The organism is Streptomyces sp. NPDC026394, from assembly GCF_055567735.1.
Genome location: NZ_JBVHPX010000007.1, coordinates 229,489 through 286,469 on the forward strand (window position 1 = coordinate 229,489; position 56,981 = coordinate 286,469).

Annotated in this window: 47 protein-coding genes and 1 pseudogene (1 of these 48 running past the window's edge); 28 read left to right on the forward strand and 20 right to left on the reverse strand. The window is 70.8% G+C overall.

What is annotated here, in order from left to right:
• Together ACZ4QV_RS19155 and ACZ4QV_RS19160 are read left to right on the forward strand one after the other, a co-directional pair.
• Positions 1–322: the 3' portion of a YunG family protein gene (locus ACZ4QV_RS19155; RefSeq protein WP_361580793.1), read on the forward strand. The gene continues 125 nt to the left of window position 1, outside the view; 322 of the gene's 447 nt are visible here — the last part of the coding sequence; its start codon lies off the left edge, out of view; its stop codon occupies positions 320–322.
• Between the two features lie 34 nt (positions 323–356).
• Positions 357–1,478, forward strand: a complete 1,122-nt coding sequence (locus ACZ4QV_RS19160) for a DNA polymerase III subunit beta family protein (protein WP_361580790.1) — start codon at positions 357–359, stop codon at positions 1,476–1,478.
• A 756-nt stretch (positions 1,479–2,234) separates the two neighbouring features.
• On the opposite strand, the gene ACZ4QV_RS19165 is transcribed toward ACZ4QV_RS19160, so the two are convergent.
• The gene (locus tag ACZ4QV_RS19165; RefSeq protein WP_361153041.1) at positions 2,235–2,666 is read right to left on the reverse strand and encodes a MerR family transcriptional regulator; all 432 of its coding nucleotides are present in this window, start codon (positions 2,664–2,666) and stop codon (positions 2,235–2,237) included.
• A 165-nt stretch (positions 2,667–2,831) separates the two neighbouring features.
• Here ACZ4QV_RS19165 and ACZ4QV_RS19170 point away from each other — a divergent pair, with 165 nt between their 5' ends.
• The 3 genes from ACZ4QV_RS19170 to ACZ4QV_RS19180 all read left to right on the forward strand — a co-directional run bounded on the left by ACZ4QV_RS19170 (position 2,832) and on the right by ACZ4QV_RS19180 (position 6,842).
• Positions 2,832–4,304 carry a serine hydrolase domain-containing protein gene (locus ACZ4QV_RS19170; RefSeq protein WP_361580786.1) on the forward strand — a complete coding sequence of 491 codons (1,473 nt, stop codon included), beginning with the start codon at positions 2,832–2,834 and terminating at the stop codon, positions 4,302–4,304.
• A 113-nt stretch (positions 4,305–4,417) separates the two neighbouring features.
• The gene (locus ACZ4QV_RS19175; protein ID WP_361580783.1) at positions 4,418–5,572 is read left to right on the forward strand and encodes a pyridoxal-phosphate-dependent aminotransferase family protein; all 1,155 of its coding nucleotides are present in this window, start codon (positions 4,418–4,420) and stop codon (positions 5,570–5,572) included.
• 505 nt (positions 5,573–6,077) lie between these two features.
• Positions 6,078–6,842, forward strand: a complete 765-nt coding sequence (locus ACZ4QV_RS19180) for a TetR/AcrR family transcriptional regulator (RefSeq protein WP_361580780.1) — start codon at positions 6,078–6,080, stop codon at positions 6,840–6,842.
• Between the two features lie 266 nt (positions 6,843–7,108).
• Here ACZ4QV_RS19180 and ACZ4QV_RS19185 read toward each other — a convergent pair whose 3' ends face one another.
• Positions 7,109–7,561, reverse strand: a complete 453-nt coding sequence (locus ACZ4QV_RS19185; RefSeq protein WP_361153031.1) for a GNAT family N-acetyltransferase — start codon at positions 7,559–7,561, stop codon at positions 7,109–7,111.
• A 24-nt stretch (positions 7,562–7,585) separates the two neighbouring features.
• Entirely contained in the window at positions 7,586–8,065 is a 480-nt protein-coding gene (locus ACZ4QV_RS19190; protein ID WP_361581282.1) for a MarR family winged helix-turn-helix transcriptional regulator, read from the reverse strand.
• A gap of 326 nt (positions 8,066–8,391) precedes the next feature.
• Between ACZ4QV_RS19190 and ACZ4QV_RS19195 the strand changes: the two genes are divergently transcribed.
• Together ACZ4QV_RS19195 and ACZ4QV_RS19200 are read left to right on the forward strand one after the other, a co-directional pair.
• Positions 8,392–9,672: an MFS transporter gene (locus ACZ4QV_RS19195; RefSeq protein WP_361580776.1), complete on the forward strand. Its 1,281-nt coding sequence runs from the start codon at positions 8,392–8,394 to the stop codon at positions 9,670–9,672.
• 156 nt (positions 9,673–9,828) lie between these two features.
• Positions 9,829–10,257 carry a GlcG/HbpS family heme-binding protein gene (locus ACZ4QV_RS19200; RefSeq protein ID WP_361153025.1) on the forward strand — a complete coding sequence of 143 codons (429 nt, stop codon included), beginning with the start codon at positions 9,829–9,831 and terminating at the stop codon, positions 10,255–10,257.
• On the opposite strand, the gene ACZ4QV_RS19205 is transcribed toward ACZ4QV_RS19200, so the two are convergent.
• Entirely contained in the window at positions 10,250–10,798 is a 549-nt protein-coding gene (locus tag ACZ4QV_RS19205; protein WP_361153022.1) for a DUF2269 domain-containing protein, read from the reverse strand. The genes ACZ4QV_RS19200 and ACZ4QV_RS19205 overlap by 8 nt on opposite strands.
• Before the next feature lie 230 nt (positions 10,799–11,028).
• On the opposite strand from ACZ4QV_RS19205, the gene ACZ4QV_RS19210 reads away from it, so the two are divergent.
• The 3 genes and pseudogenes from ACZ4QV_RS19210 to ACZ4QV_RS19220 all read left to right on the forward strand — a co-directional run.
• Positions 11,029–11,661, forward strand: a complete 633-nt coding sequence (locus ACZ4QV_RS19210) for an HAD family hydrolase (RefSeq protein ID WP_467763144.1) — start codon at positions 11,029–11,031, stop codon at positions 11,659–11,661.
• A gap of 1,301 nt (positions 11,662–12,962) precedes the next feature.
• Complete coding sequence (locus ACZ4QV_RS19215; protein WP_467763145.1) at positions 12,963–14,636, forward strand: globin domain-containing protein; 1,674 nt, start codon at positions 12,963–12,965, stop codon at positions 14,634–14,636.
• A 186-nt stretch (positions 14,637–14,822) separates the two neighbouring features.
• Positions 14,823–15,402 (forward strand): annotated as a pseudogene (locus tag ACZ4QV_RS19220) (pyridoxamine 5'-phosphate oxidase family protein); the annotation flags it as partial.
• Positions 15,403–16,096: 694 nt separating this feature from the next.
• On the opposite strand, the gene ACZ4QV_RS19225 reads toward ACZ4QV_RS19220, so the two are convergent.
• The 5 genes from ACZ4QV_RS19225 to ACZ4QV_RS19245 all read right to left on the reverse strand — a co-directional run bounded on the left by ACZ4QV_RS19225 (position 16,097) and on the right by ACZ4QV_RS19245 (position 20,388).
• Positions 16,097–16,576, reverse strand: a complete 480-nt coding sequence (locus ACZ4QV_RS19225) for an NUDIX hydrolase (RefSeq protein WP_361153014.1) — start codon at positions 16,574–16,576, stop codon at positions 16,097–16,099.
• 269 nt (positions 16,577–16,845) lie between these two features.
• Positions 16,846–17,742, reverse strand: a complete 897-nt coding sequence (locus ACZ4QV_RS19230) for a LysR family transcriptional regulator (protein WP_361153012.1) — start codon at positions 17,740–17,742, stop codon at positions 16,846–16,848.
• Between the two features lie 265 nt (positions 17,743–18,007).
• Positions 18,008–19,141: a cystathionine gamma-lyase gene (locus tag ACZ4QV_RS19235; RefSeq protein ID WP_361580768.1), complete on the reverse strand. Its 1,134-nt coding sequence runs from the start codon at positions 19,139–19,141 to the stop codon at positions 18,008–18,010.
• A 143-nt stretch (positions 19,142–19,284) separates the two neighbouring features.
• Positions 19,285–19,911: a low molecular weight protein-tyrosine-phosphatase gene (locus ACZ4QV_RS19240; protein ID WP_467763184.1), complete on the reverse strand. Its 627-nt coding sequence runs from the start codon at positions 19,909–19,911 to the stop codon at positions 19,285–19,287.
• 96 nt (positions 19,912–20,007) lie between these two features.
• Positions 20,008–20,388 (reverse strand): phage holin family protein, encoded by a 381-nt coding sequence (locus ACZ4QV_RS19245; RefSeq protein ID WP_030022923.1) that lies wholly within the window; start codon positions 20,386–20,388, stop codon positions 20,008–20,010.
• 48 nt (positions 20,389–20,436) lie between these two features.
• Here ACZ4QV_RS19245 and ACZ4QV_RS19250 point away from each other — a divergent pair, with 48 nt between their 5' ends.
• From ACZ4QV_RS19250 to ACZ4QV_RS19265, 4 genes are all read left to right on the forward strand, one after another.
• Positions 20,437–20,754, forward strand: a complete 318-nt coding sequence (locus tag ACZ4QV_RS19250; protein ID WP_361153003.1) for a cupin domain-containing protein — start codon at positions 20,437–20,439, stop codon at positions 20,752–20,754.
• 288 nt (positions 20,755–21,042) lie between these two features.
• Complete coding sequence (locus ACZ4QV_RS19255) at positions 21,043–21,267, forward strand: DUF5326 family protein (RefSeq protein WP_361153001.1); 225 nt, start codon at positions 21,043–21,045, stop codon at positions 21,265–21,267.
• A 622-nt stretch (positions 21,268–21,889) separates the two neighbouring features.
• Entirely contained in the window at positions 21,890–22,666 is a 777-nt protein-coding gene (locus tag ACZ4QV_RS19260) for an IclR family transcriptional regulator (protein WP_361152998.1), read from the forward strand.
• A 104-nt stretch (positions 22,667–22,770) separates the two neighbouring features.
• Positions 22,771–23,196: an SsgA family sporulation/cell division regulator gene (locus tag ACZ4QV_RS19265; protein ID WP_031006684.1), complete on the forward strand. Its 426-nt coding sequence runs from the start codon at positions 22,771–22,773 to the stop codon at positions 23,194–23,196.
• A 67-nt stretch (positions 23,197–23,263) separates the two neighbouring features.
• On the opposite strand, the gene ACZ4QV_RS19270 is transcribed toward ACZ4QV_RS19265, so the two are convergent.
• Positions 23,264–24,751, reverse strand: a complete 1,488-nt coding sequence (locus ACZ4QV_RS19270) for a YibE/F family protein (protein ID WP_467763146.1) — start codon at positions 24,749–24,751, stop codon at positions 23,264–23,266.
• Positions 24,752–24,974: 223 nt separating this feature from the next.
• On the opposite strand from ACZ4QV_RS19270, the gene thiC reads away from it, so the two are divergent.
• Positions 24,975–26,765 (forward strand): phosphomethylpyrimidine synthase ThiC, encoded by a 1,791-nt coding sequence (thiC, locus tag ACZ4QV_RS19275; RefSeq protein ID WP_361152995.1) that lies wholly within the window; start codon positions 24,975–24,977, stop codon positions 26,763–26,765.
• 294 nt (positions 26,766–27,059) lie between these two features.
• Here the strand turns inward: thiC and ACZ4QV_RS19280 are convergent, their stop codons facing one another.
• From ACZ4QV_RS19280 to ACZ4QV_RS19295, 4 genes are all read right to left on the reverse strand, one after another.
• Entirely contained in the window at positions 27,060–27,707 is a 648-nt protein-coding gene (locus tag ACZ4QV_RS19280) for a BRO-N domain-containing protein (protein WP_467763147.1), read from the reverse strand.
• A gap of 281 nt (positions 27,708–27,988) precedes the next feature.
• Positions 27,989–28,894, reverse strand: a complete 906-nt coding sequence (locus ACZ4QV_RS19285; RefSeq protein ID WP_361152989.1) for a hypothetical protein — start codon at positions 28,892–28,894, stop codon at positions 27,989–27,991.
• A gap of 204 nt (positions 28,895–29,098) precedes the next feature.
• The gene (locus ACZ4QV_RS19290; RefSeq protein ID WP_361152986.1) at positions 29,099–30,253 is read right to left on the reverse strand and encodes a metallophosphoesterase; all 1,155 of its coding nucleotides are present in this window, start codon (positions 30,251–30,253) and stop codon (positions 29,099–29,101) included.
• 408 nt (positions 30,254–30,661) lie between these two features.
• Positions 30,662–31,762, reverse strand: a complete 1,101-nt coding sequence (locus ACZ4QV_RS19295; RefSeq protein WP_030178622.1) for a LacI family DNA-binding transcriptional regulator — start codon at positions 31,760–31,762, stop codon at positions 30,662–30,664.
• Between the two features lie 708 nt (positions 31,763–32,470).
• Between ACZ4QV_RS19295 and hisC the strand changes: the two genes are divergently transcribed.
• From hisC to ACZ4QV_RS19325, 6 genes are all read left to right on the forward strand, one after another.
• Positions 32,471–33,550: a histidinol-phosphate transaminase gene (gene hisC / locus ACZ4QV_RS19300; protein WP_361152983.1), complete on the forward strand. Its 1,080-nt coding sequence runs from the start codon at positions 32,471–32,473 to the stop codon at positions 33,548–33,550.
• Between the two features lie 255 nt (positions 33,551–33,805).
• Positions 33,806–35,314, forward strand: coding sequence for a cytochrome ubiquinol oxidase subunit I (locus tag ACZ4QV_RS19305; RefSeq protein WP_467763148.1), 1,509 nt, complete (start codon positions 33,806–33,808; stop codon positions 35,312–35,314).
• 9 nt (positions 35,315–35,323) lie between these two features.
• Positions 35,324–36,325, forward strand: coding sequence for a cytochrome d ubiquinol oxidase subunit II (gene cydB, locus ACZ4QV_RS19310; RefSeq protein WP_361152978.1), 1,002 nt, complete (start codon positions 35,324–35,326; stop codon positions 36,323–36,325).
• Between the two features lie 80 nt (positions 36,326–36,405).
• A complete protein-coding gene (gene cydD / locus ACZ4QV_RS19315) occupies positions 36,406–40,086 on the forward strand; it encodes a thiol reductant ABC exporter subunit CydD (protein ID WP_467763149.1) in 3,681 nt (1,226 codons plus the stop codon).
• Positions 40,087–40,369: 283 nt separating this feature from the next.
• Positions 40,370–42,049 (forward strand): sensor histidine kinase, encoded by a 1,680-nt coding sequence (locus ACZ4QV_RS19320; protein ID WP_467763185.1) that lies wholly within the window; start codon positions 40,370–40,372, stop codon positions 42,047–42,049.
• A 320-nt stretch (positions 42,050–42,369) separates the two neighbouring features.
• Positions 42,370–43,632, forward strand: coding sequence for a M23 family metallopeptidase (locus ACZ4QV_RS19325; RefSeq protein ID WP_467763150.1), 1,263 nt, complete (start codon positions 42,370–42,372; stop codon positions 43,630–43,632).
• 58 nt (positions 43,633–43,690) lie between these two features.
• Here ACZ4QV_RS19325 and ACZ4QV_RS19330 read toward each other — a convergent pair whose 3' ends face one another.
• A complete protein-coding gene (locus tag ACZ4QV_RS19330; protein ID WP_361152969.1) occupies positions 43,691–44,584 on the reverse strand; it encodes a Cof-type HAD-IIB family hydrolase in 894 nt (297 codons plus the stop codon).
• A gap of 369 nt (positions 44,585–44,953) precedes the next feature.
• Between ACZ4QV_RS19330 and ACZ4QV_RS19335 the strand changes: the two genes are divergently transcribed.
• The 4 genes from ACZ4QV_RS19335 to ACZ4QV_RS19350 all read left to right on the forward strand — a co-directional run bounded on the left by ACZ4QV_RS19335 (position 44,954) and on the right by ACZ4QV_RS19350 (position 48,391).
• Positions 44,954–45,847: an LLM class flavin-dependent oxidoreductase gene (locus ACZ4QV_RS19335; RefSeq protein WP_361152967.1), complete on the forward strand. Its 894-nt coding sequence runs from the start codon at positions 44,954–44,956 to the stop codon at positions 45,845–45,847.
• 149 nt (positions 45,848–45,996) lie between these two features.
• Entirely contained in the window at positions 45,997–46,896 is a 900-nt protein-coding gene (gene htpX, locus ACZ4QV_RS19340; protein WP_361152964.1) for a zinc metalloprotease HtpX, read from the forward strand.
• 136 nt (positions 46,897–47,032) lie between these two features.
• Complete coding sequence (gene pspAB / locus ACZ4QV_RS19345; RefSeq protein ID WP_361633711.1) at positions 47,033–47,605, forward strand: PspA-associated protein PspAB; 573 nt, start codon at positions 47,033–47,035, stop codon at positions 47,603–47,605.
• A 102-nt stretch (positions 47,606–47,707) separates the two neighbouring features.
• Complete coding sequence (locus ACZ4QV_RS19350) at positions 47,708–48,391, forward strand: TetR/AcrR family transcriptional regulator (RefSeq protein ID WP_361633714.1); 684 nt, start codon at positions 47,708–47,710, stop codon at positions 48,389–48,391.
• 55 nt (positions 48,392–48,446) lie between these two features.
• Here ACZ4QV_RS19350 and ACZ4QV_RS19355 read toward each other — a convergent pair whose 3' ends face one another.
• On the reverse strand, positions 48,447–49,061 hold the full coding sequence (locus ACZ4QV_RS19355; protein ID WP_361633717.1) for a PadR family transcriptional regulator: 615 nt from the start codon (positions 49,059–49,061) through the stop codon (positions 48,447–48,449).
• Positions 49,062–49,177: 116 nt separating this feature from the next.
• Here ACZ4QV_RS19355 and ACZ4QV_RS19360 point away from each other — a divergent pair, with 116 nt between their 5' ends.
• The 3 genes from ACZ4QV_RS19360 to ACZ4QV_RS19370 all read left to right on the forward strand — a co-directional run bounded on the left by ACZ4QV_RS19360 (position 49,178) and on the right by ACZ4QV_RS19370 (position 51,669).
• Positions 49,178–49,768: a hypothetical protein gene (locus ACZ4QV_RS19360; RefSeq protein WP_361152953.1), complete on the forward strand. Its 591-nt coding sequence runs from the start codon at positions 49,178–49,180 to the stop codon at positions 49,766–49,768.
• Entirely contained in the window at positions 49,765–51,129 is a 1,365-nt protein-coding gene (locus ACZ4QV_RS19365) for a carotenoid oxygenase family protein (protein WP_361152950.1), read from the forward strand. The genes ACZ4QV_RS19360 and ACZ4QV_RS19365 overlap by 4 nt, the downstream gene beginning before the upstream one ends.
• Before the next feature lie 222 nt (positions 51,130–51,351).
• Positions 51,352–51,669 carry a hypothetical protein gene (locus ACZ4QV_RS19370; protein WP_361633720.1) on the forward strand — a complete coding sequence of 106 codons (318 nt, stop codon included), beginning with the start codon at positions 51,352–51,354 and terminating at the stop codon, positions 51,667–51,669.
• A 25-nt stretch (positions 51,670–51,694) separates the two neighbouring features.
• On the opposite strand, the gene ACZ4QV_RS19375 is transcribed toward ACZ4QV_RS19370, so the two are convergent.
• The 4 genes from ACZ4QV_RS19375 to ACZ4QV_RS19390 all read right to left on the reverse strand — a co-directional run bounded on the left by ACZ4QV_RS19375 (position 51,695) and on the right by ACZ4QV_RS19390 (position 56,546).
• The gene (locus ACZ4QV_RS19375) at positions 51,695–52,765 is read right to left on the reverse strand and encodes a MerR family transcriptional regulator (protein WP_467763151.1); all 1,071 of its coding nucleotides are present in this window, start codon (positions 52,763–52,765) and stop codon (positions 51,695–51,697) included.
• Positions 52,766–52,776: 11 nt separating this feature from the next.
• Positions 52,777–53,700: a metal-dependent hydrolase gene (locus ACZ4QV_RS19380; RefSeq protein ID WP_361633726.1), complete on the reverse strand. Its 924-nt coding sequence runs from the start codon at positions 53,698–53,700 to the stop codon at positions 52,777–52,779.
• Between the two features lie 213 nt (positions 53,701–53,913).
• Complete coding sequence (locus ACZ4QV_RS19385; protein WP_361633729.1) at positions 53,914–55,716, reverse strand: SDR family oxidoreductase; 1,803 nt, start codon at positions 55,714–55,716, stop codon at positions 53,914–53,916.
• A complete protein-coding gene (locus ACZ4QV_RS19390) occupies positions 55,713–56,546 on the reverse strand; it encodes a M24 family metallopeptidase (RefSeq protein WP_361152936.1) in 834 nt (277 codons plus the stop codon). The genes ACZ4QV_RS19385 and ACZ4QV_RS19390 overlap by 4 nt, the downstream gene beginning before the upstream one ends.
• Between the last annotated feature and the right edge of the window lie 435 nt (positions 56,547–56,981).

Genomic DNA, 56,981 nt, shown 5'->3' on the forward strand with positions numbered 1-56,981 from the left:
CTGGGGCCACTGCGACATCACGGCTCTCGTCGTGCACGACTTCTTCGGTGGTGAGCTCCTGGTCGGGGAGGTCCACCTAGACGGGGAACAGCACGGTTACCACTGGTGGAACCGGCTTTCCAGCGACATCGAGATCGACCTCACGCACGAGCAGTTCAAGCGTGGTCAGGTGGTGTCCGGCAGCCGGGCCGTTCAGCGGCCTGTGGGTCGGCCACCGCGCCGCGGTGACGAGTACGAGTTGCTGCGCGACCGGGTCTGGCGGACGCTCGGCCGAACGCCCGCACAGGTGAACGGGAGCGCGGCGCCGACGAACCGGCTTTGACCTTCAGGTTGCTTGAAGTCCCACAATCGCGGTCATGGACGAGAGCGATGAACTGCTGGGCATCGGAGCGTTCGGCCGGCGGGTGGGCCTGGCTCCGAGCGCGTTGCGCTTCTACGACGACTGTGGCGTCCTGCGTCCCCTCAAGGTCGACCCGGCGAGCGGTTACCGGTTCTACGGGGCCGAGCAGGAGGGCCGTGCTGTGCTGCTCCGCAGGTTGCGGGAGGCAGGGCTGCCGCTGCTGGATGCCAGGGCCGTACTGGACGGGGGCGAGGCGGAAGCCCGTACGGCCCTGCACATGCATCTGGAGCGGACGCGACGGACGGCGGATGCCGCGCGGGTGTTGATCGAGGAGATGCTGCGAGGGAGCCCGGCGGAGGCTCCGCAGCCGCCGCGGGGATGGGCCGGTGTCGGTGGTGCGGAGCTGGCCAGCGCGGTACGGCAGGTGGGGCCCGCGGTCGCGGACGCCGATACGCGTGCGAAACACCCGGTGCTCGGCTGTGTGCTTCTCGAACTCGACGACGGCGAGGTACGGGTGGTGGCCACCGACCGGTACCGGTTGGCGGTCCGGACCCTGCGGGCGACGACGGGTGGCGCTCCGTGCCGGCTACTGATCGAGGCCGGGGAATTGGCGGAGACGGCGGCGTGGGCACTGCGACAGCAGCACATCGACATCAAGGTCGACGGTGATGAAGGGCGCCTGATCGGGGAGGGCGGGGTGAGCCGCGCCTTCGTGGGGGATGCGGGGGAGTTTCCCGATTATCGGGTGGTGCTGGACGGAACAGGAGCCGTCCGACATCGGATCATCGCGGACCGGACGGCGCTCCGTGAGGCTTTTGCCGAGCGGGAGAAGGGCGCTGTGATCACCGTCCGGGCGGGAGCTCAGGAGGTGCTTGTCAGCGGGGGCGGGAGTGAGGGCGAGGGAGGAGATGGGGGACGGGCGGCGGTCGAGGTGAGTGCGGCCTGTTCGGGTCCGCCGTTGCGTATCGCCTTCGATCCGGCGGTGCTCGTTCCTGCTCTGGAGTCGGGTGTGGGGCCCGATGTGCTGCTGGAGGTTGCTTCCGAGGGCGAGCCGGTGGTTGTGCGCTCCGCTGACCAAGGCAGTTTCACCACCTTGGTCATGCCGGTGCAGGCGCTTGTTTCACGTGAAACGGACTGAGGGGGAGCCGAACGATGGATGCGGGCAATCACGTGGTGCGGCTGTGCGTGCGAGGCATGGAAGCCGAGGCGCGGGGCGAGGACGGCGCAGCGCGCCGGCTATTCCTGGAGGCGTGGGAGGCCGCGAGTGACGATTACGAAGCATGTATTGCCGCTCATTACGTGGCGCGGCACCAAGAGACGCCGGAGGAAACGCTCCGGTGGAACCAGGAGTGCTTGGACCGGGCGGACCGGGTGAGCGACAAACGCGTCAGCGGGTTCTACGCGTCCCTCTACGCGAACATGGCGCGTGCTCACCGGGAGCTGGGTGAGAACGCTGTGGCGCACGAGTACTTTCAGCGCGCCGCGGAGCGGGTGGGGGATGCGCCGGGTGGGGATTACGGGATGTGGAACCGCCTCGCCATCGCTGAGGGGCTGCGAGGGACGGCTGCCGGGTGGGGGGTGGCTGAAGCGGCGGGAGCCCGGAAGGCTGAGGGGGCTGAGGGGGCTGAGGGTTCTGTGAGTGTTGCGGGCGCTACGGGGGCATCGCTGGCGGGCTTGCCGGCCCGGCTCTGTGAGCAGCAGGACCTCAGGACGCTGGGGATGATTCTGCCCGCGTACCTGAGCGATCTCGGCTCCGAGCAGGATCGTGACCGGCTTCGGTCGGTGCTGCACATGGTCCATGCGGCGCGATGGCTCATGGCGGAGGAACAGCGGGCCCCTCGGGGAGACCATCGCGTTGTTGGGCGAGGAGGCCGACGCATCGGTGGGGGTGGAGTCAGCTGTCGGGGTGGGTGAGCTCGCACAGTGGGGGGTGGGGTCCGCCGGGCTGTGAGGTCGAGCCGGCCAGCTCGACCATGGCCTCCTCGGCACGGACCAGTTGGCCGCCCACCTGCTCACGTACGTCCTGGAGTTGGGCGATGCAGGCATCCAGTTCGGCCAGCTTGCGCCGGTAGACCTGGAGCGAGGCGGGGCAGGCGTCGCCTGCTGGGTGGCCGGCGCGCAGGCATTCCACGAAGGGCCGGGTCTCTTCCAGCTCGAAGCCGAAGCGTTGCAGCATCTGGATCTGTCGCAGCAGCCGTAGATCTGCTTCGTCGTAGGTGCGGTGACCGTTGGCCGTGCGCTCGGCGGGGAGCAGCCCGCGCGCTTCGTAGTACCGCAGGGTGCGTGTGGTGGTGCCGGCTCGCTCGGCCAGTTCTCCGATCCGCATGTCTCCCCCGTCCGGGCCCGGCAGGTGCTGTTCCGGGCGCGTGACGACCGTAGCTGTTGACGTCGGCGTCACGTCCAAGGGCTCGGACGGGTTTGACGGTGCGGGTGATGGGATGGGTGCTCCATCCTTGTCCGGACCGTGGTTGTTGAACTGCCGAGGAGTGCCATGAGCGCGGAACCGTCCGATGTGCGCGAGGAATTGGGTCCGGAGGGGGAGCTGAACGGTACGGGAGAGAGCGAGGCGGGGCAGTTCGGGGCCTTGTTGCCGGAGACGAGGCGGGCGCTGTTGCGGCGGCTGGCGGTCGGCCAGGCCGAAGGACGTGCACCGTCGCTGACGGGTGCCGTGATACGGGACGGGAAGGTGGCATGGACCGCGTCTCGTAGTGGCAATGGCAGTGGCAGTGGCGGCGGCGCAGCCGGTGGTGTGGAGGTGCAGTACCGGATCGGTTCGATCACCAAGACGTTCGTCGCGGTCCTAGTGCTGCGGCTGCGCGACGAAGGGTTGCTCACACTGGACGATCCGCTCGGCAAGCATGTGCCGGGCAGCGCCGCTCCGGAGGTGACGGTCGCCCAGCTCCTCTCGCACAGCTCAGGACTGGCGGCCGAGGCTCGTGGCCCCTGGTGGGAGCGGACGCCCGGCTCCCTGAGGCAGGAGTCCGGAGACCTCTTCGAGGGAGATCCGCGCCGTCTGCCCGCCGGACGGCGGTTCCACTACTCCAACCCGGGATACGCCCTGCTGGGCTCCCTGGTCGAGCACCTGCGCGGTGGGCAGCCCTGGGATGAGGTACTGCGCCGGGAGGTGTTGGAGCCGCTGGGCATGATCCGTACGACGCTCCGGCCGCAGGTTCCGTATGCCGACGGATGGGCGGTGCATCCCTGGGCGGACGTGTTGCTGCCGGAGCCCGCCCAGGACACCGGTCTGATGAGCCCGGCCGGACAGCTCTGGTCCACGGTCGAGGACCTGGGGCGCTGGGCGGCGTTCCTGGTTCGCGGTGACGACCGGGTGCTCAGCGCCGCCACCCTGGCCGAGATGCGGGCTCCGTCCGTACCGCCGGAGGGCACGGCGTGGGACGGCGGCTTCGGGCTCGGTTTCCAGCTCGTGCGGTGGAACGGACGCCTGCTGTTCGGCCACACCGGATCCATGCCCGGCTTTCTGGCGTCCCTGTGGATCGACGTTGCCGAGGACGTTGCCGGTGTCGTGCTGGCGAACTGCACGTCGGGGCCGGCCGTCAGCGCCGTCGCCGCCGACCTGGCCGGGATCGTCGCGGATCGCGAACCGCGTATCCCCGAGCCGTGGAGCCCGTTGGCCGGGCCGTTGGACGAGGAACTGCTGGCCCTCACAGGGCCGTGGTACTGGGGGGCGCACCCGTACGTACTGCGGTTGGGGGCTGCACGGGCGCTGGAGATTTCGCTGTTGTCGGGCCCTGGAGGCCGTGCTTCGCGGTTCCGTGCGGAGGCGGACGGTACCTGGACCGGGCTGGACGGTTACTTCGCCGGTGAGAGGCTGCGCGTCGTCCGTAGCGAGGACGGCTCGGTCAGCCACCTGGACGTGGGCACCTTCGTCTTCACCCGGGGCCCGTACGAGCCCGCGGGGCCGGTGCCGGGTGGAGTCGACGCGAAGGGCTGGCGCGGCCGCTGACGGTGGCGGGGCGGGACGCGAGCCCGTACGGCAGGGGTGAACGCGCCGGACGTACAGTCGAGCCACATATCAGGAGCCGCCGCACCGCGGCCCGCTACCGATGGAAGGCCACCGTGACTGACGCGACCGCCGTGAACACGACCTCCGACGCCCCGGATCTGCTCGATCTGCCGCCGCTCACCGCCGGACACTTCGCGCGGATCGAGGACAAGGTCGCGGCGCTGATGCGTACCCGGGCCGACGTCGTGGCCATGCAGGGCGAGGCGCTGCTGCCGCTGGAGGCGTGCATCCTTTCCGCCGTGGGCCCCGGCGACATGGCTCTCAACATCGTGACCGGGCCGTACGGTGAGACCTTCGGCGGCTGGCTGCGGTCCTGTGGCGCCGAGGTCGTCACGATCAGCGCCCCGTTCACGGGAGCCGTGCGCCCGGAGCAGGTGGCGGAGGCGCTGCGTGAGCACCCCGCCATCGACTTCGTGAGCCTGGTGCACGCCGAGGCGGCGACCGGTAACACCAACCCGGTCGCCGAGATCGGTGCCGTCGTGCGGGAGCACGGCGCGCTGTTCATGCTCGACGCCGTGGCCTCGGTGGGAGCCGAACCGCTGCGCACCGACGAGTGGGGTGTCGACCTGTGCGTGATCGGCGGGCAGAAGGCACTGGGAGGGCCGGCCGGCGTTTCGGCTGTGTCGGTGAGCCCGCGGGCCTGGGAGCGCATCGCAGCCAACGAACAGGCTCCCCGCCGCTCCTACCTCTCGCTGCTGGACTGGAAGGAGCGGTGGATCGACGGCGGACGTGCCGCGCTGCCGCACGCTCCGGCACAGTTGGAGATGCTCGCTCTGGAGCAGGCCGTGAACCGGGTCGACGCGGAGGGCCTGGACGCTGTCATCACCCGGCACCGGGCGGCTGCGGCGGCGGTACGGGCGGGCGTGCGTGCACTCGGTGCCCTGACCTCGTACGTGCTGCGGGACGAGGACGCGGCCCCGGCGGCCACGACTCTGCGCGTCCCCGCGGACATGGACGCCCGCGACATCGTCTCCGCCGCGTTGGACGCCGCCGACGGCACGGTCGTGGTGCCCGTCCAGGCTGCGGCAGGGGCGCTGGCCAAGGAGATGATCCGGGTGAACCACTACGGGCAGGCGGCAGAGCGGGGCGTGGTGCTGGCGTCCCTTGCGGCGTTGGCGGCGGGCCTGCGGGGACTCGGCGTCACGGTGGACGGTGACGGGGCGGCCGCTGCGGCGGGTGCGGCATGGGATGAGGTCATCGCGGGCTGAGGCTCCGAGTGCTCACCGCGCAGCGCCTTTGACGCGCGGTACCTGGGGTGTCGTTTCACGTGAAACGACACCCCATTTTTTTGTCGGGCGGTAGCTGTTTCACGTGAAACGGGAGCGCTGGGCGAGAGCGATCCTCTCCTCTCCAACAGCCGCCCAGACGCGTTGAGTTGGGTGCCGTCGAGTGGCCGTGTGTCGGCTGCGTATGGCGTATCCGTGACGGTCGGTGCGGCCGTGGTGAGCCAGTTCCATTTGGCCGTACTCCAGTGGCGGGGTGATGGAGCCGCAATAAGGCTGGATGTTGAAGCCCCGTGCGCTCCCGCTCCCTCGACGGCGGCACGTCACAGGGCCGGGGCCGCCGCGTCGCCCTGCGCGCTCATCGCTCCGTCCGCCGTGACGGCGCGGCTGTTGGTGATCTTGATTTCGGGCCCCTTTAGAATCGGAACGAAAGACCCGGTTGAGTGTGAAGAACACTCGGCCTGGCTGTCGACGGTTCTGAGGAGGGTGGATGGCGACGAGTGGGACGTCCGCACCTGCGCGGGCGGACGCGCGTCGCAACAGGGCGCTGGTGTTGCAGGCGGCCCGAACTGCTTTCGAAGAACAGGGGTTGGGCGTACCGCTGGGTGAGATCGCGCGGCGCGCCGGTGTCGGTGCCGGTACCGTCTACCGGCATTTCCCGTCCAAGGACGCCCTGTTCAGGGCCGCAGTCGCCGACCGGGTGCAGCTCTTCACCGACACCGCACGGGACTTGGCGGATGCTGCGGACCCCGTTGCTGTCTTTTTTCGGTTCCTCGCGTCTGTGGTTCGGCTGGCGTCCCGCAACAAAGCGCTGTGCGACGCGCTGGAAGCGGCCGGCGAGGGTGGTTACCAGCCCTCCCCGCAGGTCGAGCGGGACTTCGCCGGGGCTCTGGGTGTCTTGCTCGCACGGGCCCAAGAGGCGGGCGGTGTAAGGAAGGACATCGGCCTCGACGATGTCCTGGCGCTGCTGGTCGGGTGTCTCTCGATGGAGCGGCGACGGGTCTCGTCGGGGGCGCCGCAGGGGCGGATGACGACGTTGATGTGCGACGGGCTGCGGGTCGGTGGAGGCGTGACGAAACTCCCTCGCCAACTGCGGGACCGTAACGAAACTCGGTGCGAGGTGTGTGCAGCCCCTGTTTCGCCCGCGCGTACGGGGCGGCCGGCACGGTTCTGTGGTGGAGCCTGTCGGCAGAAGGCGCATCGGGCCAGGTCGCGGACGGCTCGTACCCGTGACGAGGGTGGGAGCGGCGGCTAAGGAGACGCGGGGAGAAGAGGCATGTGGGGTGAAGGGGGTGCGGGACCGGCGCGGGGGCGCTGCGCGGAATGTGTTACGGCTGAAGGCCGGGTGGCCAAGGTGCCCCGGGCGACCCGGCTGGTCCGGGCGCCCCAGGGCATCCCGGCGTACCGGACGCCCCGAGGCGCCCGGGACGGCGGTAACGCGGGCACCCCGAGGCGGGCCGAGCCGGCGGGAACGCGAGGCGGCGGTCGGGGGAGAACGCGTCGACGCAGGCTGGCGCGAGATCAGAGGTGGAGCTTGAAGCCCAGGTGGGACGCCTCGAAGCCGAGGTGTTCGTAGAAGCGGTGGGCGTCGACGCGTGTCGCGTCGGAGGTGAGCTGGACCAGCCGGCAGCCGAGGGCGCGGGACTCGGAGACCGCCCACTCGATCAGCCGGGTGCCCAGTCCGCTGCCCCGCTCGTCCGCGTGGACGCGTACCGCCTCGATGGTCGAACGGCTGCTGCCGCGTCGTGAAAGCCCGGGTATCACCGTGAGTTGGAGTGTCCCCACCGGGCGGTCGCCGCGTACGGCGACGACCAGGTGCTGGTGGGGATCGGCGGCCAACAGCTTGTACGCCGCGCGGTACGGGGCCAAGTCGTCCGGGCTTTCGCGGGTGGCGCCCAGTGCGTCGTCGGCCAGCATGGCGACGATGGCCGGAATGTCGTCCTCGGTCGCTGGGCGGATCTCGATGTCGCTCATGAGCGGGACCCTACGCACCCCTGCTCAGGCAGGAGTTGCGAGGGTTTCGACCGCGGTCACCAGAGGGGCCAGTTCGGGGCGTTTTGCGGCGTCCTGGAGTGCTTCGAGCAGCGCCGCGTCGTGCGTCGGACGGGCCTCTTCGAGCAGTTGACGCCCTTCGTCGGTGACGTTGGTGTAGATGCCGCGCCGGTCGTCGGGGCACAGGTACCGGGAGAGCAGGTGGCGCTCTTCGAGGCGGGTGACCAGGCGAGTGGTGGCGCTCTGGCTGAGTACGACCGAGTCCGCGACCTGGTGCATCCGCAGGTGGCCGCCCGGGCCGTCGTGCTGCTCGCTGAGCACGTTCAGTACGGAGAACTCCCGGACGCTCAGGTCGTGCCGAGCCTGCAACGCGCGCTCGATGTGCGACTCGATACGGCCGTGCAGGGCGGAGAGGGCGCACCAGCCCTGGGCGAGGGCGGGGGCGGAGCCGGAACCGGCCGGGCAGCCCCGACCGGACGCGGCCACGCCTGCGGCTGCGTCCGCGGCCGGTGGCGCGGACGCGGTCGAGGGGGTGTTCGTGATCGCGGCCGGGTCGGTGGGCGTTTTCGGTGACGCGCCCGTGCGCTCGTCCACCCCAGGTTCCTGGCGGCCGTGCTGCTCGTCCTGTCCCGTCCGCCGCGGGTCCTGCCGCGGCGCCCGCCGGGTCTGCTGCGTCATCGAGGGACCTCCTTACAGGTCGTACGACCCAGGATAGGACACCGGCGAAATATCCCGCGCTTGCAAGTAGTCAGCGTATGCAATTATTGTCGACGCTTGTTAAAGCTGCATGCAATCGTTCGAAGGGATCCGTCATGCCGCTCGCTCTCCTGGCGCTGACCATCGGCGCCTTCGGGATCGGGATGACCGAGTTCGCGGTGATGGGGCTGCTGCCCGACGTGGCCGCGGGCTTCGGTGTCTCCATCCCCATGGCCGGATACGCGACCACCCTCTACGCGCTCGGCGTCGTCGTCGGCGCCCCGCTGACGACCGTTCTCGGCACCCGCATCACCCGTAAGCAGATGCTGATGCTGCTGATGGGCCTGTTCGTGGTGGGCAACCTGCTCACTGCCGTGGCGCCGGTGTTCGCGGTCATGCTGGCCGGGCGGATCGTTTCGTCCTTTGCGCACGGCGCGTTCTTCGGCATCGGCTCCCTGGTGGCCGCCGATCTTGTGGCGCCGCACAAGCGGGCCGGCGCCATCTCGATGATGTTCGCCGGACTGACCGTCGCCAACGTCGTGGGCGTACCGTTCGGAACCCTGCTCGCCCAGCAGATCAACTGGCGCGCCACCTTCGTCGCCATCGCTGTCCTGGGCGTGCTCGGCTTCCTCGGTGTCGCCAGGCTGGTACCGGCCCAGCCCGTGAAGGCAGCCGCCCCGATGGGCCAGGAGATCGCCGTCTTCCGCAACCCGCAGGTCGGGCTGGCGATGCTGATGACGGTCCTCGGCTTCGGCGGCGTCTTCGCGGCCGTCACCTACCTCGCCTCGATGATGACCGAGGTCGCCGGCTTCGCACCGTCGTCCGTCGTCTGGCTCACCGCCGTCTTCGGCCTGGGAATGGTCGGCGGCAACCTCGTCTCGGGACGGTTCACCGACCGCCACATGATGCCGATGCTGTACGTGTCGCTGGTCGGGCTCGCGCTCTCACTGGCCGCGTTCAGCTTCGCTGCCCACGACAAGGCCGCCGCGACCGTCACCGTCGCCCTCATCGGTGCCTTCGGATTCGCCACCGTGCCACCGCTGCAGAAGCGGATCATGGATCAGGCGGCCGCCGCCCCCACCCTCGCCTCGGTCGGCAACATCGCGGCCTTCAACTTCGGCAACGCGCTCGCCTCCTGGCTCGGCGGGATCGTCATCGCGGCGGGGCTCGGACTGACCGCGCCGAACTGGGTCGGCGTGGGGATGACCGTCCTGGCGCTGGGCGTCGCGGTCCTCGCGGGAGCGCTGGAGCGCCGGGGCGGCCGCGGTGACCGGAGCGGCGCGGACGAGCGCAGCGACCGAGTCGTCGCTTCGGGGGCCGGTGCCGCGGCCGGAGCCGGGAGCGGGGCGGCGGTCGGCAGTACTGAGGAGGAGGCCGCGGCAGCCGTACGCGGGTAGGGGCCGAGTCCCTCTGACTGGGTCCGAGGCCCCGTACACAGGTGATCGCGCCCGCCCATCCGTGCAGGACCTCAGCGTTACCCGCACACCTACCCCCATTAGCGCCCATAGCGATATGTACCCGTATATACCCGTACACACACAGGAGCACCCCTCATGAGCACCACCCCCTCCGTCCGCCCGCTCACCACCCACGACGCCGACGCCCTGATGGAGGCAGCTCGCGCTGCCGCCGCTGACCTCGGTGTCCAGGGCAGTGTCAGCGTCCTGGACGCGGGCGGCCACCTGCTCGGCTTCCGGCGCGACGACACCGCCGTGCTGATCTCGGGCGAGACCAGCACACGCAAGGCGTACACCGCGCTGCAGCTGGACGCGCCGACCGCCGATCTCGTCGACGCCGTACGGCCCGACGGGCTCTTCCACACCCTGCCCACCGCGCTCGATCGCCCGCTGCTGTTCATCGCCGGTGGCGTGCCGGTCCACCGGGACGGCCGGCTGATCGGCGCGATCGGCGTCGGCGGTGGTGCACCGGAGCAGGACGACCGCATCGCCCGTACCGCCATCGAGGCGGCGGGCCTCAACTGACAACATCACTCGGGTGCTTGCGTGCCCGTTCGCGGACCTCGGCCGACTGTGCAGCGCGCAGTCGGCCGCCGCGTCGGGTGAGGCCCCAGGGCTTGAGTACGGAGACGGCGGTGACGAAGAGGTACGTGGCCGTCGCCACGGAGGGCGCGGACACCATGCTCAGCCCGGTGTCCGGGGTGCCGGCCACGGCATCGGCCGCGAGCCGGTCGATACCCGGGCGCAAGGAGAAGGCCGTCAGCAGTACGGTCGCCGACGTCAACCAGAATTTGACGACGATCCAGCGGTGGCGGGCCAGCCCCCAGGGCGTACCGAAGGACAGCGCCAACCCGCTGGCCAGTGCCGTCAGCGCCACGGGGAGGATCAGCCAGTCGCTGAAGATCTTCATGGCGCGGTAGGCGGCCACGGTGGCCTCCAGCGACCCGGAGGTGTACCCGGTGATGCTGAGCGTGAGCAGGCCGAGCGTGAGCCCGAGCCAGCCGACGGAGACCGCGACATGGACGACGAGGACGGCGCGGCGCACGGGCCGGCTGAGCTGTTTCATGAGATCCACGGTCGCGCCCGGCGGGCAGCGCGGCATCTGACGGCGGGAGTATCCGGCCGTACGCGCGGTTGAGTAGCGGGGTGTTACGGGAGGGGACGTGAGCGTCCGCGTTCGCTTCTGCGTCCAGAGCATCGCAGGAGGCCAGTTACTAGCCCAGTGACCGGTGTGACGCACGGGGCGGCGCTCCCCGTGCGCGGCCTCCGTCCGCGCTCCCGTCTACGCTCCCAGGTATGGGGAGACTGCATCTGTTCGACATGGACGGCACGCTGCTCTACGGCTCGGCGGCCTCCGTCGAGATATCCCGGCAACTCGGACTGGACCGGGAGATCGCCGAGCTGGAGCGGGCCTTCATCGCCGGCGAGGTGACGCCGGTGCGCTTCGCGGAACTGGCGTGCGAGCTGTGGGCCGAGTTGACCGAGGAACTGGTGACCACGGCCTTCGAGGGCGCTCCGTGGCTGGCCGGCATCCGAGAGGTGTGGGCCGACATCCGGGCGCGGGGGGACCGGTGTGCGGTGATCTCCCTGTCACCGACGTTCTTCGTCGAGCGGCTGACGGCCTGGGGAGCGGATGCCGCGCACGGCTCTCGCTGGCCCGCACTGCCTTTTCGCGAACCGGTGGAACCGGACGGGATACTTTCCGCGTCTGCAAAGGTGAGGATTATGGATGAACTGTGCGCCGAGTTCGGACTGAGCCGGTCCGACTGCGTGGCGTACGGTGATTCCATGTCCGACACCGCCCTGTTCGCGGCCGTTCCCGCTTCCGTGGCGGTGAATGCGGACCACCATGTCAGCGGTCTGGCCTCATACGCATACGACGGCCGTGACCTGCGTGGGGCGTACGAACTCGTCCGGGCCGACGGGTAATTACCGGCTGCCCACGCGGCCGTTCGGTACTTCTTGCTCGGCCGGTAAATCGTGTTCTATGGGGCGGATCACGGAAATCGGTGAGCCCGGAGTAAGTGTTCCCAGTACAGGGGTTGTGGATTCAAGTACTGCGGGTATGGTCTAGTCCGGTTGAGCGGTACGGCCGCTTCCGGCGGCGGGCGATCGTGCGGCGGCACGGTACATGAAGCCCGCCAGCTTAGTGGCAGAGCGGTCCGCCGCGCCCGGACTTCCAGGTGTTTGTCCGGTGCGCCGGGCCCGGGTGGCACGCTGCGGAGAAGGAGTCCGTGCGCGGTGCCGGACGAACGCGAAGTGTGTCCGCTATGGAGGGTGTTGCCGGGACAGCTCTGATCGATTGGGTATTCCGAAGCGGTGCGGGGGAATTGCGGGCACATTCCGAACTGCGGAAGTGCGAAGACGATCGAAAGACGTTCGAGGCGAGGCAGACCATGGACGCTCCGACCACCACGACAGCCGATAACGGCTCTTCTGGCGGCAGCAGTGGCGATTGGGGATGGTTCACTCCGTCGAAGAAGTCCTCCGAAGACCGCCCTGGAGATCACCAGGGGACGACCGACGGTCGGCGCGAGCGCGACGGCGAGAACGCCGCAGAGAACGCCCCGGTGAGCGCCGCGGGCAGCTCCGCGGAGAACGGTTACAGCGGTCACGGCGAAGGCCGGGCTCGTGAGCGGGGCCTCCAGGATGATTACGGGCAGCGGAACGGCGGCGGCGCACGGGAAGGTCTGGCGCCGGAAGGCTGGGCGCCGGAAGATCGCGGGCAGGAAGGCCGCGCGCAGGCAGGAGGAACGGCGGAAGGCCGGGTGCAGGAAGGCCGCGCATCGGGTCGGCACGCTCAGGTCGGTCATGTGCAGGTCAGTCTTGCGCAAGGCGGTGACGTCCGAGGCAAACACGTCCTAGGCGGGCACGCGCAAGGCGGGCACGCGCAAGGCGGGCACGTGCAGGGCGGTCCCGTACGCGACAGTCGTGCCCAAGGCAGGCATGGCGTACCGGATGACAGAGACGACCAGGGGCGGATACCCAGTCGGCCGGTCAGCTCGATAAGGCCGGTGGGTACGGCGGCGGAGCGCGAGCGGACGCCCGAAGAGCAGGGCGCCGGGGGGAGGGCGCACGAGGGCGTACGGGGCGGGGCTTCGGCCGGGTATGGGGCACCGATTGAGGCTGTAGCCGGTTCTCCGTCCCCCTCCCCCTCCCCTTCCCCTTCCCCCCTTCCCCCCGCCCACCCACCCGCCTCCACCACCGACTTCGCTCACACGCCGGCCTCCATGCCCAGGCCCAGCTCCATACCTGGGCCCGACGTCAAGTCCGGGCTCAGCACAGCAGCCGTGCCCAACACCACGCCCGGACCCAACTCCAGGCCTGGGCCCGACGCCGTACCCGTGCCCAACTCCACGCCTGGGCCCAGCTCCTCGCCCGGCCCCGACGCCGCTCCCAGGCCCAGCTGGGCATCCGAGCCCAGCTCGGCGCCCAGGTCCGACTCCGCCCACGCCCCTGCCGCCACCCTCGGGGCCGGCGCCACCCTCGGGGCCGGCGCCACCCCTGAGACAGGTCCCGACCCTGGGCCCAGCTCCCCGCACAGGGCTGGCTTCGCCCCCGCCCCCGGAGCTGCATCCACCCACGCCCCGGGCGCCGGTATGGCTGCGTCGGCGACTGGCGCGTACGCCACCTCCCATGAGGCCGCCGCGTCGGTAGGCGGGACCGGCGGGCGTGCAGGTGAGGCGTTCGGCTCCGTGCCCGGGACTGGCTCGACGCCAGGCTCGGCCAGTGCCGCGTCCACCGGTGCGCGTCCGTCCGCTGCCGTCTCCCCCGACGCGATGCTCATCCGGCGGACCCTGGACGAGATCGGACCTGTGGCGGACAAGGTCACCTCGTACTTCTACGCGTTGCTCTTCGTGCACCACCCCGACCTGCGCGCGCTCTTTCCGGCCGCGATGGACGCCCAACGTGACCGGCTGTTCAAGGCGTTGCTCACCTCCGTCAAGAACGTCGACGACACGGACTACCTCACCGAGTACCTCTCACACCTCGGACGCGGGCACCGTAAGTACGGCACGCTGCCCGAGCACTACCCGGCCGTCGGCGAATGTCTGCTCAGCGCGCTCGCCCGGCACGCCCCCGGCACCTGGAACCCGGAGGCCGAAGCCGCGTGGGTACGGGCTTACACCACGATTTCGCAGGTCATGATCGACGCTGCCGCCGAGGACGAGGCGGTGGCCCCTGCCTGGTGGCAGGCCGAGGTCGTCTCGCACGAGCTGCGTACGCCCGACATCGCTGTCGTCACCGTCCGGCCCGACCAGCCCTACCCCTTTCTGGCCGGTCAGTACGCCAGTGTGGAAACCCCCTGGTGGCCGCGCGTTTGGCGGCACTACTCCTTCGCCGCGGCGCCCCGCTCCGACGGCCTGCTCTCCTTCCATGTGAAAGCCGTACCGGCCGGCTGGGTGTCCAACGCCATGGTCCATCGCGCCCGCCCCGGCGATGTCATCCGGCTCGGTTCCCCATCCGGTTCCATGACCGTAGACCACACCACTGACAACGGGCTGTTGTGTCTGGGCGGCGGCACGGGCATCGCACCGATCAAGGCCCTGGTCGAGGATGTGGCCGAACGTGGCCACCGGCGTCCGATGGAGGTCTTCTACGGCGCTCGCAGCGGCCACGACCTGTACGACCTCGACACCATGCTGCGGCTGGAACAGCGCCACCCCTGGCTGTCCGTACGCCCGGTCGTCGCCACCGGACGCCCCGACGGCCCGGCCAACAGTCTCAGCGGCCAACTCCCCGACGCTGTGCGTCAGTACGGGCCGTGGAGGGAATATGACGCCTACTTGTCCGGGCCGCCCGGAATGATACGCAACGGCGTGGACGCATTGGTGGGGGTCGGCATTCCCTCCGACCGCATACGGCACGACTCCGTGGACGAGCTGGTCGCGGCGGGAGATTGAGCATTGACGACACATGGTGATCACGGCTTGGCAGTACAGGGTGGGAACGGTTTGACGGCTTACGGCGACCTCGGCGCGACCGGGGGCCCTGGCGCGTACGGACTGGTGGGGCCGGGTGGGAGCCCTGGCGGCCGGCCCGGGACGGACGCGCGGGAGGCGCGTCCGGGCAGCGACGGTGAGCATCTGGTGCAGCAGCGACTGGGGACGACCGAACGCGCCGACCGGTTCTACGACGACCAGGTGCTCGACCATCTGAACGAGCGGATGCGGGAGTTCGTGGGCCGTCAGGAGATGTTCTTCCTGGCGACAGCCGATCGGCACGGGGAGTGCGATTCCACGTTCCGGGCCGGGCCGCCCGGGTTCCTCCAGGTCCTGGACGAGCGGACGCTCGCGTACCCGGAATACCGCGGGAACGGTGTCATGGCCTCCGTCGGGAACCTGTCCGAGAACCCGCATCTCGGCATCCTGATGATCGACTTCACGCGCGACCGCATCGGGCTGCACGTCAACGGGCGGGCCCGGGTGGTCATGGACGACGAGATGCGGGCGCGGCACCCCTACCTGCCCACCGACCCGGTGCCCGGCCGACGGGCCCAGTTGTGGGTGGAGGTCGCGGTTGAGGAAACGTATATCCACTGCGCCAAGCACATCCCGCACCTGCAGAAGGTGCCCCGGCAGGCCGGTGGCTCGCGCGCCTGGGGCACGGATGACGCCAAGCGCAAGGGCGGCGACTACTTCGGAGCGGCGGCGGAGGCGGCTGCCCGCCGGGAGGAGGAGGCGTGTCGGGAGGAAGGGACAGGGCGGCAGGAGGGGCCGTGCCGGGAGGAAGGGACGCGTCGGGAGGACGGGGCGTCTCGCGGGGGTGGGGCGGTTCGCCCATCGGTGGCTGACCCGCGATCGGCAGCGGGCTCCTCAGCGGGCGCCGTCGTACGACCGGACGTCGTCTCTCGCCCGGACGTCGATGCCCGCCGAGAACTGGAGGCGGCGGCCCGACAACCGGTCTCGCAGCCGCAGCCAGGTCCGAAGCCTGCCCCCGGCCCGGAGCCTGTCCCCGGCCCAGGTACTGCCCCTGGGTCGCGGTCTTCCCCCGGCGCGGAACCAGTCTCCGGCGGGGAACCAGCCCCGAGCGCGGAACCAGCCCCCCGCGCGGAACCCACCCCCAGCGCGGAACCCCTTCTCGGCGCGGAACCCGCCCTCAGCCTGGAGCCGGCCCGAGAGGCACGGGGAGTTCGGAGAGCCCAGGGCATTCAGGAAGCGCAGGGAGTTCAGCAGGTCCGGGAACAAGTGGAGCGCGAGGTCGAGCAGGTGCTCGCCCGTGCCCGGCTGCGGTCGCCTGTGGTTGCCGAAGGGGAGGGTTTCCGGGGCTGGTTCGGGTAGGGCGCGGGCGAAGGGTGAAAGGCCGGTGGAGGGCTCGCGGGAGCGGCCGGGCTGCGCCGTCCGCAGGCGCGGGCTGCCTCACGTCACCCGAGGTCCGGCGCGTGCATCGCCCGTACGCCCTCGATGTTGCCGTCGAGGTAGTGGCGCAGGGACAGCGGCACGACCTCGGCCGAGGCGATGCCCACCCGGGTGAACGGCACCCGCACGACCTCGTACTGGCCGCAGGGTTCCTCCACCTCCGGCCCGTGCCGCAGCGAGAGGTCCATCGACTCCAGGCGGCAGACGAAGAAGTGCTGCACCTTCACCCCGTCCACCCCGCCGTCGCTGATGTGCTCGACGGTGTCGACGAAGACCGGGACGACGTCGGTGATCTTGGCGCCCAGCTCCTCGTGGAGTTCGCGGTGCAGGGCGTCCACGACCGTGGCGTCCTCCGGCTCGACCCCGCCGCCGGGAGTGATCCAGTACGGGGCCCGGCCGGGCTTGGTGCGCTTGATCAGAACGATGTCGGCACCGTCGAGCAGGATCGCGCGGGCGGTGCGTTTGACGACTGGCCGTACGGTCATACGGGACAGATGCCGCAGCCGGGGCTCCGTGAAACCACCGTCCCACCAGTCCGCCGAGACGCGCGCCCAGCCGCGAAGCGGACATTCCGGATGGTTGAGGACCCTCGGGACTCTCCTCCCTCGGGGCCTTCGCCGAGCGCACTGCCGCCTGGCCGCCCCCCACCTGGCCGCCTCCCCGTCTGGCCGCCTCCCCGCCCCTCTTCCTGCCCCGCCCAATCCCCTCATGCCCCACCACCGCCCGCCCCGCCCCCGGCGCGAACACCGCCGCCTCACCAGTCCGCTGCCGCCCGGAGCAGCCACTCATGCGTACGGGCGATGTGCGGCAGCGCCAGCGTCCCGGCCCGGGTGGCCAGGAAGTACGTACGCAGAGGCGGTACCGGAGGATCGAGCAGGGCGACGGCCTCGCCGCTGTCCAGCGCCTCCGTGCACAGGTAGCGCGGCAGTACCGCTAGGCCGGCGCCCGCCGTGACGCACGCCAGCACCGCCCGTAAGTCGGAGGCGATGACGGCCGCCGAGGCCGCGGGGGGCGTCTCGAAGACCGCTGACCAGTATCGGGAGATCAGCGGGAGGCTCTCGTGGACCTCGACGAGCGGTACGGGGTCGAGTGCGTGCACGCCCTTCGCCTGGACGACCGAGGGGCCGCCGAGCCGGTCCGCCCACCGTGGGGCCGCTATCAGGACGTGCTCCTCGTCGCACAGCGGCGTGGCGGTGAGCAGGGCGCCACGCGGCCGGGTGGTCGTGATCGCGAGGTCGTGGTGGCCGTCGGCCAGGCCGGCCAGCAGCTCGTCCGCGGGGCCGAAGGCGGTCCGTACGCAGAGGCCCTGGTCTATGAGCGGCGCCAAGGCCGGTAACGCGCGCTGGGAGGTGAACTCCGGTGGACCCGCGAGGTGCAGGGTGCGGATGGCGGACTCCTCGTCGAGTCCGGCTTCGGTGATCTCGGTGAGCGCGTCCAGGTGGGGCGCCACCTTGTGGGCGAGCTCGTCGCCGACGGTGGTGGGGGTCACCCCGCGGGCCTTGCGGAGGAAGAGCGGTCGGCCCAACTGCCGCTCCAGGCTGCGTATCTGGCTGGTCACGGCGGGCTGGGAGAGCCCCAGCAGAGCGGCGGCCCGGGTGAAGGATCCCGCTCGGTGCACCGTGACGAACGTGCGTAATAAAGCGAGGTCCATCCGTACCTCCCTCCACTCCCGTCGAGTCGGCGACCGCCAACTATAAATTTGTCGATAGGGCTGTGTCGCCAGCGTGATTGGACACTGACGCTGAGTCAACTAGCCTTGTCTGCGCGGTTCGAAATGATGCGAACCGGGGCTGGCAGGGTGCCGAGGGGGGATACCCTGCCAGCCCGCTGCGCGTAGCGGCACGGGTACGGGCCGGTGACACCTGCTGCCGCACCGGTCGCCCCCTCCCCCCACCGTCCGCCGCCTCCCGCTGCGGCTAGGACGGCCGCTCGAACGCCGTGTCCAGTGCTCTCGTCACGTCCGCGATCAGGTCCGCCGGCTCCTCGACCCCGACCGAGAAGCGGATGAAACCTTCCGGCACCGCGTCGCCGCCCCACCGTCCGCGTCGCTCGGCGGTGGACCGCACGCTGCCGAAGCTGGTGGCGTCGTCCACCAGCGTCAGCGCCGCCAGGAAGCGTTCGGCGTGGGCGCGGTCGGGCAGCGTGAAGGAGACGATGTTGCCGAAGCGGCCCTCGCGCATCTGCCGTACGGCGATCTCGTGCGCGGGGTCGGACGGCAGCCCGGGATGCCGCAGCCCCGTCACCTCGGGCCGCTCCCGGAGCGCCGCCGCGAGCGCGAGCGCCCCGGCGGACTGCTGCCGCACACGCAGGGCGAGCGTGGCGAGCGACCGGTGGGCCAGCCACGCCTCCATCGGGCCGGGAATCGCGCCGACGGTTTTGCGCCACATCCGTACGGAGTCGGCGAGCGCCGCGTCGCGGGTCGCCACGTAACCGAGAAGTACGTCGCCGTGGCCGGTCAGCGCCTTGGTGCCGCTGGCCACGGAGAAGTCGGCGCCGAGGTCCAGGGGGCGCTGGCCGAGTGGCGTGGCCAGGGTGTTGTCGACGGCGACCAGGGCGCCGCGCGCGTGCGCGGCTTCCGCCAGGCGCCGGATGTCGCAGACGTCCAGGCCGGGGTTGGACGGCGTCTCGATCCACAGCAGCCGGGCGCCGTCGAGCGCGTCGAGTTGCGCGTCACCGGGGGTGGGGGCCGTACGCACCTCGACGCCGTAGCTCTCCAGGCGCTCGCGGACGGCGGGCAGCAACTGGTAGCCGTCGTTCGGGAGGACGACCGTGTCGCCGCTGCGCAGGCAGGAGAAGAGGACCGCCGATATGGCGGCCATCCCGGAGGCGAAGGTCACGGTCTGCGCGGGCTCGTCCGGGGACTCCAGGTCGCCGATGGCCGATTCCAGCCGGGTCCAGGTGGGGTTGGCATCGCGGCCGTACGTATACGGGCCGGTGGCGTCGCCGGGCAGGTGGTAGTGCGCGGCGAAGACCGGGCCGGGCAGGGACGGCTCGTACGCCTCGGCCGCCGGGAGCCCGGCCCGTACGGCCCGTGTGCTGTCACCTGTCATGCGGGGTTCTCCTCGGTGGAGGTGGGGAGGGGCGGGGAGCGGGCGTGGACCTGGCTGGGCCCGGGGGGGCTGGGCCCGGGCCTGGGGTCTGGGCATGGACGTGTGCCTGGGGCCTATGCCGTGACGGAACCGGACCGGAGCCGTCAGGCGACCGACGGTTCCCCAGCGGGCGACCGCTCCCGCCCCACAGACGACCGATCCTGTCCAGCAGACGACCGAACCTCGCCCGCAGACGACCGGAAGCCGACGGGCTGCCCTTCGGCCAGAGCCCCCTCCCCTTCGAGGGCGGCCCGTACCGCCGCCAGCAGTCCGTCACAGGCGGCCTCGACCATCTCCAGGCACTCCTCGAACCCTGCCATACCTCCGTAATACGGGTCGGGAACGTCCAGATCGTGGGAGCGAGCCCCCGTAGGAGCCTCACCGGAGGACAGCGTTCCGTCCGGACGTATGGCCCCTCCGGGCGACACCGCGGCGTCGTACGAGCGCAGCAGCCGCACCTTGGCCGCGTCCCGCGCGGTGGGTGCCAGCCGCCGCAGCGCGCGCAGATGACCTTCGTCCAGCGCGATCACCAGGTCCAGCGTCGTGAACCACTCGGCCCGGAACTGCCGGGCCGAGTGGTCCTCCTCGTAGCCGGCGGCACGGAGGACGGCGACGGTCCGGGGGTCGGCCCCGTCGCCCTCGTGCCAGCCGCCCGTACCGGCACTGTCGACGACGACCGACTCGTCGAGGCCGTTCTCCTCGACGCGGGCCCGGAAGACGGCCTCGGCCATCGGCGAGCGGCAGATGTTGCCGGTGCAGACGAAACAGACGCGGTACGGGGCGGCAGTCCGGGGGTGCGCCGGAGGCGGTGTCGGAGTACGCACGGTTCAGTCCCTGTCGTCGGGCAGCACCATGTGCATCGCCCAGGAGACGATCGAGATGATCACGCCGCCCAGTACGGCGGTCCAGAAGCCCTGGACGTGGAAGGCGAGGTCGAACTTCTCCGCCAGCCACGAGGTCAGCAGCAGCATCAACGCGTTGATCACGAGCGTGATGAGGCCGAGGGTGAGGATGAAGAGGGGCAGCGACAGCAGCTTCACCACGGGTTTGACGACGAAGTTCACCACACCGAAGATCAGCGCGACCAGCAGCAGCGTCAGCGTCTTGCGCCCGGTGCTCTCTCCGGTCAGTGTGATGTCCTTCAGCAGCCAGATGGCCACGGCAAGCGCCGCGGCATTGGCGATCGTCTTGACCACGAAATTCTTCATGGTGAGATCGTCGCAGACGATACGGACACTCCGAGGGGTACCAACGGCATGAAGGCTTTCAGGCTCGACGAACTGGAGGCGGAGCGGGCCGCCAACGACGGCGCGTATCTGCAGTTCCTGCGGGAACGGAACATGTCGGTCGGGCTCTACGCCCTCGACGCGGGCAGCACCGACCCGCAGCTCCCGCACCAACAGGACGAGGTGTACCTGGTCGTCAGCGGGCGGGCGGCGATCACCGTAGGCATGGAGACGACCTCGGTGGCGCGCGGCAGCGTGGTGTACGTCCCCGCCGGGGTGCCGCACAAGTTCCACCACATCAGCGAGGACCTGCGGGTCATGGTGGTCTTCTCTCCGCCCGAAAGCTGAGGCGTGCGCCCCCGGACCCGTAGGGGACGGTTCAGGGGAGGGCCGGGGCCGCGCGGCCCCCGTTCCGTCCCGCGCCGTCCTAGCATCGGTGGTGCAGGGGGGAACAGGGCATCGGGCCCCCGGGGCCGGGGCACCGGCCGGGCACGTGACACGGACGCGGGACGTCGAACAGGACCGCGGGCCGGGGACCGGGGACCGCACATCGCGGTCCGTGGGCCCACGTGATCAAGGCGCACCACAGACAGACGACAGCACACGCGAAGAAGACGCAGAAAGCAGGGCAGAGCAATGGCTGGCAAGGGGACGTTCGCAGGACTTCCGTGGTGGGTGACATGGGTCGCGGTGCCCGTCGTCCTCCTGGTGGTGTTCGGCAGCCTGATCGCCAGCGCGGTCGGCTTCCTGATCGGCCTGCTCTTCAAGGTCCTGGTAGCGGTGGCGCTGATCGCCGGAGTCGTCTACCTGGCGCGCAGGCTCAAGGGCTCCTCGTCCTCCTCGTCGCGGAGCGACTGGTGACCGAGCGGTACGCAGGGAGCCGGGCCCGATCCTGCTGATCGCGCCCCTTCCTCCCTCCTCCTGATCCCGCCCGATTCTGCCGGCCCTCCGCTACGTCGGATCAGACCCGCTGGTCCTTAACCGCTGGCCATGGCCGGTTGGTGCTGGCCAACTGGTCCGGCCAACTGGCCCCGTTCCGCTCATAGCGCCCCGCTCATCGCGCCTGGCTCGCCCCGCTCCGAAAAGGGAGCGGGGCGTTCCCTATTGCGCCGGGGTGCGGCTGCTCCTGTGCCGGTGGTCCGGCCGCCCCCGCGCCGGTGGAGCGGCAGTACCGGGCCGGTCGGCGGGCCGACTCGCGTGCCGATTCCCTGGCCTGTCCCTCACCGCCCTCCTCACTGATCTCCTCGCCGATCTGAACGCCGATCCGCACCCGATCTCCGTGCCATATCCCTCTGCCGCCCGGACCGGCCAAGTTAGAGTGCGGTTCGCAGGCGTCTTCCGGATGGTGACGTTCCGGAAAATACCGAGTGAGGCAGGACCGGTCCGGGCGTCGACGAGGGCCCCTGGGAGACGCGGGCGGAGCGGGAGCGGCTCCCGCCACCGGGGCCGTGCCGCCCCGGCGACCCGACCAGGGGGGTTGGCGTTGGCAACGGTGAACGGTGAATCCGTTTCGCACCCCACGTTGATCGGCTCGGTGCAGCGGGCGCTGCGCCTGCTGGAGGCGGTGGGCGCGCACTCCGCCGGTGCGCCGGCCAAACAGCTGGCCAGGGAGGCGGGGTTGCCGCTTCCGACGACGTACCACCTGCTGCGGACCCTGACGCACGAGGGCTATCTGCGCCGTGAGAACGGAGTGTTCGTCTACGGGGAGGCCGCCGGCTCCATCGGGAGGGCGGGCGCCGAGCGGTGCCGCCGTGCCGAGCTGGGGGACACGCTGGCCGTCCTGGGCGAACGGATCGGCGCCGCGGCCTACTTCGCGGTCTACCGGGAGGGTGAGGTGGAGGTCGTGGCAGCCACCGAGGACCCGCAACGGCCGCCGGTCGAGGAGTGGGTGGACTTCCGTACCACCGCGCACGCACATGCGATCGGGCAATGTTTGCTCGCACAACTCGACGAACGGTCCAGGAAGGACCACCTGGCCCGGTACCCGGTGCAGTCGCTCACGCCCTACTCGGTGCGGTGCGAGGGCGATCTGCTGCACCGCCTGGACGCGGTGCGCCGCGCCCAAGTCGCCTATGAGCAACAGGAATATGCCTTGGGCACAGTATGCTCGGCGATTCCGATCCAGGTGGGTTCGGCGGCCGCGACCGTGGCGATTTCTCTTCCCGCGAGCGACGCTCAGCGCCTACACTGCGTCACCGAACGACTACGCAGAATGGTGGAGGCGACGTTAACGACACTCGCTTTCTCTATCAGTATCTGAAAAATCACTCCTTGTGATCCGCTTGCACGTGACAGACGATGGCGTCAATGGGGCCAAGAAGGACGATTCCTGGCCATCTCCGACCAAGTCCGGGGCAGAGGTTGATGACCGACACAGTTCAGGCAGAAGTGATCATGAGCTTCCTCGTGTCCGAGGAGCTCGCCTTCCGTATCCCGGTGGAGCTGTACTTCGACCGCGCGGACCCCTATGCGGTCAGCTTCACCTTCGACCTTCCCGGCGATGTGCCTGTGACCTGGGCCTTCAGTCGGGAGCTGCTGCTGGACGGACTGAGCAAGCCGTCCGGTGAGGGTGACGTACGTATCGAGCCGTCCTCCTCCGAGCACCTCAGCGATGTCTTCATCAGCCTCCAGGTGGCCGATGAACGGGCGCTGTTCCGTGCCGGCGCTCCGCCGCTGGTGGCCTTCCTCGACCGTACGGACCGACTCGTACCGATCGGGGAGGAAGAGGTGTGCGACACGCTCGACTCGACACTGGACCGCATTCTTTCGGAGGCGCAGAAGGCGGGGTGAGCGGGCCGCCGCTGCCGGCTCGTTGCCGGAACCCGGTCGGCCCGGGCCGGGTGGCCCGGCCGCCGGTTCAGTGTGCGCGCCGCCGCCTGCCGCTGCCGGCGCCCCGACCCGCGCGTCGTCCCGCACTTCGCCCCGTGCTCGGCCTCGTACCCCGCCCTGGACCTCGGCGGGTGCCCCGGCCCGGCTCCAGGCCCGTCTCCCGGTCCGCGGAGACGACCAGCGCGGCCAGCAGGGTGGTCAGCGGTACGGACGCGACCAGGCCGATGCTGCCCACCAGTGTGCGTACGACTTCCTCGGCGACCACCTCACTCGTGGCGACCGTACCGACACTGCTCTGTGCGATCGTGAACAGCAACAGCAGTGGCAGTGCCGCGCCCGCGTAGGCGAGGACGAGCGTGTTGACGACGGACGCGATGTGATCGCGGCCGATGCGCATCGCCGACGTGTAGAGCCTGCGCCAGCCTGCCGACGGGTCGGCCTCCTTCAGCTCCCAGACCGCGGCGGTCTGGGTGACCGTCACGTCGTCGAGCACACCCAGAGACCCGATGATGATGCCTGCCAGCAGCAGACCGCGGACCTCGATGTCGGGGTAGAGGCCGTGCACCAGCCCGGTCTGGTCGTCGGTGTTGCCGGTCAGCAGGGCCCACCCGATGAAGAGGGAGCCGAGCAGGCCGATCAGCAGCAGCGAGGCCAGCGTGCCCAGTACGGCGACGGACGTACGTGCGGTCAGGCCGTGGCACAGGTAGAGGGCGACCAGCATGATCGCGCTGCCCCCGACGACGGCGACCACCAGGGGATTCGATCCCTGGAGGATGGCAGGGAGGATGAACAGCGTCAGCACCAGGAAGCTCACGACGAGCGCGACCAGCGCGAGAGCCCCGCGCAGCCGCCCGACCACGACGACCGCCGCGGCGAAGAGGGCGGCGAGCACCCACATCGGGAAGGTTCGGTCCACATCGGTGATTGAATACTGCAAGTCTTTGGGCGCTTTGGGTGCGTACGCGACCACGACACCTTGCCCGGCCTTGTAGTGCCGCGTGGCGTCGGGCGTCACGATCGCCTCGAACCGCCGGCCCGTGTCCTTCCCGGTGGTCACCTCGACGATGGCCCGCTCGCAGTGCTTGGCCTGCTGGGGGCCGGTGGGGGAGGACGGTTGCTGCTGCGAAGGCTGCTGTTGCTGCTGGGCATGGACGTCCGCACAGTTCACTTCCTCGACCTTCACCACCTTCGCCTTCTCGGTGGGCTGGTCGAAGCCGACACCGGACGGCTTGTGGCCGGGTGCGCCGCCCGGCCACAGCACGACCAGTCCGACCAGGACCGCGGCGGTGAACGGGATGAGCACCGCCGCGATGACTTTGCGGAGGTGGCGCGAGACGGGGGCCGCGGGGCCGTGGCTGTGCCCGTGCCCATGACTGTGCCCGTGCCCTTGGCCGGGGCCAGGCTCGTGTTCGGCTCCGGTCCTGGCTCCGGCCCCGGCTGCGGGCACGGGCCCGGACCCGTGCGACGGACCGGAAGCGTGGTCGTGCGCGGAGTGCGAAGGCTCGTTGCTGGTCACCGCCCGATCATCGCAAGAACTGGCAGGGCCCCCTGTTCACCGCGCCACACCGGCCGCTACCGTGGTGGCACCTTTGCAATCGCGGGAGCTCGGAGCACCGGGCTGAGAGGGCGCTGACCCCCGTACGGAACGTCCGGCCGAAGCCGGGAACGCCGTCACGGACATCGCTGCGTCGACCGCCGAACCTGTTACCGGGTAATGCCGGCGTAGGGAGTGGGTCTTCATGACTCTGCAGGATGCACGCACGCCCGAAAACGGCCAGAACTCCGCCACGGAGATCGGCTGGCACAAGGGCTACCTCACCGGATCGCGCCCCGACCTCCGGGTTCCGGTCCGGCGTGTGCACCTCACCAACGGCAAGGACGTGACGCTCTACGACACGTCAGGGCCGTACACCGACCCCAACATCGAAAACGACGTCCGCCGCGGCCTGGCGCCGCTGCGGGAGAACTGGATCATCAGCCGCGGCGACACCGAGGAGTACGCGGGGCGGCCGCCCCGGCCCGAGGACGACGGTCTCAAGCACACCTCGCCGCGCGGCGGCCTGAAGAACCTCGACGCGGTCTTCCCCGGCCGCCCCCGGCAGCCGCGCCGGGGCCGGGGCGGCGCCGCGGTCACCCAGCTCGCGTACGCGCGGCGGGGCGAGGTCACGGCGGAGATGGAGTACGTGGCGATCCGCGAGAACGTCTCCCCCGAGTTCGTACGGGACGAGATCGCGGCCGGCCGGGCGGTCCTGCCCGCCAACGTCAACCACCCGGAGATCGAGCCGATGATCATCGGCAAGAACTTCCTGGTGAAGGTCAACGCGAACATCGGCAACTCCGCCGTCACCTCCTCCATCGAGGAGGAGGTGGAGAAGATGACCTGGGCGACCCGCTGGGGCGCCGACACGGTCATGGACCTGTCCACCGGCCGCAACATCCACACCACCCGCGAATGGGTGCTGCGCAACTCCCCCGTGCCCATCGGCACCGTCCCCCTGTACCAGGCACTGGAGAAGGTGGACGGCAAGGCCGAGGAACTGTCCTGGGAGATCTACAAGGACACGGTCGTCGAACAGGCCGAACAGGGCGTGGACTACATGACCGTCCACGCGGGTGTCCTGCTGCGGTACGTGCCCCTGACGGCCCGCCGCAAGACCGGCATCGTCTCGCGCGGTGGTTCGATCATGGCGGCGTGGTGCCTCGCGCACCACAAGGAATCGTTCCTCTACACCCATTTCGAAGAACTCTGCGAGATCCTCGCCTCCTACGACGTCACGTACTCCCTCGGCGACGGTCTGCGCCCCGGGTCCATCGCGGACGCCAACGACGAGGCGCAGTTCGCGGAGTTGCGGACGCTCGGCGAGCTGAACTCGATCGCCAAGCGGCACGGCGTACAGACGATGATCGAGGGCCCGGGACACGTCCCGATGCACAAGATCAAGGAGAACATCGACCTCCAGCAGGAGATCTGCGAAGAGGCCCCGTTCTACACGCTCGGCCCGCTGACCACGGACATCGCGCCCGCGTACGACCACATCACCTCCGGGATCGGCGCGGCGATGATCGCCTGGTGGGGCACGGCGATGCTCTGCTACGTCACGCCGAAGGAGCACCTGGGCCTGCCGGACCGGGACGACGTGAAGACCGGTGTCATCACGTACAAGATCGCGGCCCATGCGGCGGACCTGGCCAAGGGCCACCCCGGGGCCCAGGAGTGGGACGACGCGCTGTCCGACGCGCGCTTCGAGTTCCGGTGGGAGGACCAGTTCAACCTGGCCCTCGACCCGGACACGGCCCGCGCCTTCCACGACGAGACGCTGCCGGCGGAGCCGGCGAAGACGGCGCACTTCTGTTCCATGTGCGGCCCGAAGTTCTGCTCCATGAAGATCTCGCAGGACATCCGCCGCGAGCACGGTGGCGACCTGGCGGTCGGCACGGAGGCGGCTGCGGAGGCAGCGGCCGGAATGGCCGAGAAGTCGAAGGAGTTCGCGGCGGCGGGGAATCGGGTGTATCTGCCGATCGCGGAGTGAGAGTTTCCGAGAGCGTAACCTCCCGTTACGGTCTCAGGAGCTCACCGGGGCGTTGTCCACAGGCTGGTGCGATCCCCGCGGCGTGGCTATCGTGCAACAACGTCCGGGCCCGAAGCCGCAAGTTTCGATTGCGACTTCGGGCCCGTTGCGTACGCGCCGTACCGGGTCAGCGAGGCCCCGTACACCTCGGGGCCCCGTCGGCGCCCACCCCGGCCTGTCGGATACACCCCCGTTTGAGCAGCATCCGCAGCGAGTCGTGCACGCGGTGCTCGGTGAGTCCGGTCCGCTGGGCGATCACCCGCAACGGGTAGCTGGCGACACTGAGTTGACGAGCGCCGGAGCAAGGTAGGCCGCTACGGCCCAGATGTCTCCGGTGACGACCAAGTGTCGGCCTTTCCAGTCCGCGAGCAGATCGTCGGGGGTCAAAGCGGGGTTCACGGGGGCCGGTGAGTCGGCTCCGCACAGCTTGTCCGCGATGCGCTCCAGCGATTCGGCCATGCTGCCGAGCAAACGCATCTCCTGGTTTCGCAGCGCCGTGTACGTCTCGTCCATACGGAGGTCGTGTTCCTCAAGGCGGATGATCGCGTCGGCGACGTGATCGGGAATGGTGTAGGCCGCAGGTGCCGCTGGGGCACCGGCTCGGGCAGTGGCTCCACTCAATGAGTACGTACCGTCCCGCTGCACGGCTGCGACTACTTCCGCCACCCAGCATTTGAACGGCTCGGCTTCGGCCTTGGTGCACGTGTTGACGAGCATGATGAGCCCATGGAGGTTCACCATGTTCATCGATGTCTTGAGCCGGTGACCTGCAATCTTGCGGGAAGCGTCTGCCCCACAGACGCTTCGTGCAAGAGCGCCGAGCACTTTGATTCCCGCCTTGGGCACATGGGCCATAAGCGCTTGGCGCGTGTTGTCGTAGCCCAGGTTGACGGCGACATCCACAGCCGGAAACCAATGCGTTCCGTCCGGCAGGGTCAGCCTTCATACCCGCGCCCCTGTCGCCGCGTACACGAAGTCGTTGACGTCGATAGCTTCCTGCCGTCCCGCGTGCGGGGACCGTGCGTCTTGTGTGCTCATGGTGAGCATCACCTCCACCGCCGAACGTAAGTCCCCCGCCACCCCAACCCCCGCCCGATAAACCGCATTTCACTCCATCGTGGCGGGTCCGCGCACAGCCGAGGGGGGCCCGGTATCGGACCCCCCTCGGGTGTGGCGTGCGGGCGCTATTCAGGATGGTGGTCCGGGCCCCCGTAGTCGGGGCTGGTGAAGTCCGGGCTGGTGAAGCGGGGTCGGGGAGCGGCGGGCGGGCCGCCGTCCGGGCTGGTGAAGTCGGGCCGTGAGTAGCCCAGGGTCGGGATACGGCCGCCGTCGACGCCGCGGCGCGGCACGTAACGGGCCGTACCGTGGCCGTTGACGCCGGCCGGATCGGACAGGGCCTCGCGCAGGAACGGCAGTATGCCGCGCTCCAGGAGCGCCTGCCGCCAGGCGTCCCGGGCGAGGTCCACCTCCCCGGCCGGGCCGCTCCGGCCGTCGCCGGTGCGTGGGGCGCGGAGCGAGGTGGAGCCGTTGCGCCAGGCTGCGAGGACCAGGCTCGCCATGGCGACCAGTGCCCCCGCGGCGGTGATCGCCGCGAAGATCCAGCCCACACTGATCATCGGCTGGGCGGCGGACGGGTCGGTGCCGACCGTCCGCAGGATGTACCCGATGACCAGGAACAGGACGGCGGCGATCCCCGCCAGCACCGGGGCCAGCACCGCGAGCATCGCGGCCAGTCCGGCACCGGCCGGTTCGGCGACCTCGCCCACGGTCGTGGCGAGGTCGATCCCCGGTCCGCCCGCGGAAGCGCCTTTCTCCTCACGGCCTTCCACGCCGCCGGCGTCCGGTGCGGGTGCCGGAGCGCGCAGCTCCTCGCGGAGCCGTACATAGTGTCGGTATTCGGCCGTCGCGCATGCGGCGATGGCCGATGTGGCGCTGAGCGCCATGGTGCGCAACTGCTCGGTGTTGAGGTGCTTACCCGCCGCGGAGGGCATTTCCGGTCGGTATTCCGCGGTGCGCAGCGCCTCGTCGAGGAGCCGCGCGAATTCCGCGCGATCCTCGCTCAGCAGGTGCGGAGCGCTGTTCATGTGCATCCCCCGATGCTCCGTAGGGCCGTACAGGCCGGCGTGGGCCGGGCAGTGGGCGGAAACGGAGGAGAGCCTGCTACGGATAGACCGATGGTAGAGCGCCTCCGGCACGGGGTGACAGGGTGTTTGCGGAAATAGGGACCGCTCCTGCCTGGCTCGGGCCCCGCTGCGCCACTTCCCTACCTTCCGCTACCCCTGCCCGGATAACGGTCAGGCAGTCAGGGGAAGTTGTACGACCAGTAGTTTTCCGGCCATGGTGATCCCGCCGTCCATGGCGATGGCCAGCCCGTCGGCGTAGACGTGCGGACCGTCGACGGCGACGCTCTCCCGTTCGTCGTCGTCCTCGCCGCCGACCTCGCCGAGGAGGTACGGGATCGGGCTGTGGCCGTGCACGACGCGCCGGCCGCCGTAGGTGTCGAGGAGTTCGCGTACGGCCATGGGGCCGGCTTCCTCGTCGCGGAAGGCGAACCGCTTGGTGAACTTGCGGAACAGGTCCCAGACCTCGTCCGCGTCGCTGCGCGTGAGGACGTCGTGGACGGTGTCGTTGACGTCCTCGATGGAGTCGCCGTACTCCAGGTAGGCCGTGGTGTCGGAGTGCACGAGCAGGTGCCCGTCCTCCTCCGAGACGGCGTCGAGGCGGGCCATCCACTGCAGGTGGTGGTCCTGGAGGCGGTCCATGTCGGTCTTCTGGCCACCGTTGAGGAGCCAGGCGGCCTGGAAGGACGCGGTGCCGGCGCCGGACTGGACCGGGGTGTCACCGAACCGCTTGGCGCCGAGGAGCAGCAGTTCGTGGTTGCCCATCAGGGCCTTGCAGTAGCCGCCGGCCGCCGCGGCCTCGGCGGAGAGCTGCATGACGAGGTCGATGACGCCGATGCCGTCCGGGCCGCGGTCGGTGAAGTCGCCGAGGAACCACAGGCGGGCGTTGCCGGCGGCCCACTGGCCGTCGGCGTCGATGAGGCCCTCGGCGGCGAGCGCCTCGCGCAGCTCGTCGTAGTAACCGTGCACGTCACCGACGACGTACAGCGGACCGCCGCCCTCCTGCTGCTCGGCGGCGGGTACGGCCGATTCGGGCACGGCCGTCAGGTCGACGGTCGGGCGGTCGATGAGGGTGTCCGTACGGGTGACGGGCGGGAGGTCCGTACGGCCGTCGGGGTGACCGGTGCCGCCGGCCGTGGCGACGGGGCCGACGACCGGGAGGGAGCGCTCGGTGGGCGTGTACTCGGGCGGCATGCCGTGCGGAGCGGCGGGCGCGCCCACGGCCGCCGGAGGAACGGTCGGCTGCGGGGGGACCGCGGGTGCCGGGGGCACCGGTGGAGCAGGCGGCTGCCCCGGAGCCGGAGGTTGTGCCGGCATGGTCCGCACCATGGGTCCCACACTGGCCCCCTGAGTCATCGACCCCTCCACCGTCGCGCCGCCGTGCACCTCGCGGACCTTGCCTGGTCGACGGCGGTCCGTGGTGTCGTGCGCCCATCATAGGAATGCCGCTCGCGGGTTGTGACGCACCCGGGGGTGGTCAATCGCTCGGCGCCCGGTGTTCGCTGCCGTTTTCTCCGGGATCCACCCGATTTTATCCCGGGCGTCTGGGTGCCGGGCGGGCGGCGCGGCGGCGGCGGGGGGACGGCACGACGTGCCGAAGTCGTCCGGTGGGGTGGCTCCGGTCCGATACCCCGGCCGGACACACCTCCGGCCGTGCGGACACGGGAAGCGCGTCCACACGGCCGCTCGAACGTGTGACGGTCGGATCCGGAGGGGCCTGCGCGGTGACCGGCGGGGTCAGGCCCCGGACGGGCCCCGCGGCGGACTGACGGTCGTCCGTGTGGACCTGCGCTGGGAGGAGGTCCGCACGATCAGGTCCGTCGGTATCACCTGCTCGACCGGTCGCCCGCTGTCCAGCCCTTCGATGGCGTCGATGAGGAGCTGGACGACGGCGGTGCCGATCCGGCGGGGCTTGAGGGAGAGGGTGGTGATCGGCGGTTCGGTCGTGGCGTAGACCGTGGACTCGCTGCAGCAGACCAGCAGCAGGTCCTCGGGGACGCGCAGCCCGTAGCGTCTGGCCGCCGCCAGCAGGTCGGTGCCGTTCGGGTCGAACAGGCCGTACACCGCGTCCGGGCGGTCCGGACGGGCCAGCAGGCGGTCGGCAGCCACCGCGCCCGCGCACGGGTCGTGCGCGGGGTAGGACTCGTACACCGGGTCCTGTCCGACGCGCTCGCACCAGCGCAGGTACGCGGTGGTGGAGAGCCGGGTGTAGGTGTCGGTGGTGGTGCCGGTGAGCAGGCCGATGCGGCGGGCGCCGGCATCGGCGAGGTGGTCGAGGAGGCCCAGTACGGCTGCCTCGTGGTCGTTGTCGACCCAGCCCATCACGGGGAGGGTCCCGCCGGGTCGGCCGTCGGAGACGACGGGGATGCCGTGCCGTACGAGCTCGGTGACGACGGGATCGCCGTCGGCCGGATCGATGACGACGGTGCCGTCGAGTGCGACGTTCGACCAGACGTCGTGGCGTGAGGTCGCGGGCAGGATGACGAGGGCGTACCCGCGGGCGAGCGCCGCCGAGGTGGCGGCTCTGGCCATTTCCGCGAAGTACGCGAATTCGGTGAAGGTGAAAGGTTCATCCCCGTACGTGGTGACGGTCAGGCCGATGAGCCCTGACTTGCCGGTACGGAGCGTGCGGGCGGCGGCGGAAGGGCGGTAACCCAACCGGTCGGCCACCTCGCGGACGTGGCGACGGGTGGCATCCGGAAGCCGGCCCTTGCCGTTGAGCGCGTCGGAGACAGTCGTGATGGATACCCCGGCTGCGGCGGCCACGTCCCGGATGCCTGCCCGCCCCAGCCGGCGACCGGTAGACCGGCTCACCTGGTGCTTCCCTGCTGCTGTCATGGCGAGCCGATAGTAGGGCTCGGGCGGTCCTTTCGCGGGGCGCTGCGTGCAGGAGTGGAAAGGCACGTTTCTGCACGGCCGAATGCCCCGTATGCCCTGTGAAACGCAGGGAGTTGGGGGTGTTCACCAGTGACTGTCTGAGGAACGTTGGGAGTCGCCTGCCGATTGGTCCAGGTCTCGGAGTGGTCTCAAGTCACCTTCACGAGGGATGCGCGCCACGGCGCGAGCCACCGGCGCGTGACGCAGGGAGTAGCGCTCCCCAAGGGCTGTGCGCTGTGGTGGCGGGGCGCGCGGGACGATCTTGTGATGGGGTGGTCGTGGTCATCGGTGCGGACGATCTTTGCGTACGGGGTGGGTGTCGGCGCGCGATCTTTGCGTACGGGCCGGACGCCGGCGCGCGCGACCTTCGCGGACGAGCCAGGCGCCGGCGCGCGCGATCTTTCCGTGAACGTGATCTTCCGGCAAGGCGGTCCACCGGGGGCAAGGCGGCCCGCCGGAGGCGAGGCAGTCCACCGAGGACGCCGAGTACACCGAGGACCGGACGGCCCCGGGACGGGTGGCCTCCCGGGCGGGACCCACGGCGCGAATGCCGAGCCGCACAAGGCCCCGGTGCGGCATCCGTTCCGGCCGGGGCCTACGCCTGACGGAGCAATCCTCATAAGGTGTGCAGTATTGGCGACGGACGGCACGGTCGAGGAGGAACCTGCGGTGAGCGAGAAGAGCCCGAAGCTGCGCGCTGCGCTGGACGGCATCCCCACCTACAAGCCCGGCAAGCCGGCTGCGACGGGCGGCCCCGTCACGTACAAGCTGTCCTCCAACGAGAACCCGTACCCGCCGCTGCCCGGCGTCCTGGAGAGCGCGGTGGCCGCGGCCGGAGCCTTCAACCGTTACCCGGACATGGCCTGCACGGGCCTGATGGCCGAGCTGTCGGAGCACTTCTCGGTTCCGGTCGAGCACCTGGCGACGGGCACCGGTTCGGTGGGGGTGGCCCAGCAACTGGTGCAGTCGACGGCCGGGCCGGGCGACGAAGTGATCTACGCGTGGCGCTCCTTCGAGGCGTACCCGATCGTCACCCAGGTCGCCGGGGCCACGTCCGTGCAGGTGCCGCTGACCTCCGGTGAGGTGCACGACCTGGACGCGATGTACGAGGCGATAACCGACCGGACCCGGTTGATCTTCGTCTGCAACCCCAACAACCCCACCGGCACCGTCGTCCGCCGGGCGGAGCTGGAGGCGTTCCTGGACCGGGTGCCGAGCGACATCCTGATCGTGCTGGACGAGGCGTACCAGGAGTTCAACCGCGACGCGGACGTACCGAACGGCCTGGACCTGTACCGGGACCGCCCCAACGTCTGCGTGCTGCGGACCTTCTCCAAGGCGTACGGGCTGGCCGGCCTGCGGATCGGTTTCGCGGTGGCCCACGAGCCGGTGGCGGCCGCGCTGCGCAAGACGGCCGTGCCGTTCGGCGTGAGCCAGCTCGCGCAGGAGGCGGCGGTGGCGTCGCTGCGCAGCGAGGGCGCGCTGATGGAACGGGTGGACGCGCTGGTCACGGAGCGGGCGCGGGTCTGTGAGGCGCTGGCGGCGCAGGGCTGGACGGTCCCGGAGTCGCACGCGAACTTCGTCTGGCTGCGGCTGGGCGACCGCACGCTCGACTTCGCGGCGGCGTGCGAGAGGGCGGGCGTGGTGGTACGCCCGTTCCCCGGCGAGGGGGTGCGCGTGACGATCGGCGAGACGGCGGCGATGGACCTGTTCCTCCAGGCGGCCGAGCAGTTCCGCAAGGAGCTGTGAGCGGCGGGTAGCTGATACCCCGAGCGGGGGCGTGTGCCTGGTGGGCGCGCGCCCCCGCTCTGCTGTTCCTCCGGTCCTTTCCGGACGTGACGGTAGTCACGCACCCCCCGTCAGGGTCAGAAACCAGCCATGGGTGATAATTGCTTGTGAATGTGAACGCGTTCACAAGCGCGCCCCTTATGTACCGCTTCCATCGGGACAAAACGGGGCGAAGCAGCCGTAGACAGCACACGGCGACGTAAGGAGAGACCCGACGTGGACCTGGCGTTGGCGCCAGAGACCCTGGCGCGATGGCAATTCGGCATCACGACCGTCTACCACTTCCTCTTCGTCCCCCTCACGATCTCCCTCGCCGCCCTGGTGGCCGGGCTGGAGACCGCATGGGTGCGGACGGGCAAGCAGCAGTACCTCAAGGCCACCAAGTTCTGGGGCAAGCTCTTCCTGATCAACATCGCGATGGGTGTCGTCACCGGCATCGTCCAGGAGTTCCAGTTCGGGATGAACTGGTCCGACTACTCGCGGTTCGTCGGTGACGTCTTCGGCGCCCCGCTCGCTTTCGAGGCCCTCATCGCCTTCTTCTTCGAGTCCACCTTCATCGGTCTGTGGATCTTCGGCTGGGACAAGCTGCCCAAGAAGATCCACTGCTTCTGCATGTGGATGGTCTCGATCGGGACGACCCTGTCGGCGTACTTCATCCTCGCCGCCAACTCCTGGATGCAGCACCCGGTCGGCTACAAGTACAACGCCGCCAACGGCCGTGCGGAGCTGACCGACTTCTGGAAGGTGCTGACCCAGGACACCACGCTCGTCGTCGTCTTCCACACCCTGACCGCCGCCTTCCTGACCGGGGCCGCGTTCATGGTCGGCATCGCCGCCTACCACCTGATGCGGAAGAAGCACGTCAAGGTGATGCGTACGTCGCTGCGGCTCGGCCTGGTCACCCTGGTCATCGCCGGCGCGCTCACCGCGATCAGCGGCGACCAGCTCGGCAAGGTCATGTTCCGGCAGCAGCCGATGAAGATGGCCGCCGCCGAGGCGCTGTGGGACAAGGAGGGCCCCGCGCCGTTCTCCGTCTTCGCCTACGGCGACGTCGACAAGGGCCACAACAAGGTCGCCATCGAGATACCCGGGCTGCTCTCCTTCCTCGCCCACAACGACTTCTCCACGCCGGTCCCCGGCATCAACGACGTCAACAAGGCCGAACAGCAGAAGTACGGGCCCGGCGACTACCGGCCCAACATCCCGGTCGCCTACTGGGGCTTCCGCTGGATGATCGGCTTCGGCATGGCCTCGTTCGCCATCGGCCTGGCCGGGCTCTGGCTCACCCGTAAGAAGTTCTGGCTCTCGCCGGAGCTGCGTACGGGGGACGAGGAGCCACCCCACCTGGCGCTCACCAAGAACAAGGTGCTCGGCGCGCGCCTGAGCAAGCTCTACTGGTCGCTGGCGTTCGTCACCCTCGGCTTCCCGCTCATCGCCAACTCCTGGGGCTGGATCTTCACCGAGATGGGTCGCCAGCCATGGGCGGTGTACGGCGTGCTGAAGACCTCCTCGGCGGTCTCCCCGGGCGTCTCGCAGGGCGAGGTGCTCACGTCGATGACCGTCTTCACCCTGCTGTACGCGGTGCTCGCGGTGATCGAGGTCAGGCTGCTGGTCAAGTACGTCAAGGCCGGACCGCCGGAGCTGACGGACGACGACCTCAACCCGCCCACCAAGATCGGCGGCGACCACACGGACGCCGACCGGCCGATGGCCTTCTCGTACTAGGGGGCGACCGTGGAACTCCATGACGTCTGGTTCGTACTCATCGCCGTGCTGTGGACCGGGTACTTCTTCCTCGAAGGATTCGACTTCGGCATCGGCGTCCTGACCAAGCTGCTCGCCCGGGACCGGAGCGAGCGGCGGGTCCTGATCAACACCATCGGTCCGGTCTGGGACGGCAACGAGGTGTGGCTGCTCAGTGCGGGCGGCGCGACCTTCGCCGCCTTCCCGGAGTGGTACGCCACCCTGTTCTCCGGCTTCTACCTGCCGCTGCTGCTCATCCTGATCTGCCTGATCGTGCGCGGCGTCGCCTTCGAGTACCGCGTCAAGCGGCCCGAGGAGCGCTGGCAGCGCAACTGGGAGCACGCGATCTTCTGGTGCTCGCTGCTCCCCGCGTTCCTGTGGGGTGTCGCCTTCGGCAACATCGTGCGAGGCGTGCAGATCGACGCGCACAAGGAGTACGTCGGCAGCGTCCTGGACCTCCTGAACCCGTACGCCCTGCTCGGCGGCCTGGTCACGCTGACCCTGTTCACCTTCCACGGCGCCGTCTTCGCCTCGCTGAAGACGCTGGGCGACATCCGGGCGCGGGCCCGCCGGACGGCCACCGTGCTGGGCCTGGCCGCCGCCGTGCTGGCGATCGTCTTCCTGGGCTGGACCCAGCTCGACAAGGGCGACACCTCGTCCCTGGTCGCGATGGTCGTCGCGGTGGTGGCACTGGTCGCCGGGCTGGTGACGAACCACCGGGGGCGGGAGGGCTGGTCGTTCGCGTTCTCCGGCGTCACGATCGTCGCCGCGGTCGCGATGCTGTTCCTGACGCTCTTCCCGAACGTGATGCCGTCCTCGCTGAACGAGAGCTGGAACCTCACGGTCTCCAACGCCTCGTCCAGTGCGTACACGTTGAAGATCATGACATGGTGCGCGGGCATCGCCACTCCGATCGTCCTGCTCTACCAGGGCTGGACCTACTGGGTCTTCCGTAAGCGGATCGGTACGCAGCACATCGCCGACGCCCACTAGGAAGCCCTCCGGTGGGGTCCGGCGGGACCCCACCGGCCGTCATCGACTGATCAACTTCCGCCCGGGAGAGGTTGTTTCACGTGAAACCCGTCGACCCGCGCCTGCTGCGGTACGCCCGCGCCACCCGTTTCTTCCTCGCCGCGGTGGTGGTCCTCGGGCTGGCCGGCGCGGGTCTGGTCATCGGCCAGGCCATGCTCATCGCCGAAGTCGTCGTCGGCGCCTTCCAGCGCGACCTCGACCTCGGCGACCTGAGCACACCGGTGATGCTGCTCGCACTGGTCTCCGTCGGCCGTGGCCTGGTGGCCTGGCTGACGGAACTGGCCGCGCACCGGGCCAGCGCGGCGGTCAAGTCCGAGCTGCGTACGCGCCTGCTGACGCAGGCGGCGGACGGCCTGGGGCCGGGCTGGCTGAGCACCCAGCGGTCCGGGGAACTCACCACCCTCGCCACCCGCGGCATCGATGCTCTCGACGACTACTTCGCGCGGTACCTGCCGCAGCTGGGCCTGGCGGTCGTCGTGCCGGTCGCCGTGCTGGCGCGGATCGTCGCCGGCGACTGGATCTCGGCCGCGACCATCGTCGTGACGCTGCCGCTGATTCCGCTGTTCATGGTCCTCATCGGCTGGGCCACCCAGAACCGCATGGACCGCCAGTGGCAACTGCTGTCGCGGCTGTCGGGCCACTTCCTGGACGTGGTCGCCGGGCTGCCCACACTGAAGGTCTTCGGCCGGGCCAAGGCGCAGGCCGCGTCCATCCGTTCCCTCACCGGCGAGTACCGCCGCGCCGCACTGCGCACCCTGCGGATCGCCTTCCTGTCCTCCTTCGCGCTGGAACTGCTCGCCACGATCTCGGTCGCGCTGGTCGCGGTCGGTATCGGTATGCGGCTCGTGCACGGCGACCTGGACCTGTACACGGGCCTGCTGGTGCTGATCCTGGCGCCCGAGGCGTACCTGCCGTTGCGGCAGGCCGGCGCGCAGTACCACGCGGCGGCCGAGGGCCTGGCGGCGGCCGAGGAGATCTTCGCGGTGCTGGAGACGCCGCTGCGTACGACGGGCGACGAGCCCGCTCCCGGCAGCACCGCACTGTCCGTCGAGGGGCTCGTCGTGCGCCACCCCGGCCGCTCCGAACCCTCGCTCGCCGAGACGTCGTTCGAGGTCAGGCCGGGTGAGACGGTGGCCGTCGTGGGCCCCTCCGGTGCGGGCAAGTCGACCTTGCTGAACGTCCTTCTCGGCTTCGCCGCGCCCGCGGCGGGACGGGTGCGGGTCGGCGGCCGGGACCTGGCCGCCGTCGATCCGGAGGACTGGCGGCGGCAGATCGCCTGGGTGGCGCAGCGTCCGTACCTCTTCGCGGGCACCATCGCCGACAACGTGCGGCTGGCCCGCCCCGACGCGGACGACTCGGCGGTACGGTCCGCGCTCCGTGACGCCGGCGCCCTGGACTTCGTCTCCGCGCTGCCCGACGGCGCGGAGACCGTGCTCGGCGAGGGCGGGTCCGGCCTGTCGGCGGGGCAGCGGCAACGCCTGGCCCTTGCCCGCGCGTTCCTGGCCGACCGCCCGGTCCTGCTGCTCGACGAGCCGACCGCGAACCTGGACGGTGAGACGGAGGCGGGCATCGTCGACGCGGTACGCCGCCTGGCGGCCGGCCGCACGGTGCTTCTGGTCGTCCACCGGCCCGCGTTGCTGGCAGTGGCGGATCGTACGGTGCGGCTGGCGGGGCCGGTGGCGGCGGTGGGGGCCGGCGGGGTCGGGAGGCCCATGGAGTCCGGCGAGCCCACGGAGTTTGGTAAGCCCGCCGTGTCCAGGGAGCCCTCCGCGCCCACGGAACCCACCGTGCCTACGGAGTCCTCTGCGTCCAAGGAATCCGCCGTGCTCGCGGAGCCCGTGCGCAAGAGGGCCGGGGAAGCCGTACGCGACGATCTTGCGGCGTCGGAGCCCGGTGGCGGCCCGCATGTCGTGCCCGGGGCCAGGCGTCCGGCGTCGGCGCGGCTGCGGGGCCTGGCACGGGCCCGCTGGGGCCGGCTCGGGCTGGCGCTGCTGCTGGGCAGCCTGGCCCTGGGCAGCGCCGTGGGCCTGATGGCGACGTCCGGGTGGCTCATCTCCCGGGCGGCGCAGCACCCGCCCGTCCTGTACCTGATGGTGGCGGTCACCGCGACGCGGGCCTTCGGCATCGGCCGGGCCGTGTTCCGGTACGCGGAGCGGCTGGTGGCGCACGACGCCGTCTTCCGGATGCTCGCGGACGTACGGGTGGCCGTCTTCCGGCGCCTGGAGCGCCTGGCGCCCGCCGGGCTGCGGACGCGCGGCAGCGGCGACCTGCTGTCGCGCCTGGTGGCCGATGTCGACGCCGTGCAGGACTACTTCCTGCGATGGCTGCTGCCGGTCGCGGCGGCCGTGGTGGTCGGTGCGGGTTCCGTCGGGTTCACCGCCTGGCTGCTGCCCGAGGCGGGCGCCGTCCTCGCCGCCGGGCTGCTCCTGGCAGGCGTGGGGGTGCCGGTGCTCTCCGCCGTACTCGCCCGCCGCGCGGAGCGGCAGCTCTCCCCCGCCCGAGGTGTGCTCTCCGCCCACGTCCTCGACCTGCTCACCGGCACGGCCGAGCTGACGGTGTCCGGCGCGCTCACGTCCCGTATCGACCGGACGCGGCGCGCCGACCGTGACCTGACCCGGATCGCGTCCCGTTCGGCGGCCGCGGCCGGAGCCGGGGCCGGGATGTCCGCGCTGCTGTGCGGACTGACGGTGGCCGCGGCGGCCACCGTCGGTGTGCGGGCCGTTCACGAGGGACGGCTGGCGGGTGTGTGCCTGGCGGTCGTGGTGCTCGTCCCGCTCGCCGCGTTCGAGGCCGTGGCGGGGCTGCCGCTCGCCGTGCAGTACCGGCAGCGCACGCGCCGGGCGGCCGAGCGGGTCTTCGAGGTGCTGGATGCGCCGGAGCCGGTCACCGAACCGGCCGGCTCGGTGGCCGTACCGCTGCCGGACTCCCCGTTTCCGCTGGTCGTCGAAGAGCTCACGGCCCGGTACGCCGGTCAGCGGGTGCCCGCGCTGGACGGTGTCGGCTTCGTCCTTCCGGCCGGGCGGCGGCTGGCGGTGGTCGGCCCGTCCGGTTCGGGCAAGACGACGCTCGCCCAGGTGCTGCTGCGCTTCCTGGACCGGGAGGCCGGCTCGTACACGCTGAGCGGTGTGGACGCGGCGGCGGCGGACGGTGACGCCGTACGGCGGCAGGTCGGCCTGTGCGCTCAGGACGCGCACCTCTTCGACAGCTCCGTACGGGAGAACCTGCGGCTCGCGCGGCCCGGAGCGGGCGAGGAGGACCTGTGGGACGCGCTCACGCGGGCCCGCCTGGCCGACTGGGTGCGGTCGCTGCCCGACGGGCTGGACACGATGGTCGGCGAGCACGGTGCCCGGCTCTCCGGCGGTCAGCGGCAGCGTCTCGCGCTGGCCCGCGCGCTGCTCGCCGACTTCCCCGTCCTGGTGCTGGACGAGCCTGCCGAACACCTCGACCTGGCCACCGCCGACGCCCTGACCGCCGACCTCCTGGCGGCGACCGAGGGCCGTACGAGCGTGCTGATCACGCACCGGCTGGAGGGCCTGGAGGCCGTCGACGAGGTGCTGGTCCTCGACGAGGGGCGGCCCGTCCAGCACGGTACGTACGCGGAGCTGGCGGCGGCCGACGGTCCGTTCCGCCGGATGCGGGAGCGCGAGCGGGCGGTGGACGCGCGGGCCGGAGGCAGGGGTGCGGCGGACGCGCTTCCGGTGGGCGCGGGGCCGACACGGTGAACGGCTGAAGAACGACGGGTGCCGGCGTCCGCTGCGTACGGTGGCGGCGGACGTCCGGACCGGGGTGACGTGGCAGCCCGGGGCGGTCCGGGGTGGTCCGGTCCGGCGTCCGAATTGCCGCATAGAGGGCTTTCACCAGAAAAGCGACTATTAGGCTCGTCCCATGGCAGTCACGACAGGATCCTCAGACCCCATGGGCACCGGGGCACCTACCGGCGCGGGCTCCGGGGCGGCACCCGCGGGCCCCGACGGTGCGTCCGCGCCCGCTCCCGCCCCCGACCCCATGGAAGCGGCCACCGAGGCGACGCGCAGCCTCCAGGGCCTGTCGACCGAGCTGACCGCACGGGTACCGCAGCTCCTGGAGGCGATGCGCACCGTCGGCGCGGGCCTGGACCTGCACATCACCCTGGACCGGATCGTGGAGACCGCTGCCGAGCTGGCCGACGCCCGCTATGCCGCCATCGGGATCATCGACGAGGCGCGTGCGGGCCTGTCGGACTTCGTGACGTACGGGGTCAGCGCCGAGGAGCGGGCCCGGATCGGAGCGCTGCCCGACGGGCACAAGGGGCTGCTCGGTGCCCTCATCCATGATCCGAAGGCGCTGCGGCTGGCGGACCTGACCCAGGACGTGCGGTCGGCGGGCTTTCCGCCGGGGCACCCGCCGATGCGGACCTTCCTCGGGGTGCCGATCCGCGTCCAGGGGGAGATTTTCGGCAACCTCTATCTGACCGAGAAGCGTGGGGGCGGCGAGTTCAGCGAGGGCGATCTGCACATGGTGCGGGTGCTCGCCACCGAGGCCGGCATCGCGATCGGCAACGCGCGGATGTACGCGGCGACGCGGCAGCGCGAGCGGTGGATCGACGGCGCGGCCGCGGTGACCACCGCGCTGCTGGCCGGCAGCGACGTGGACGACGCGCTCGCGGTCGTCGCCGAACAGGCACGCAAGCTGGCCGACTCCGCGGCCGGCATCGTGCTGCTGCCCGCGGCGGACGGCAGACTGGAGATCGTCGCGGCGTCGGCGGACGATCCCGCCGGTCTCATCGGCACCCACATGCCGGCCGAGAGCCCGGTGGCCGCACAACTGCTGGCCGGCGAGCCGGTGTTCGTGGAGGACTCGGCCACCGACCCGCGGATGGTCACGGACGTCGCGCCGCGGTTCGGTCCCAGCATGTTGCTGCCGCTCAAGAGCGGCGGCCGGGTGCTGGGCACACTGGCGACACCGCGGGAGCGCGGCGCGCGCCCCTTCACCACCGCCGAACGCACGCTGGCCGCCCAGTTCGCGGCCCAGGCCGCGCTCGCCCTCGTGCTGGCCGACGCGCAGCGCGACCGCGAGCGGCTGGCCGTCTACGAGGACCGCGACCGGATCGCCCGCGATCTGCACGACCTGGTCATCCAGCGGCTCTTCGCCACCGGGATGATGCTGGAGAGCGCTCAGCGCAGGTCGGTCGTGCCGGAGGTGCAGGAGGGCATCGGCAAGGCCGTCGACGAGCTCGACGTCACCATCCAGGAGATCCGTACGGCGATCTTCGCCCTGCAACAGGGCCCGGCCGAGGCGCCGTCCGGGCTGCGGACGCGGGTCCTGCGCGAGATCGGTACCGCCGCCGTGCCGCTCGGCTTCCAGCCGTCGGCGAACTTCGTCGGCCCGGTGGACGCGCGGGTCGGCGAGCTGACCGGCAAGAACCTGATCGCCGCGCTGCGCGAGGCGCTGTCCAACGCGTTCCGGCACGCGGACGCCTCGCGCATCGAGGTCGTCGTGGACTCGATGATCAAGCTGCCGGACGGCCGGGACGGCGTACGGCTGACGGTCGCCGACGACGGCGTGGGCATTCCGGACGGCGGCCGGCGCAGCGGGCTGCGCAACCTCGCGAAGCGGGCCGAGTCGCTGGGCGGGTCCAGCACGTACGGGCCGGGGCTGGGGGAGGGCGGTGCGGGGACGATGGTGACCTGGGAAGCGCCGCTCTGAGAGGGCCGGGGGAGTGGCTGCGGCCGGGATACCTCCGTACGGTTCAACCGGTATTCGAGTGATCTGTCGCGTTGCTGGAACGGTTGATTCCGGCCATTCCCCGGGGGTGGGTTGCTCCGTTCGGAGCCTCGCGGACGAGGTTGGCGAAACATTTTAGTTGGTTTTGCACATGTTCGGGCAACTATCTGGCCATGCGTCCAGGTTTGCTGGATTGGTTGCGTAAGACGGTTCGAGGGCGGTGGCGCCCTGCCCGGCGTGCGTACGGGCGGGCGGGGCGCTGTGGCCCTTGGCGGCGTGGCGCGCCGCCACGTGCGGTGCGGGTGACGTTGTCGCTGGTCGTGGCGTTGACGGCGACGGCCGGTACGGAGCCTGCCGGCGGCGGGCCGGCCCGAGCCGGAGCCCCGGCCGCCGCCTCGGCCCCGGCGGAACCGAGCGAGGTCGCGCCCTCGTCGTCGCTGCCCGCTCCCCGCCGTCCCTCCCCGGTGCGCGCCCACGGTGCCGACCGGCTGGCCGACGCGAGCCTGGAGGCGCTCCGGCTCGGCAGGGCCGCGCACCGGACCGGCCGGTCGTACATGAAGACTCTGCGCGAGGTGAGAGCGGGCCGGGCTCGCGCTGCGGAGCTGCACGCGGCCCTGCTCCGGGAACGCCGCAGGGCCGGTGAACTGCGTCGGGCGGCCGGACGGATCGCCGGCGCGCAGTACCGCAGCGACAACCGGTTGCCGTTCGCGCTGAGTACCCGGGCACAGCACGGCTCCCAGGGCTCCCAGGCTCGTCACGAACCCCAGGACCATCATGGCTCCCAGGCCCGTCACATCTCTCAGGCGCAACACGGACCCCAGGCGCGTCTCGGCCCGGAGGCGGTACTGGACGCCTACCGGGACGCCGAGCACCGGCAACGCCTGCTGGCCTCCCGCGCGCGCGAGGCGCTGCGTCTGAGCCGGTCCCTGGAGGCGGACAGCGCAGCCGTGCTGGCCCGCTCCGCTGCGCTGGAGGCCCACCGCACCCGCCTCGACACCGAACGCCGGCGCATCAGCCGCCGCCTGGGCGTCGTCCGCGGACAGCTTCGGGAGCTGTCCCGGAAGGCGTCCCGCGAGGGGCGCTGCGGACTGCCCGGCACGGTGTCCGCGGCGGCGAAACGCTCCGAGCCGGCGGCCCCGCCGGTGACGGCGCCGGGCACCAGGTGGACCCGGCCGGTGGAGCACTACGTCCTGTCCGCGGGATTCGGCGGCTCGGGCCGCCGCTGGGCGCACGGCCACACGGGCCAGGACTTCGCGGTGCCGGTCGGCACCCTCGTACGGTCCGTGGGCTGGGGCCGCGTCGCCCGCCTGACCTGCGGTGACGGCTTCGGGATCAGCCTGGTCGTGCAGCACGGCACCGATGTGTTCTCGCAGTACGCGCACCTGTCGGCGGCGTTGGCCCGCCCAGGACAGCGGGTGCGGCCGGGGCAGCAGATCGCGCTGTCGGGCACGACCGGCAACTCCACCGGACCGCACCTGCACTTCGAGGTGCGCCGCACGCCGCGCATGGGGTCAGGCGTCGATCCCGTGCCGTGGCTGGCGAGCCGGGGGGTGTGGTTGCGGTGAGGAGGCGCGGTGGCCGGTCGGGGAGGTGGGGCGGGGAGGTGTGGCGGCGAGGGGGCGGTCAGCGGTGCTCAAGGATGCGTTCGATCACGGCCGCCACGCCGTCCTCGTTGTTGCCGGCCGTGTGGAGTTCCGTCGCGGCCAGTACGGCGGGGTGTGCGTTCGCCATCGCGTACGCGGTGCCGGCCCAGGCCAGCATCTCGATGTCGTTGGGCATGTCCCCGAAGGCGACGACCTGGTCGGGGGTGATGCCGCGCTCCGCGCAGCAGCGGGCCAGGGTGCCGGCCTTGCTGACGCCCAGGCCGCTGATCTCCAGGAGCGCGGTGGGGCTGGACCGGGTGAAGGAGGCGTACGTGCCCGCCCGCGCGCGAGCCAGGTCGAGAAAGGCGTCCGGGTCCAGGTCGGGGTGGTGCGCGAGGAGCTTGAGCACGGGCTGGTCGGGGCTCAGCGGGGACTGCCGCTCCTCCGGGCTCGGTTCGGCCAGGAGTTTCTCCGCGGGCGCGATGACGGCGGCCGGGTCGAGATGGAAGGGCGGGTACGCCGGCTCGTAGTTGATGCCGCCGGTCCGCTCGATCGCGAACGTCGTACCGGGAGCGGCAGCGCGCAGCGCGTGCACGACGGAGAGGGCTTCCGGCCGTTCCAGCGGGCTGATCTCGACGATCCGGCGGCCGTGGTGGAGATCGACGACGGCCGCGCCGTTCGCGCAGATCGCCAGCCCGTGCCCGTGCACATGGTCACTGACCACGTCCATCCAGCGGGCCGGCCGGCCGGTCACGAAGAAGACCTCGATGCCTGCCCGCTCGGCGGCGGCCAGCGCGGCGATCGTCCGGCCGGAGACCGTCTTGTCGTCGCGCAGCAACGTGCCGTCGAGGTCGGTGGCGATCAGCCGGATCGTTTTCCCGTCGGACCCGGGCGCCAGGGGAGGCTCTGCGGAGGCATCGGTCACGCCGTCCATCTTCGCGCATATGCGCGCACAGGCGTGCGGCGGGTCGCGCGCATGAGCTTGACGGAGGCGGGGTCCGTGTCGGGAGTACGGGGGCGTACGCCGGAGGGTGCCGGACGGCCGTACGGGAACGGGTACCGGCCCGTGACAGGACGAGCGGCGGGTCGTACCGGAGCGGGTGCCGTACGTATCCGTCCGAGGGCTGAGCCGAACCTGCTCAGGTGCGCTCGGGGAGGCGCACGGATGCGGAGGCGGGCGTACGGCTGGCCGCGTGTGCGCTTGTACGGCATGTGCACCCCGCGCACACGGCGGGTGGCTCCCGCGTGCGCATGCTCACCACAGTTCGCGGGCCCGGTGCCGCGCCGCCGTACGCTCGTACCCATGCGACTGAGCACCGTGATCCTTCCCGTCCGCCGCTGGTCCGAGGGCGGCCGGGAGGTGTGGCAGCGCGCCGAGGAACTGGGCTTCCACACCGCGTACACCTATGACCACCTCTCCTGGCGGAGTTTTCGGGACGGGCCGTGGTTCGGCGCGGTACCGACGCTGACCGCGGCCGCCGCCGCGACGACCCGGATGCGGCTGGGCACACTCGTCACCTCTCCGAACTTCCGGCACCCGGTGACCCTCGCCAAGGAACTGATCTCCCTGGACGACATCAGCGACGGGCGGATCACCCTGGGCATCGGCGCCGGCGGCTCCGGTTTCGACGCCACGGCGCTCGGCCAGGAGCCGTGGACGCCGCGGGAACGGGCCGACCACTTCGGCGAGTTCGTACCGTTGCTGGACCGGCTGCTGACGCAGGACGTGGTCTCGTACGAGGGCGTGCACTACCGCGCCCACGAAGTGCGCAACGTCCCCGGCTGTGTACAGCGGCCCCGATTGCCGTTCGCGATCGCGGCCACCGGGCCGCGCGGCATGCGGCTGGCCGCCGGGTACGGGCAGGCGTGGGTGACCACCGGCGACCCGAGGACCTCCGCGACCGGCACCGCGGCCGAGTCCCTGGAGGCGGTACGCGGCCAGGTCGAACGCCTCGGCAAGGCGTGCGCCGAGGCCGGCCGGGACGCCGGCGAGCTGGAGAAGATCATGCTCACCGGCTTCACGCCGGACCGGCCGCTCGCTTCCGTGGACGCCTTCGTGGACTTCGCGGGTGCACATGCCGAGGCGGGTATCGACGAGATCGTGCTGCACTGGCCGATCGACGGCTCGGTCTTCGAAGCGGATCTTTCGGTGTTCGAGCGGATCGCCGGGGAGGGGCTGGCGCAGCTGGGGCGGTAGGGCGGCCGGCAGGCACTGCCGGTGCGGGCGGATCCATGGCCTGCGCTTTACGCCGTAATGAGCGGACAAGAGGGAGAATCGGGTCAGAGGCGCCTGAACGGTTCCTCGGGTGGACTCTGCGGACTCTGCGGTTGAGAGGACTGAGAGGCATGGCACGGACCCGATTCGCCCCCGACCGCGGCCTGACGTCACGCATGGTCACGACCATGTTCTTCATCGGACTGCTGTACGTGGTCGTGGTGGGCGCGCTGGTGGTGCTCCTCAAGGGCGCGTGGATCGTGGTGCTGCTGATCTCGGGCGCCATGTTCGTCGCACAGTTCTGGTTCAGCGACCGGATCGCCGCCTTCAGCATGGGGGCGCGTGAGGTCACTCCGGAGCAGGCACCGGAACTGCACGGCGCTGTCGACCGGCTGTGCGCCCTCGCCGACATGCCCAAACCACGCGTCGCCGTCGCGGAATCCGACGTACCGAACGCCTTCGCGACCGGCCGCAACCAGAAGAACGCGATGGTGTGCGCGACGACCGGCCTGCTGCGGCGGCTGGAGCCGGAGGAGCTCGAAGGAGTCCTCGCGCACGAGCTGTCGCACGTCGCACACCGTGATGTCGCGGTCATGACGATCGCCTCGTTCCTGGGCGTACTGGCCGGGATCATCACACGCGCGGCCCTGTGGAGCGGCGTCGGTCGCAACAACCGGGACAACAACGCGGCGATCGCCGTCTTGATCGTCACGCTGGTCAGCGCCGTGGTCTACGCCGTCAGCTTCCTGCTCACCCGCCTGCTGTCGCGCTACCGGGAGCTGTCCGCCGACCGGGCCGCGGCGATCCTGACCGGACGCCCGTCGGCGCTGGCCGCCGCGCTCACCAAGGTCACCGGTCAGATGGCGCAGATTCCTACGCGGGATCTGCGCAAGGCCGAACCGTTCAACGCGTTCTTCTTCGCGCCGGCGTTCTCGAAGGAGAGCTTCGGGCGGCTGCTGTCCTCGCACCCGACGCTGGAGCAGCGGCTGGAGCAGTTGGGGCGGATCTCCGCGCAGTTGGGGCGGCCGTAGGGGCGGCTGTAGGGACGGTCGTAGTAGCAGTCGTAGGGGGAGGGGGCCGTGATCGGGGGCCCGCCGGGAGACGGATCGCAGACGGGCCGCAGACCGATCGCAGACGGATCGCAGACGGATCAAGGAGAGACACCGCATGGGATTCCTGGACGCCATCCTCGGACGCAGCAAGCCGGTCCGTCCCGACCTCGACCGGCTGTTCGCGCTTCCCTCCGCGGCCGTCACCCTCCAGGCCGCGGCCGGGTTCCGGCCCACCGGCCTGGGATCGGTGTGTTTCGCGAGCGTCGAGGGCGGCGCGTTCCGCGGCATCCAGGAGGAGGTGCGCGACATCCTGGGCAGACCGGCCGAGTTCAGCCAGGACGCGTACGGCTACTCGTGGATGCTCGCGCGGCACGGGCCGGAGGACAGCGCGGGTCTGGTGAACGATCTGCACACGGTCAACAGTTCCCTGGAGAGCGCCGGGTTCGGCCCGCAACTGCTGTGTTCCCTGATGAGCTTCCGGGACGACCGGGGCAGGCCGCTCGCGCTGGTCTACCTCTACAAACGCGGCACGTTCTACCCCTTCGCGCCGCTGACGGGCCCGGAAGGGGCCGCCGAGAAGCGTGACAACGCCCTGGAGCTGGAGATCCGGGCCGTGCTCGCCGACGACTTGGCGACCGAGCCGGACCTGAGCCGGTGGTTCCCGGTCTGGGGCGCGCCCGGGCTGTGACCGGCTGACCGTGTCCGAGTGGCGTACGGCTGGCCCCTCCGGCGGCCGGCCCCTCCGGCGGCTGGTTCCGGCACCGGACGGCCGCTCGCGTACGTTGGCGGCATGGCTGAGGCAGTGGAGACGGCGGGGGTGCCGGGCAGGCGCCGCCGTGCGCCCGGGATGAGCGCCGACGAGCGTCGTTCGATGATCGTGACGGCCGCGTTGCCGCTGGTGGCGGAGTACGGCGCGGGCGTGACCACGGCGAAGGTGGCGCGCGCGGCGGGCATCGGTGAGGCGACGATCTTCCGCGTCTTCGCGGACAAGGAAGCGCTGCTGGCGGCCTGTGTGGCCGAAGCCCTCCGCCCCGACGCCCTGCTCGCCTCGCTGGCCGCCGTCTCCCTGCACCGGCCCCTCGCGGAGCGGCTGGTCGAGGCGCTGGACGCGATGCGGGAGCATCTGTCCCGTATCGGTGCGGTGATCGGTGCGCTGCATGCGACGGGGCATCTGCGGGGGCGTGAAGCACCAAGAGCGGGCGGTTCGGGCCCTGACCTGAACCCGGGGCAGGGCCCGTCCGCGCCCGGCGACCGCGAAGAGGCGCTGGCGGCTCCACTGGCAGCGGTCGCCGCCCTGTTCGAGCCCGAGCGGGACCGGCTGCGGGTGGCGCCGGAGGCCCTGGCCAGGGTTTTCCTGACGCTGAGCCGGGACACAGCGGCGGAGGCGGGAGACGACGGGCGCAAGCCGGGGGCTCTCAGTACACGGGAGCTGGTGGACCTCTTCCTGCACGGCGCGCTCGGGGACGAGCGCTAGGGCGTGGGCTTACGGGGCCTGCCGTACCCCTGACCTGCGACGCTTGCCGCTGGGCTTACTGCTTCTGGGCCTGCTTCTGGGCCCGCTCCGGCTCCTGTTCCGTCTCCTGATCCCCGGTTGTCGCCTCGGCGGCTTCCCTGCTCCGGCGGACCTGGTCCGAGGTGATCTCTCCGGCCGCCCAGTTGGCCCATTCCTCCACCATGGCGGTCTGCCGTAGCCCGAATTCCAGGGCGATGCGCCCGTAGACCGCGATCATTTCGCCCTCCCAGTCGCCGGCTTCGGCCAAGGCCCGGTAGTCGGCGTGCGCGCGGGCGGACCGTTCGGCCTGTTGCAGCAGGTACGTACGGGCTTCCAGCGGTGTCAGGGCGCCGAGGAAGAAGACGCGCAGCAGGCCGTCGTGACGCTGCGGTCCGACGGGCTCCACCTCCGTGAGCCAGTGGTGCAGTTCGGCCCGGCCCGCCTTGGTGATGGCGTACTCCTTGCGGCCGCGGGGGCCTTGGGAGGCCACCTCGATCAGGTCGGCCGCCGTGAGTTTGTTCAGCTCTCCGTAGACCTGGCTCTGGGTGGCCGGCCACACATGCGCGAGCGACAGGTCGAACGTCTTCATCAGGTCGTAACCGCTGGCGGGTGATTCGGCCAGCAGGCCCAGAACGGCGTGGCGGAGGCTCATATCCATCACTTTACCTTCCAGTCTTGACACGTCAATGGAGAACCTTCTAGCTTTGACATGTCGAAGTTGGAATGTCGCGCATGGTCGGAGGGGTCCGGCCGGGGGAGTCGAGAGTCATGACCTTTTTGCGGGGGTTCTTTCCGTGGATCGCCTACGGAGCTGTGGCCTGGGCGTCATGGCAGTGGGCCGCGCTGCTGGGCCTGCTGATCGGCTGCGTGGTGCTCTACGCGGACCGTGCCGAGGGGCTGTCGCCGTCGTTCCGGGTGCTGGAGTACGGCAGCCTGGTGTTCTTCGCCGGCATCACGGTCCTGGCCTTCGTCCGCCCGGACAGCGGTCTGCGGGTCTACGACGGCGCCCTGTCCTCGGGCTGGCTGGCGTTGGTCACCTGGGGGTCGATGGCCGCTCGCCGGCCCTTCACCCTCGCGATAGCCCGCCGCAAGGCGCCGCCCGAGGTGTGGCGTACGCGGCTGTTCCTGCGGATCAATTACGTGCTCAGTGCGGCCTGGGCGGCGTCCTTCACGTTCGCCGCGGCAGGACAGGTCCTGGGCACGGCCTACGGGCTCGGCCTGCCCGCGATGATCTCCATCCATGTCAGCGCCTTCGTCATCCCGTTGCGTTTCACCGTGAGCTACCCGGAGCGTGCGCGAGCGCGCTTCCTGGAGAAGGCCGACGGTCACCCTTACGTACAGGAGGCCCAACCCGCATGACGACGACAAACGCCCCCGGATCCGTCCTCCCGGCATCCGGTTCCGAAGGCGCACCGGCCCCGCACCTGGCGGGGAACTTCGCCCCGGTGACCAAGGAGCTCACCGCGTACGAGCTGCCGGTCACCGGCTCGATACCGACCGAGCTGACGGGCTGGTACCTGCGCAACGGCCCCAACCCGCGGGAGGCCGCGTCGGCGCACTGGTTCCTCGGTGACGGCATGGTCCACGGCGTCCGCCTGGAAGGCGGCAAGGCCGTTTCGTACCGCAACCGCTGGGTCCGCACCTCGACCTTCACCGACGGCGTACCGGTCCGGGAGCGGGAGGGGCGTACCGACCTGACCGCCGGTGTCGCCAACACCCACGTGGTCCGCCACGCGGGCCGCACCCTCGCCCTGGTCGAGTCGTCCTTCCCGTACGAACTCGACTGCCGCCCGGGGCACGAGCTGGAGACCGTCGGCCCGTACGACTTCGGCGGCCGGCTGACCACCGCCATGACCGCTCATCCCAAGACCTGTCCGACCACGGGAGAGCTGCACCTGTTCGGATACGGGGCTCCGGAGCCGCCTTTTCTGACCTATCACCGTGCGGACGCCTCCGGCGCACTGGTGGTGAGCCGCCCCATCGAGGTGGGCGCGTCCACGATGATGCACGACTTCCATCTGACGGCCGGGCACGTCGTCTTCATGGACCTCCCGCTCGTCTACGACCACGGGACTCCCGGCATGCCGTACGTGTGGGATGCGGAGTACGGTGCCCGGCTCGGTGTGCTGCGCCGCGACGATCCACACGGTGACGTCCGCTGGTTCTCCATCGACCCCTGCTACGTCTTCCACTCCATGAACGCGTACGACGACGGCCTCGGGCGCATCGTCCTCTACGTCTGCCGCTACCCGGCGCCGGAGCTGAAGTCGCTGCCCACACTGTGGCGGTGGACCATCGACCTCGCGTCGGGCAAGGTCGTCGAGGAGCAGGTGGACGACCAGTCGGGCGAGTTCCCGCGTATCGACGACCGGCTGGCGGGGCTGGACGCCAGGTTCGGGCACATCACGCGGAGCGGGGGCCCCGGCGCCGGTCCGACACCGAGCGCGGTGATCCGCTACGACCTGCACACCGGCACCAGTACCCGGCACGACTTCGGCCCCGGCCGCACACCCGCCGAGGCCGCCTTCGCCCCGGCGGACGACCGGCCCGGCGGCCCCGGGTGGTTGCTCACCTACGTCTATGACGCAGCCCGCGACTCCAGCGATCTGGAGATCCTCGACGCGGAGGACATAGCCAAGGGGCCGGTGGCCACGGTCCACCTGCCCCAGCGGGTGCCCTTCGGGTTCCACGGGAACTGGCTCCCGGATCCGGCCCAGTAGAGCCGCGGCGGGGCCCGCGCCCGACCCGGGTGGGTGCGCCTGAATGGCGGCCGGGGATACGGCGGTATCGGATGAGGGGGGTCCCACCGGTCGACGCAGCGGGGACGGGTTCGGGTGCCGCATCCCGACGAGGCTCGACTGCCGCGTCCGGGCGATGTCCATGACGACGGCCGGGCTCGGCCCGCAAGCTTCCGGTCGGTTCCAGACGAGGAAAGAAGCCCCATGCGTACTCGTACCGCCACCGCCGTCGGCGTACTGTCCCTGGCCGCCGCGGCCACCCTGCTCACCACCGGCGCGGCCATGGCCGACAGTCACGGCGGCTGGATCGGCCGGCCAGGGCCGGTGGACGACCTCGGCCGGCCCGGCCACGTCGGGTGGGACGCAGGCCGTGGCACAGGCCGCGACGCAGGCCGTGACGGCCGGAACACCGGCGCCATGACCATCGGCAAGCACACCTCCACACCGTCCGTCGCAGCACACAACTGGGGAGGGAACAACTGGAACAGCAAGGTCGTCTTTGGTGACATGAACCTCGGCTGAACCGGTTCGGGCGAGGACCCGGCGGTCAGCGGGGCGGGGTACGGCGGGCTGCCAGCTCGTCCATGGTGCGGGCGTGGACCTCGCGCCGGGTGGCTGCGGTGATGAAGGCTGCCACGTGCTCCTGGCCGACCAGGTCTCGTACGGCGCGGATGGCTTCGGCGGGGAGCGCGATCATGGTCGCGTCGGCGTCGGCGGTCTCGGCGGCTGTGGCTGTGGCAGTGACAGCGGGAGCGAGGTCGGCCTCGGGGGCGGTGCTGCCGGTGCCGGTGCCGGTGCCAGTGGCGGAAGTACTGGTGCTGGCGGGGTGAGGGGCGGTGCCGCTGATGTCGCTGTTGTTGTTGACATTGCTGATGTCGCCGAGGTGGTGATGGATGTAGCGGGTGGCCATGGTGCGCATGGCGCGGGCGAGTTCGGCGTCCACGGTCTGTTGGGCGAGGGGGCGGAGGCGGCGTACGAGACCGGCGGCCTCGGTGGCCTCGGCTTCGGTGGGCTGGTGGTCGAGGTAGGGATGGAAGACGTACTCGGTGGTGAAGTCGAGGAAGCGGGCCGCAATGTGCTCGACCTGGCCGCGGAGTTCGCGCAGATGGCCGGAGATGGCGGTGAGGGGGACGCCGGCGGAGTGCAGCTCGGCTGCGACGGCCAGTTCCCGGGGGCTGGGGACGCGGAAGACGTCGTCGCTGCCGGGGAGGCGTTCCAGGACGCCCAGCTCGACGGCGTCCGCCAGGGCCTCCTCGTCCGGTGATCCGCCGAACGCGGCGTCCAGCTCCTCGCGGGTGATGCGGGCCGCCTCCTCGTCGCTCCACGGGCCGTCGATCTCGGCGACCAGGCCGAGTACGCCACCGAGACCGCGGCCGGTGTCCCAGGCCTCCAGGAGTTCCTTGATGCTGGCGAGGGTGTACCCGCGGTCGAGCAGGTCGGCGGTACGGCGCAGCCGCTCCAGGTGCTCGTCGCCGTAGACGTTGGCCCGGCCGCGGCGCTCCGGCTTGGGCAGGAGGCCGCGGTCCTGGTAGGCGCGGATCGTGCGGACCGAGGTGCCGCTGATGTGCGCCAGGTCCTCGATGCGGTACTCGGCCGACGGCGGCGACTGCTCGGTCAATGCGGTGCTCCTTACGAGATGGCCGCGCGGCCCACCGCTTCCGCCGCGGCGCGGGCGGCCGGGGAGGACGCCAGGTAGGCGACGGCCTTGCGCAGCGACCCTTCCTGCGAGGGATGGTACGACCGCTTCAGGTAGCGCGGTACGGCGGCGCCCAGCTCGCGCCAGGTCGGCAGGAGCTGTGCGCGCACGGCCCGGTTGTGTGCGCGCAGGGAGTACCGCAGGCGGCCGGCCAGCTGAGGGTCGTGGCGTATGAGGTAGGCGGCGCCCCAGGCCCACAGGTAGAGGAGGACGGGTGCGGTGACGGCCATGCCCAGCACGCGGCGGGCGTACCGGGGCAGGCCCTCGCCGCCGGTGTGCTCGTACATGTCGAAGGCCACGGCGCGGTGCTCGACTTCTTCCGCACCGTGCCAGCGCAGCAGGTCGAGCATGACCGGGTCGGGGCCGGCCCGGTCCAGGCCCTCGGCGTGCAGCACCCAGTTGCCGAGGACGGCGGTGAACTGCTCTATGGCGGCTATGAGGGAGAGCCGGAAGCGCAGCCACTCCTGGGTGGGCACCGGAGCGGCGAACGGTGGCCGTTCGCCGAGGAGGTAGGTGAAGAGGAAGTCGACGTGCTTCGTGTAGGGCGCGGTGTCCAGGCCCTGGTGGGCGAGGTGCTCCAGGACGTAGGCGTGCTGGACGCTGTGGGTGGCCTCCTGCCCCATGAAGCCTTTGACGTCCTTGAGGAGCGCGGGGTCACGGACCAGCGGCAGGGCTTCCTTGAAGACCTTGACGAACCAGCGCTCTCCGGCGGGCAGCAGGAGGTGCAGCACGTTGATGACGTGGGTGGCGGTGGGTTCGTCCGGTATCCAGTGCAGCGGGGTCTCGCGCCAGTCGAACGAAACCCGGCGGGGTGCGATCGTGTGGTGCTCCTCCGGTTCGGTGGGGTTCGTACTCACGCTGTGCTCCTGACATAAGACGTGAGGGGAGAGGGAGGGGGCGGGGAAGGGGAAGGCCGATGGTGAGGCCGGGGGGGGGAGGGGAGCCGAGGCAGTGGCGCGTCCGCCCCGGCATGCGTCTGTACCGGCATGGGCTCGCTCCGGCATACGTACGCCCCGGAGTTCGCCCCGGCATACGTTCGCCCCGGTCTGTCCGCGCCGTGGCGCGCGCCCTCACACGGGCGGGTCGAAACGGGCCAGGGCGCGCAGCGCGCGTGGGGCGAAGCGGGACATCAGGTGGGCGCCGCGTGCCTCGGGCGTGACGGGGACGACCGCTTCGTTGCGGACGACCGCGCGGAGGATGGCGTCGGCGACCTTCTCCGGCGGGTAGTTGCGCAGCCCGTACGCGCGGGCCACCTTGGCCTGGCGGCGCTTCTCCTCGTCCGCGGAGACGCCCGTGAAGCGGGCCGTCGTGGTGATGTTCGTGTTCACGATGCCGGGGCATATGGCCGTGACGCCGATGCCCTGGCCGGCCAGTTCGGCGCGCAGGCTCTCGCTGAGCATGAGCACCGCCGCCTTCGAAGCGCCGTAGGCGGACAGGATTTTCGACGGCTGGAAGGCCGCTGCCGAGGCGGTGTTGACGATGTGGCCGCCCTGTCCACGCTCGGCCATCTGCCGGCCGAAGAGCCGGCAGCCGTGGATGACGCCCCAGAGGTTGACGTCCAGTACCTTCTTCCAGTCCTCGGTGGTGGTGCTGAGGAAGGATCCGGACAGGCCGATGCCGGCGTTGTTGACCAGTACGTCGACGGTGCCGTACTCGGCGGCGACCTTGTCGGCCAGCTTCTCCATGGCGTCCTCGTCCGAGACGTCCACCGTTTCGGCCCATGCCTGCGGGGCGCCGACCAGCCGCGCCAGATCGGCCGTACGGGCCGCTCCCTCGGCGTCCCGGTCGACGGCGACGACGCGCGCTCCCGCCTCGGCGAAGGCGAACGCGGTGGCCCGCCCGATGCCGCTGGCGGCGCCGGTGACGAGCACCAACTGGCCGCCGAACCGGTCGGCGTACGGGCCGGTGGCGACGGTCTCCCTGGCCGGGTCGCCCTCCTCCGTGGAGGTCACGAATTCGGCGATCCACGAGACGAGTTGATCGGGCCGGGTGCGGGGCACCCAGTGCTTGGCCGGGAGCGTGCGCCGGACCAGTTTCGGCACCCAGTGGTCCAGGTCGTCGTAGAGCCGCTGGGACAGGAAGGCGTCCCCGGTGGGCGTGATCAGTTGCACCGGGCAGTGGGCGTAGGCGTCGGCGCGCGGGCGGCGCAGCCGGGCGCGGACGTTGTCGCGGTAGAGCCACGCGCCGTGGGCGGCGTCCGTGGGCAGGGACGCCGTCGGGTAGTCGCCCGCGGGCACCTTCTCCACCCGCTGGAGGATCTTCGGCCAGCGCTTGCCGAGCGGCCCCTTCCAGGCCAGTTCGGGCAGGGCCGGGGTGTGCAGCAGGTAGACGTACCAGGATTTGACGCCCTGGTCGATCAGTTGTGCCGCGCGGCGCGGAGTGGGGCGGGCGGCGCGCTTCTTGATCCAGTGGCCGAAGTGGTCCAGCGACGGGCCGGACATCGAGGTGAAGGAGGCGAGCCGGCCTTCCGTGTGCCGGGCCGTCGCGAACTCCCACGCCTGCACCGAACCCCAGTCGTGGCCGACCACGTGGACCGGCTGGTCCGGGCTCACCGCGTCCACCACGGCGATGAAGTCGTCGGTCAGCTTCTCCAGCGTGAAGCCGCCGCGCAGCGGTTCGGGCGCGGTGGACCGGCCGCAGCCCCGGACGTCGTACAGCACCACATGGAAGCGGTCGGCCAGTCCCCGGGCCACGTCCGACCACACTTCCTTGCTGTCGGGGTAGCCGTGCACCAGCACCACCGTGGGGCGCGTGGCGTCGCCGAGTTCGGCGACGCACAGCTCGACCCCGCCCGTACGGACCCAGCGCTCCCGGGCGCCGTCCGGTCCGGCTCCGGCTTTGGCCCCGGCTCGAGCCCCTGTCGTCCTGCTCATGCGGCCTTCTCCTCCTGCCAGCGCCGCACGTGCGGCAGATCGTCGTCCAGCCAAAAGGCGCTCTCCAGCGGGTCGGCGGAGTCCGTCACGACGAGGATCTCCTCGAACTTCGCGCCCGTGCCCCGGAATCCGAGGTGCGGTTCGACCGCCCACAGCCCCGGCTGCGGCGGGTGGTCGGAGAACTTGTACGGGCTCCACAGCGGCGACCAGCCGTCCCGGTGGCCGTGCAGCGCGTCGGAGGCCAGGCCCTTGAGCGCCTGCGTACCGAACCCGAAGACCGTCGGTGACCAGCGGCGCTCCTTCACCCGGTCGATCTTGTGGGCGATCACGCCGAAGGGATAGGCGCGGTGCCGGTTCGCATGCCCCTGGCGGATCATGAGCCGCTCGACGTCCTCGTAGATCTCGCGCAGCGGGCGGCGTTCGCGCACCTCGCGCAGGATCAGCTCGCGGTGTGCTTCGAGGTCGGCCAGCAGCCGGTCGTGCACGGGGTTGAGGCCGAGGCAGCCGGAGTAGCCGATGTCGGCCGTGCAGCCCCGGTGGACCGGCGCCATGTCGAGGATGAAGGCCATCCCGGGCTCCAGGCGCCGGTTGGTGGGGAAGAACTGCAGTGGTACACGGAAGTTCGTGAACGCCGTACGGTCGCCGAACCAGGCGAAGGGGAGGTGGAACCAGTCCCGTACACCGCGCTCGTGCAGCCACTCGCGCTGCATCCGCGCCGCTTCCCGCTCCGTCACCCCCGGCCTGAGCTGTGCGGCGACCGCTTCGGCGCAGTCGTACGCAAGGCGCTGCACCTCTCTGAACCCCCGCAGCTCGGCGGTGAGTTCACGCACCCCGCCCACCTGGTCGGCCCCGGGGGTCGTGCCGCCGCTCGCCCGGGCCGCCCCGCCGCCCCTCCGGGCCGCTGCGGCCCCTGTCGCTGAGGTCATCGCCAACCGTCCGTCCCGTATGCCGTTCATCGCGGTACGTGCCCGTAACTTGACACTGATGAATGTGACAATGCTCGACGGCGGCGTCAAGGGGTCGGTACGGGCCTGTGGAAAACCCGTGGGAGGCCATCGGCAACCGAACGGAAGAGGCCGCCGGGACCCGACCAGCAGGCGGACCCGCACCCGACCAGCGGGGCTACCGGCACCCGATCAGCGATCCGACCGAAAACGATCAGAAATCGCCCGCGACGAGCGCCCGGCCCACCACATCCGCCCCCGCCCCGCCCCCGACTTCCGTGGGCCGAAAGCCGGACCTCCCCTACGGGCGCCTCCCCCTGT

Excerpts from the sequence above, each read along its gene's own strand:
- ACZ4QV_RS19160 (WP_361580790.1), top strand. The coding sequence starts at position 357 with ATGGACGAGAGCGATGAACTGCTGGGCATCGGAGCGTTCGGCCGGCGG.
- ACZ4QV_RS19165 (WP_361153041.1), bottom strand. The coding sequence starts at position 2,666 with ATGCGGATCGGAGAACTGGCCGAGCGAGCCGGCACCACCACACGCACC.
- ACZ4QV_RS19170 (WP_361580786.1), top strand. The coding sequence starts at position 2,832 with ATGAGCGCGGAACCGTCCGATGTGCGCGAGGAATTGGGTCCGGAGGGG.
- ACZ4QV_RS19180 (WP_361580780.1), top strand. The coding sequence starts at position 6,078 with ATGGCGACGAGTGGGACGTCCGCACCTGCGCGGGCGGACGCGCGTCGC.
- ACZ4QV_RS19185 (WP_361153031.1), bottom strand. The coding sequence starts at position 7,561 with ATGAGCGACATCGAGATCCGCCCAGCGACCGAGGACGACATTCCGGCC.
- ACZ4QV_RS19195 (WP_361580776.1), top strand. The coding sequence starts at position 8,392 with ATGCCGCTCGCTCTCCTGGCGCTGACCATCGGCGCCTTCGGGATCGGG.
- ACZ4QV_RS19200 (WP_361153025.1), top strand. The coding sequence starts at position 9,829 with ATGAGCACCACCCCCTCCGTCCGCCCGCTCACCACCCACGACGCCGAC.
- ACZ4QV_RS19205 (WP_361153022.1), bottom strand. The coding sequence starts at position 10,798 with ATGAAACAGCTCAGCCGGCCCGTGCGCCGCGCCGTCCTCGTCGTCCAT.
- ACZ4QV_RS19210 (WP_467763144.1), top strand. The coding sequence starts at position 11,029 with ATGGGGAGACTGCATCTGTTCGACATGGACGGCACGCTGCTCTACGGC.
- ACZ4QV_RS19215 (WP_467763145.1), top strand. The coding sequence starts at position 12,963 with ATGCCCAGGCCCAGCTCCATACCTGGGCCCGACGTCAAGTCCGGGCTC.
- ACZ4QV_RS19225 (WP_361153014.1), bottom strand. The coding sequence starts at position 16,576 with ATGACCGTACGGCCAGTCGTCAAACGCACCGCCCGCGCGATCCTGCTC.
- ACZ4QV_RS19230 (WP_361153012.1), bottom strand. The coding sequence starts at position 17,742 with ATGGACCTCGCTTTATTACGCACGTTCGTCACGGTGCACCGAGCGGGA.
- ACZ4QV_RS19235 (WP_361580768.1), bottom strand. The coding sequence starts at position 19,141 with ATGACAGGTGACAGCACACGGGCCGTACGGGCCGGGCTCCCGGCGGCC.
- ACZ4QV_RS19240 (WP_467763184.1), bottom strand. The coding sequence starts at position 19,911 with ATGGCCGAGGCCGTCTTCCGGGCCCGCGTCGAGGAGAACGGCCTCGAC.
- ACZ4QV_RS19245 (WP_030022923.1), bottom strand. The coding sequence starts at position 20,388 with ATGAAGAATTTCGTGGTCAAGACGATCGCCAATGCCGCGGCGCTTGCC.
- ACZ4QV_RS19250 (WP_361153003.1), top strand. The coding sequence starts at position 20,437 with ATGAAGGCTTTCAGGCTCGACGAACTGGAGGCGGAGCGGGCCGCCAAC.
- ACZ4QV_RS19255 (WP_361153001.1), top strand. The coding sequence starts at position 21,043 with ATGGCTGGCAAGGGGACGTTCGCAGGACTTCCGTGGTGGGTGACATGG.
- ACZ4QV_RS19265 (WP_031006684.1), top strand. The coding sequence starts at position 22,771 with ATGACCGACACAGTTCAGGCAGAAGTGATCATGAGCTTCCTCGTGTCC.
- thiC (WP_361152995.1), top strand. The coding sequence starts at position 24,975 with ATGACTCTGCAGGATGCACGCACGCCCGAAAACGGCCAGAACTCCGCC.
- ACZ4QV_RS19285 (WP_361152989.1), bottom strand. The coding sequence starts at position 28,894 with ATGCACATGAACAGCGCTCCGCACCTGCTGAGCGAGGATCGCGCGGAA.
- ACZ4QV_RS19290 (WP_361152986.1), bottom strand. The coding sequence starts at position 30,253 with ATGGTGCGGACCATGCCGGCACAACCTCCGGCTCCGGGGCAGCCGCCT.
- ACZ4QV_RS19295 (WP_030178622.1), bottom strand. The coding sequence starts at position 31,762 with ATGACAGCAGCAGGGAAGCACCAGGTGAGCCGGTCTACCGGTCGCCGG.
- ACZ4QV_RS19320 (WP_467763185.1), top strand. The coding sequence starts at position 40,370 with ATGGAAGCGGCCACCGAGGCGACGCGCAGCCTCCAGGGCCTGTCGACC.
- ACZ4QV_RS19330 (WP_361152969.1), bottom strand. The coding sequence starts at position 44,584 with ATGGACGGCGTGACCGATGCCTCCGCAGAGCCTCCCCTGGCGCCCGGG.
- ACZ4QV_RS19335 (WP_361152967.1), top strand. The coding sequence starts at position 44,954 with ATGCGACTGAGCACCGTGATCCTTCCCGTCCGCCGCTGGTCCGAGGGC.
- htpX (WP_361152964.1), top strand. The coding sequence starts at position 45,997 with ATGGCACGGACCCGATTCGCCCCCGACCGCGGCCTGACGTCACGCATG.
- pspAB (WP_361633711.1), top strand. The coding sequence starts at position 47,033 with ATGGGATTCCTGGACGCCATCCTCGGACGCAGCAAGCCGGTCCGTCCC.
- ACZ4QV_RS19350 (WP_361633714.1), top strand. The coding sequence starts at position 47,708 with ATGGCTGAGGCAGTGGAGACGGCGGGGGTGCCGGGCAGGCGCCGCCGT.
- ACZ4QV_RS19355 (WP_361633717.1), bottom strand. The coding sequence starts at position 49,061 with ATGAGCCTCCGCCACGCCGTTCTGGGCCTGCTGGCCGAATCACCCGCC.
- ACZ4QV_RS19360 (WP_361152953.1), top strand. The coding sequence starts at position 49,178 with ATGACCTTTTTGCGGGGGTTCTTTCCGTGGATCGCCTACGGAGCTGTG.
- ACZ4QV_RS19365 (WP_361152950.1), top strand. The coding sequence starts at position 49,765 with ATGACGACGACAAACGCCCCCGGATCCGTCCTCCCGGCATCCGGTTCC.
- ACZ4QV_RS19370 (WP_361633720.1), top strand. The coding sequence starts at position 51,352 with ATGCGTACTCGTACCGCCACCGCCGTCGGCGTACTGTCCCTGGCCGCC.
- ACZ4QV_RS19385 (WP_361633729.1), bottom strand. The coding sequence starts at position 55,716 with ATGAGCAGGACGACAGGGGCTCGAGCCGGGGCCAAAGCCGGAGCCGGA.